Here is a 56,273-nt window from a genome sequence, read left to right on the forward strand (position 1 = left end):
TTCAGTTTTCAAAGAACTTCTTTGCCGCTCATTTGCGACTTCCTTATGTTAACATCTTCATTTTTCGATGTCAACTAAGTTTTTCATTTTCTTTTTTGTCGTTTTCTGCGTTTCTGCATCAGCGACGTTTATTAATTTATCATATACCTACTCTTAACGTCAACACTTTTTAATAAAAAATTCTTTTTCTTACATAACGAATACATTCTTCCCTATTAGCAACTCTCCGAAATAAACAAAAAATGATTTTATACCTTTCTTCCATCGCTTTTTTTACAACGCTATGTATACGCTCATCTGCAAAATCAAATAAAAGTTCCTCTAACTCTCTCTTCAGTATGTATTCCATTTCTTTTCTCTCTTCCTTCGTCAACATAATCCCAAGCAAATTATCACCCCAATAATTCCTTACATGTACCGATAAACGCCCCACTCATTTTTAATTACCAATACTGTATCATCAAAAAACAAAATTCTATCACTCATTATATCCACCACTTACGATATTAATCCCTTGTTCTCTTTTTTAAATTTAAAGCATATATGTAACTGAAAAGGATTGGACAAAGGGGCGTAATATTATGTTTTTCTTTTTTATTACGAGTAAAAGAACATTTAAACACATTAGCTTAATAGTCGTACTTTCCTTATTTACAGCATGGCTACTCTTTTTAAAAACATATTCACATGAATCTGCTTTTTCAACTGCTACTGGCCCTAAAGTGATTTACAAAGGGGACACTGCAAAAAAACAAGTTGCATTCACTTTTGACATTAGTTGGGGAGACAAAAAAGCTATTCCAATCCTTAATACACTCAAAGAAAGAGAAATTAAGAATGCAACTTTCTTCCTCTCTGCTGCATGGGCTGAAAGACACCCTGATATTGTCGAACGCATCATGAAAGATGGACATGAGATTGGTAGTATGGGCTATAATTACACATCCTACACTTCACTAGAAGCAAATGAAATACGAAGAGATCTTTTGCGGGCACAAGATGTTTTTACAAAACTTGGCGTAAAACAAGTCAAGCTATTACGTCCACCTAGTGGCGATTTTAACAAAACAACTCTTAAAATAGCGGAATCACTCGGATACACCATCGTTCATTGGAGTAACAATTCAAATGACTGGAAAAATCCCGGCGTAAATAAAATTGTTTCCACAGTCTCTAGCAATTTAAAGGGGGGAGATATTGTCTTATTACATGCTTCTGATTCTGCCCTTCAAACAAATAAGGCTTTACCATTACTCTTACAAAAATTAAAGAGCGACGGATATGAACAAACATCTGTATCACAACTCATTTCCAACACAAGTACAAAAAGTGAAGATATTAAGTAGTTCCTTTCCACACGGTTCTTCACACATAAAAAGCTCTGCTATCTTTCGTTAAGATAGCAGAGCTTTTTTCATTCTAGTATTTACAGACGATAGAAATCTGGACAATTAAAAATCCACTCTCTCCTCATTAAGCTGACTTACTCTTTTGTCCAATTAAACGATGCAATACAAGTAACTGATATGCATTACATAATAGAAGTGGTATCACCATTAAATATAACCAATCTGTATCATTAATCCGGAGCGCTGGTACCCATTCAAGAATTGTTACAACAACCATAAAGAACAGAGCAGGCACAAATGCTTTTTTATTCGTTTCTTTACTCTTTATGTAAGCGACAATTGCCCCAAACACAAATAACATCCCGGCAACAAGTATGTTATCCCCTAATGAAACTTCCCCATTCGCAATAAGTACTGACCTTAAATAAACGAAATCAAACAATACGAACGCAATAAAGAACAGTTGCACTGCATTCCATAAAGAAGATGACCGAAACATCCCTAATCCAAAACGATGAATCGTTAAATATGCAAAGAACCCCATTTGACTTATAACACTAAAAATAAATCCTACGCCCATCAACCAGAAAGAAACTGCTAGAATCTCCTTTCCGTCGAAATTTTGAAAAAATTTAGCGTACTTGTCCCACTCTAAAACAAAACCAATAAAGACTGTGCTAATCCCACCAAGAAACAACGTCGTAAAAAATAGTCGTACCCACTTGCGGCTATTCACAACACATCCCCCATTATTCTTATATTTCTAATTAAATTGTATCAATGACAATTTCAAAAAGCTAGCCATGTTCATGTATAAATTCCTTAAAGAGATTTATATTAAAAAAAGAGAACTGTGCTGAAAGGAGCTCCAACTTATGAAACGGATGCTGCTCGTTTTGATTTCTTCTTTTCTATTTATGGCACTAGTGGCATGTGCACAAGGAAAAGAGACGAAATCTGAACTTGATTATGATCAAACAAAAAAAATGATTGTTGATATTTTAAAAACCGACCAAGGAAAAAAGGCGATCCAAGATGTATTAACTGATGAAAAAATGAAACAAGCACTCATACTAGATGAAACAGTAGTAAAGAAAACGATTGAAGATGCGATGGTATCTGAAAAAGGGCAACAATTCTGGGAAAAGCTCTTTAAAGACCCTGAGTTCTCATCGAAATTTGCTAAAAGTATGGGCAAAGAACAAACAAACTTAATGAAAACTTTACTAAAAGATCCTGAATACCAATCAGGTGTTATAGAGATTATGAAAAATCCTGAAGTAGAGAAAATTATGTTACAAACAATGAAGAGCAAAGAATATCGTCAATATTTACAGCAAGTACTAACCGAAACTGCCGAAAGTCCACTCTTCCAAGCTAAGATGATTGACATTATTAGTAAAGGTGTACAAAAAGCCGAAAAAGGTGGGTCTGATAAGAAAGGCGCAGGCAGTGAAGGTGGTTCTCAAGATGGGAACAAAGAACAACAATAAAAATTATAGTAATGAGTGGACAATGTATATTGTCCACTCATTACTACTTTATTTTTGTGTAACGGCTGTTTTATCAATAACTGTCTCAGCTATCGTACGATAAATGAGACCCGTTGTATGTGTATCTTCATATACTGACGGCGCAAAGTCTTCTTTATTCCAATCAGGTTGCTGAAGTGGAATTCGGCCCAGTACATCCGTTTGGAGTTCCGTAGCTAGTTTGTCTCCTCCACCTCTTCCAAACACATACTCTTTCTCACCAGTTGCTTTACTTTCAAAGTATGCCATATTTTCAACGACACCAAGAATGCTATGTTCTGTACGTAAAGCCATCGCTCCAGCGCGCGCTGCTACAAATGCTGCTGTTGGATGCGGCGTTGTTACAATAATCTCTTTACAAGACGGCAACATCGAATGCACATCTAACGCAACATCACCTGTACCTGGTGGTAAATCTAATACTAGGTAATCTAAATCACCCCATTCTACTTCTGTGAAAAAGTGATTTAACATTTTCCCAAGCATAGGACCTCTCCAAATAACAGGTGCATTATCTTCTACAAAGAATCCCATTGAGATTACTTTCACACCTAGACGCTCCACTGGAATGATCTTATCACCTCTTACGATTGGACGTTTTTCTATCCCCATCATATCCGGTACACTAAAACCGTAAATATCTGCATCAATGATACCAACTTTTTTCCCTAAACGCGCTAAAGCAACCGCAAGATTAACGGAAACAGTCGATTTCCCCACTCCACCTTTTCCACTTGCCACTGCTAAAAATGTTGTATTTGAGTTCGGTGATAATAAGGATTCACTTTTTTCTTCCTCTTGCGGTGGTGCAAACTGAGCTAATTCCTCTTCTGTAAATTCTGCAAAACGAAGTCCAACTGTTGCTGCTCCAAGTTCTTTTACTAACTTTACAATTCCAGACTGCAACTGCATTTGTTCCGCTGTACCTGTCTTTACAATTGCAATTTTAACACTTACATGTTCCTTCTCAGGCTTGACTGTTACCTCTTTAATTGCATTTGTTTCTTTTAACGTTTTATGTAAAAACGGATCTACAATCCCTTCCAACGCTTCCACTACTTGCTCTTTTGTTACCATAATTAGCCCAGCCCCCTGTATGAAAAATAACGTAATGTTAATTAAATTTATCTCTCTTTATTTTTGAAATAAATGCGTTTACATTTCCAGTATAACATATTTTCGGAAAACTTCGTTAACGAGAGAAACTCGAAAAATCCTCCTTATTCTGGAGGATTTCCTTTTTCCGTAAAATAACGTAATATACCACGATATATTGCAGCCGCTACTTTTTGCTGGTATTTCTCCGAATTTAACATATATCTTTCATTCACATTCGATAAAAAGCCAGCCTCAATTAAAGCACCTGGTGTTTTAGCATACTTCAATAAATACACGTGAGGAATTGTTTTAGCAGAACGATTCGTATTTTCTAAGCTTGTTCTCAATTCAGCTTGTATAAATTTCGCAGCCCGCTCATTTTCAATCGACGAACGGTAGTAGAACGTTTGTGCGCCCTTAGATCCACTACTAGTCAGGGCATTTAAATGAATACTCGCAAAAAAGTCTACATCAGGCTTATTAATGATCTCAACACGCCTTTTTAAATCCTCTGCTTTACGTCTACTATATGACTTTGTATCCTTATTAGCTAAATCATAATCTCCTTCACGCGTTAAAATAACTAAAGCACCTTGTTCTTGTAAATAATCTTGTACCTTTTTTGTAATCTCAATCGTAATATCTTTTTCTACAATATCCTTTCCACCAACAGCCCCTCCGTCTGGTCCACCATGCCCAGCATCCAATACAATTACTTTCCCTGATAAGGGTAAATTCCAAGCTCGCCACGATTTTGTAATTTGAAATTCTTGTTTAACTAAAAAAAACAAAACAACCGCAGCGAGCGCAAAAGAGATAATTCGAATTCTCTTCATACCTTTCCTCCTCCAGCTAGTCCCTCTAATTACTTATATGGGACAAGAGGAAAGTTTATGCTTGTCTTAGTGTAGCTTTAATCGATATCTTCTTTCGCCTTTTTCATACCCTTCCTGCCACCACAAGCCGATAAACTGCTGGCAAGATTCAAAAAGTAATTCCTCGTCTTGCAATTTAATTTCACGTATAGTCATACTCGTTAAAAATTGAAATAACGTTTCAGTTAATTGTTGCTCTTCTTCTAAAGCCCTATATTTCACATCAAAGAATGATTCACCATGATAACCAAACTTACTGTATCTCGCTCCTAATAAATAAGATTCTATCCCTAGTTCAATACAATAATCTTCATACTGACGATGAAGTTCTTGCATCTGAAAGGCATCACGAATATTTGAACGCAATGTTTTTAATGATAATTCTCGCAGCATCTTCCGTTCGTATTTTAACTGCTTTTCTTTTTGTTTTTCTTGTAAGCTGACAATGACATTCATAGTACTTATAAACCTCCCTAATACGTATTAGTCTAAGCTTCTAAAGAAGAAGCATACGCGAGACGGTAGCACTAAAATATTCCAAGCTACAAAAATTATAAAAGAGGAATTAAACATAAAAAAACCCCAACCAAAATGGTTGGGGTTTGAAGTTCGCAAAAATTAACGTTTTGAGAACTGAGGTGCACGACGTGCGCCTTTAAGACCGTATTTTTTACGCTCTTTCATACGTGCGTCACGAGTTAATAGACCTGCACGTTTTAGTGTTAGACGGTATTCTGGATCAGCTTTTAATAAAGCGCGAGAAATACCGTGACGAATAGCACCAGCTTGACCAGTGTATCCACCACCATTTACGTTTACAAGTACATCGTAGTTACCTAAAGTTTCTGTTGCAACTAGAGGTTGTTTCACTACTTCACGTAATGCAGCAAATGGGATATAGTTTTCAAAATCACGACCGTTAATGATAACGCGTCCTTCGCCTGGAACTAGGCGTACGCGCGCTACTGAACTCTTACGACGTCCAGTGCCATAGTATTGAACCTGTGCCAAAGTAAGCCCTCCTTTAATTAATTATCCGCGAAGTTCGTAAACTTCTGGTTTTTGTGCTTGGTGTGGATGCTCTGCTCCAGCATACACGTTTAGTTTCTTAGAAACTTGACGGCCTAAGCGTCCTTTTGGAAGCATGCCTTTAATTGCAAGCTCTAACATTTGTACAGGGTAGTTTGTACGCATTTCTAGAGCTGTTCTTTGTTTAAGTCCACCTGGGTGGTTAGTGTGACGGTAGTAAATTTTATCGTTTAATTTATTACCTGTTAAATGAATTTTCTCAGCGTTAATAATAATTACATGATCACCCGTGTCAACGTGTGGTGTAAATGTAGGTTTGTTTTTACCGCGTAAAATAGATGCTACTTCCGTAGATAGGCGACCTAAAGTTTGACCTTCAGCATCAACCACATACCATTTACGCTCAACTTCGTTAGCTTTTGCCATAAAAGTCGTACGCATGTGTTTCCCTCCTCGTTATCTTTTCCATAGAAAAAATCTATTGTTTATCTTAAACACGATTTCCTTCCGGGGCTAATCGTGGTTTTAGAAACAATACCATATGTTATGATATACTTTTGAGTTTCTAATGTCAAGCAAATGTTACACCAGGATTAGTTGTTATAGTTTACCTGCCATAAGTAAAGTCCATGACCTGGAGCCATCTTTCCAGCACACTGGCGATTTTGTTTCGCCAAAATCTCTGGAATGCTATCAGGATCAAGCTTTCCTTGCCCTATGCTAAGTAACGTACCAACAATAATTCTGACCATATTATATAAAAATCCATTACCTACAAAACGAAAAATTAATTCATCGTCTTGCTCAATTAATTCGATTTCATAAATTGTTCGTACTTTATCTTTTTTGTCAGTTTTTGCCGAACAAAAAGAAGTAAAGTCATGCGTCCCAATAAAATAAGGAATCGCTTTTCTTATAGAATCTATTTCGAGCGGATATGGATATTGATATACGTAATTTCTACGGAATACATCCGCAGTCTTTGATAATAATACACGATAGCGATATTCTTTTTTCTCAACACCGTAACGTGCATGAAATTCTTCTGTTTTCTTCTCTACCTGCCTGATAACAATATCATCCGGCAACATTGTATTTAAAGCATTACTCCATTGCCACTCTTCAAGAGACAAAGGTGTATCAAAGTGTATCACTTGTCCTTTGGCGTGAACGGTAGAATCCGTTCTGCCTGATGCCTGCACACGAATAAGTTCTCCTTTATGCAACTTCTGCAATGCTTTCTCTATTTCTTGTTGAACAGTACGATGCTGTGGTTGAATTTGGTAACCACAAAAATGAATGCCATCATATGCAACTGTACATTTTATTCTTTCCATTTCTCTATTCTCCATTACGATCGCACCCATGCCAAAATACAAGCTAAACAAAGTAAGCTTACAATTGTTACTGTATCACTTATTTTCCAGCGCAGTTGCCTAAATTTAGTACGTCCTTCGCCACTTTGGTATCCACGAGCTTCCATCGCAATCGCTAAGTCCTCTGCACGCTTAAAAGCACTGATAAATAGTGGAACGAGTAGTGAGATAATAGCTTTCATCCTATCTTTTATCGGTCCCCCAGCAAAATCAATACCACGTGACGCCTGCGCTTTCATAATTTTACTCGTTTCATCCATTAATGTGGGGATAAATCGAAGAGAAATTGACATCATTAATGCGATTTCATGAACAGGAACTTTCATACGCTTCAACGGCTTTAATAACGTCTCTAAACCATCTGTAATCTCAATTGGTGTCGTTGTTAACGTTAATAATGTCGTCATTAAAATAATAACGAAAAATCGTATAGAAATGTAGATCCCTTGCTCTAATCCTTTTTCATGTATCGAAAACCAACCAAGCTGGAATAGTACTTCCCCTTCTTTATTTGTAAAAATATGCAGGAAAAATGTAAAAAGAAAAATCCATAAAATTGGTTTTAAGCCCGAAAGTACATAACGAATCGGCACTTTTGCAAAAAATAAAGCAATGAGTGCATATAAAAATAAAAATCCATATGAAATCGCATTATTTGCCAAGAAAACAACAAATACATATAAAAAGACAATCAGCAGCTTCGTACGTGGATCAAGTTGATGAATAAGAGAATTCCCTGGAATATACCTTCCAATAATCAACTGCTGCATGATTCATGACCACCTTTTCGTAACACCTGTACAACTTCATGAGTAAGATCCTCTAAAGATAAGGTAGCCTTCGAAATTGAAATACCAAACTTCTCTTCAATTGCACGTTTATACTTTAAAGACATTGGAAGATCCACACCGATTTGTTCTAATTCATCAGCATGTGAAAATACTTCCTCTGCTCTTCCTTGCAAAAAGACCGTTCCTTTATGCATGACCACTATTTGATCTGCATACTTAGCGGCATCCTCCATATTATGAGTAACAAGAATGACTGTAAGCCCCTGTTCCTTATGCAAATTGTAAAACATCTCCATGAGCTCGTGCTGTCCTTTCGGATCCAGCCCTGCTGTAGGTTCATCTAATACAAGCACTTCGGGTTCCATCGCAAGTACGCCTGCTATTGCAACACGTCTCATTTGTCCACCGCTTAATTCAAATGGAGAACGCGTTAATAACTCTATGTCCAATCCAACAAGCTGGATTGCATCTTTCGCCTTTTGTTTTGCCTCTTCTTCAGATACACCAAAATTAGTAGGCCCAAAACAAATGTCCTTTTCAACTGTTTCTTCAAATAGTTGATGTTCTGGAAACTGAAAGACAACCCCTACTTTTTTTCGTAGCGGCTTAAGTTTCTTCTCTTTTTTTCCTGCTGAAATTAAATGTTCACCAATTTGAACCGTACCTTTTGTCGGCTGCAATAAACCATTTAAATGTTGAATCATCGTCGACTTACCTGAACCAGTATGACCGATAATGGCATAATAGCCCCCACTTGGAAACGACACGTCTACATCATAAAGTGCGCGTCTTTCAAATGGAGTTTTATATTGATAACGATGTTCTACTTTTTGGAATGTAATCTCCAAAGTTCGTTCACCAAGCTTTCCATTGTAAGATGCGTATTTTGCAAGTGAATTTCATTTCTTTTTAATAATTCTGCTATTTTTACCGAAAAAGGTACATCTAATCCAATCTCTTGGAGCATATGAGAGGATTTGAAAATTTGCTCTGGAGTACCTTCCTCTAATATTTCTCCCTTGTTTAAAATAATAATACGGTCTGACTGTGCCGCTTCTTCTAAATCGTGCGTAATCGATAACACCGTAATACCCTTTTGATTAACAAGTTGTCTGACCGTTTCTACTACTTCACGTCTCCCCTGAGGGTCTAACATTGAAGTTGCTTCATCTAGTATTAAAATAGATGGCTGAAGTGCTAAAACACCTGCTATTGCGACTCGCTGCTTTTGTCCACCAGATAACGAATGGGGTTCTTCATTTAAAAAATCTTCCATACGGACAAGTTGCAGTGCTTGTTCTAGTCTTTCTATCATCTGCTCCCTTGGCATTCCGATGTTCTCTAGGCCGAATACAACGTCATCTTGTACTGTCGTTCCAACAAATTGATTATCTGGATTTTGAAATACCATCCCAATTTGCTTTCGAACATCCCATACTGTTTCCTCTGATAAAATCATTGTATCATTTACAGTAATTGTCCCTGATTCCGGTAAAAATAAGCCATTCAATAATTTTGCAAGTGTAGACTTCCCTGAACCATTTTGTCCAATAACAGATACCCATTCTCCTTCATATAAGGAAAACGAAACATCTTTTAATGCATAAGAGGCTGCCCCAGGATATTGAAATGATATATTTTCTGTCCGAAGTTTCTCTTTTTTCAATACAAGGCACCCTTTCCTTCACCAAGTTAGCATGTTTTTTATACTTAAAAAAAAAGGGCCATGACCAGTTACTTGAAAAGAACTGTCCTGCCCTTTTAATCATCATTATACTAACTCGATAATTACCATTGGTGCTGCGTCTCCGCGACGTGGACCAATTTTTGCAATACGAGTGTATCCGCCTTGGCGCTCAGCATAGCGTGGAGCTACATCAGCGAATAATTTTTGAAGTGCATCTTGACCAGTCTCAGCGTTAGCAACTTCATTACGGATGAAAGCTGCTGCTTGACGGCGAGCATGAAGATCTCCGCGTTTACCTAAAGTGATCATTTTTTCCACTACAGAACGAAGTTCTTTTGCACGAGTTTCTGTCGTTTGGATGCGCTCGTTGATAATTAAATCAGTAGCTAAATCACGTAACATAGCTTTACGTTGCGCACTTGTACGGCCTAATTTTCTGTATGCCATTCGTAGTTCCCTCCTTTGTTGATGGGTTTAAATCCTCAGTCGTCTTTACGTAAACCTAAACCTAATTCCTCAAGTTTATGTTTAACTTCTTCTAAGGATTTACGTCCTAAGTTACGAACTTTCATCATATCTTCTTCTGTTTTGTTCGCAAGCTCTTGTACAGTATTAATTCCTGCACGTTTTAGGCAATTATAAGAACGAACAGAAAGATCCAGTTCTTCAATAGTCATCTCTAGAACTTTTTCTTTTTGATCTTCTTCCTTCTCGACCATAATCTCAGCATTTTGTGCTTCGTCAGTTAAACCAACAAAGATATTTAAATGCTCAGTTAAGATTTTGGCACCTAAAGAGATAGCTTCTTTTGGCCCGATGCTTCCATCCGTCCATACATCAAGCGTAAGCTTATCATAATTAGCCACTTGTCCGACACGTGTCTTTTCCACTTGGTAAGTCACACGTGATACTGGAGTATAAATAGAATCAATAGGAATTACTCCTATTGGTTGATCTTCGCTTTTATTTGCATCAGCTGGCGTATACCCACGGCCACGCTTTGCAGTTAAACGCATGCGGAAATGCGCATTTTTTGCTAACGTCGCAATGTGTAAATCTGGATTTAAGATTTCAACATCACTATCGTGAGTAATATCAGCAGCTGTGACAATACCTTCGCCCTGTACATCGATTTCCAACGTCTTCTCTTCTTCAGAGTAGATTTTAAGAGCTAACTTTTTCAAGTTTAAGATGATCGTCGTAACGTCCTCTACTACGCCCTCAACTGTTGAAAATTCGTGTAAAACGCCATCGATTTGGATAGCAGTTACAGCGGCACCAGGGAGTGAGGATAAAAGAATACGACGTAAGGAGTTACCCAAAGTAGTACCATATCCACGCTCAAGCGGTTCAATCACGAATTTGCCATACTTAGCATCTTCGTTAAGTTCAACCGTTTCGATTTTCGGTTTTTCGATTTCAATCATTAACTAAACCCTCCTTCAAAACGTCGAAACCCCGGTTAAACAAAGGACAAACCTCTGTTTAACCGAAAGTCCCCCTTAGGCAGTTCCCGATTGTGCACAACAAGCGATGTTTCTGTACGAAATTTCTCGATAATGCATCATATCCATTATAGACAAAAGGGAAAATTCTATACAGAAAAATTACACACGACGACGTTTTGGTGGACGACATCCATTATGAGGAACTGGAGTAACATCTCTAATTGCTGTTACTTCTAGGCCTGCAGCTTGAAGAGCACGAATTGCAGCTTCACGACCAGCACCAGGACCTTTAACAGTAACCTCTAAAGTTTTTAAACCGTGCTCCATTGCAACTTTAGAAGCAGCTTCTGCAGCCATTTGCGCAGCGAATGGAGTAGATTTACGAGATCCACGGAAACCAAGTGCACCAGCACTAGACCAAGAAAGTGCGTTACCGTGAGTATCTGTAAGAGTTACGATTGTGTTGTTGAAAGTAGAACGAATATGAGCTATACCAGCTTCAATATTCTTTTTCACACGTTTTTTACGAGTGTTTGTTTTACGTGCCATTGTTAGTTCAACCTCCTTTACTTATTATTTCTTTTTATTTGCTACTGTACGACGTGGACCTTTACGTGTACGAGCATTGTTTTTAGAGTTTTGACCACGAACTGGTAAACCACGACGGTGACGAAGACCACGGTAAGAACCGATCTCCATTAGACGTTTAATGTTAAGAGATACTTCACGACGAAGGTCTCCCTCAACTTTAATACGATCGATGATATCACGGATACGTCCTAATTCATCTTCTGTTAAATCACGAACTCGTGTTTCCGAAGAAATACCAGCCTCTGTAAGAATTTTTTCAGCAGTTGTGCGACCAATGCCGAATACGTAAGTTAAAGAAATAACAACGCGCTTGTCACGAGGAATATCTACACCTGCGATACGTGCCATTCTGAATGCACCTCCTTCTGATTAACCTTGTTTTTGTTTATGTTTAGGGTTTTCACAAATAACCATTACTTTTCCACGTCTACGAATAACTTTACATTTTTCGCAGATTGGTTTAACTGACGGTCTTACTTTCATGTCTCGAACCTCCTTAAAGATTACGGAGTGCTATATTATTTAAAACGGTACGTAATACGACCACGATTTAAATCGTACGGAGATAATTCTACCGTAACTTTGTCTCCTGGTAAAATACGAATGAAGTTCATACGGATTTTACCAGAAACGTGAGCCAATACGACATGCCCATTCTCTAATTCTACTTTGAACATAGCATTTGGCAACGTTTCAAGAACGGTACCTTCGACTTCAATTACATCATCTTTAGCCATTCAATAGTTCTCCCTTCTTCAAATCAGTAACATTTTACACTGCTCTGAAATCCCGGAGAGCCAGCTACTTATAAAGTGGTAAGGATTTCGTATCCTGCTTCTGTAAGAGCAATCGTGTGCTCAAAGTGTGCACACCATTTACCATCTACCGTTACCACTGTCCAGTCATCAGATAGTGTTTTTACATATCGTCTTCCTTGATTCACCATCGGCTCAACACAGATGACCATTCCCGGCTTTAATCTAGGGCCTCTATTTGGTGGACCATAGTGCGGGATTTGAGGGTCCTCATGTAAGTCTTGCCCGATTCCGTGACCAACATACTCCCTAACGATCGAGAATCCATTCTCTTCAGCATGGGTTTGAACCGCATGTGAGATATTTGATAATCTTTCGCCTGGTTTTACTTGTTCTAGACCAAGATACAACGATTTTTCTGTGACATCAAGTAGCTTTTGAACAGATTCAGAAATGTTTCCAATTGGATACGTCCATGCAGAATCTCCATGGTACCCATTGTATTTTGCACCAATATCGATACTGATGATATCGCCCTCTTCGAGCTTACGCTTCCCTGGAATCCCGTGTACAAGCTCTTCATTTACAGAAGCACATATGCTCCCCGGAAATCCGTTGTATCCTTTAAAAGATGGCGTAGCACCATATTTTCGAATCGTCTTTTCCGCTATTTGATCGAGCTCTTTCGTTGTAATTCCTGGAGTAATATGTTGTTTCAACTCTTGATGAGTTAAAGCAACGATCCTGCCAGCTTCTCGCATGATTTCTATCTCGCGAGGAGTTTTGCAGATGATCATTACGCTAAGCCCCCGATGAGAACATCGATATCAGCAAATACTTTATTGATATCTTGCTCACCATTAATGCTTTGTAAGTAACTAAGCTCCTCGTAGAAATCAAGCAAAGGTTTTGTTTGCTTAATATTTACATCTAAACGATTTGCTACAGTTTCTTCATTGTCATCAGAGCGTTGATATAATTCGCCACCACATTTATCGCACACATCAGCTTTTGCTGGTGGATTGAATTCTAAGTGGTAAGTCGCACCGCACTCTTTACAAATACGACGGCCTGTAAGGCGTGTTAATAACAACCCTGAATCCACATTAATGTTTAAAACATAGTCGATTTTTTTGCCAAGATCTTTCATAATCTCTTCAAGAGCTGATGCTTGTGCAACAGTTCGTGGGAAACCATCTAATAAGAAGCCTTTAATACAGTCTTCTTGACTTAAACGTTCACGAACAATTCCGATTGTAACTTCATCTGGAACAAGCGCGCCTTTATCAATAAAAGATTTTGCTTGTAAACCAAGTTCAGTTTCAGCCTTCATAGCTGCACGGAACATATCTCCTGTTGAGATGTGAGGGATGTTATACTTGGCAACAATCTGTTCGGCTTGTGTACCTTTACCAGCACCAGGAAGCCCCATTAAGATTAAGTTCATCCTTGTTCCCCCTCAGTACATGAGCATGTAGGGAAGACAATTCTTCCCACTTACTCACTGCTTGATAAACCCTTTGTAATGGCGTTTTACCAATTGGCTTTCTAGCTGCTTCATTGTTTCTAAAGCAACGCCGACAACGATTAACATACTCGTTCCACCAATCTGTGCAGATGGAGGAAGATTTCCCAATTTCGTAAAGATAACTGGTAAGATTGCAATCGCTGCTAGGAAAATTGATCCTACAAAGGTCAAACGATACAAGATTTTTGTTAGATATTGTTCTGTATTCTTACCCGGACGAATACCTGGAACATATCCACCTTGCTTGTTTAGATTCTCTGACATTTGCTCTGGATTAACCTGAACAAATGCATAGAAATATGTGAAGGCTACAATGAGCGCAACATATATAATCATTCCCACTGGGTGAGAATAGTTAAAGTTTGCAATAATCCACTGCGACACATCATGGTTCGGGAAGAACTGTGCAATAGTTGGTGGCGTAATTAAGAATGAAACAGCAAAAATGACTGGAATAACACCCGCACTATTTACCTTAAGTGGTAAATGAGTGTTTTGTGCTCCAGCATGATTCCCATTCCCTCCTGTTACACGCTTCGCATATTGAATTGGGATCTTTCTAACAGCCTGTTGAATGAAAATAACACCAACAATAACTGCTAGCACAGCTAGTAAAATCAATGCAACTTTAACGATACTCATGAACAATTGATCTCCGATATTTTGAAACTGTTGTTGATACACTTGAGATATAACACTTGGGATCGCTGCGGCAATACCACCAAAGATGAGGATGGAAATACCATTACCTACACCTTTAGATGTAATCTGTTCACCTAACCACATTAAAAATGCAGTACCAGCAGTCAGTACCGTAGCAATGTATAAATAAGTGCTCCAACCAGGATTCAAAATTAATTGCCCACCTACCATACCGTTAAAACCGATCGACATACCAAACCCCTGAATAAACGCAAGAACAATTGTAAAGTAACGCGTGAATTGCGTTAGTTTACGACGGCCCATTTCGCCTTGCTTCGACCATTCCGAAAATTTAGGAACAACATCCATCTGCAATAATTGCACGATGATGGATGCTGTAATATACGGCATGATTCCCATCGCGAAGATGGAGAAGTTTTTCAAGGCGCCACCGCCAAATGTATTTAGTATACCTAAGGCATTTAATTGATCTTGTGCTTTCAGTACGTCTCCATTTGTAAATGGCACTGGGATAAACGTGCCAATCCTGAATACGATTAACATCGCTAAAGTGAATAATATTTTACGTCTTATCTCAGCAACGCGCATAAAGTTGGAGATTGTACGAAACATTAGATCACCTCAACTGATCCGCCAGCTGCTTCAATTGCTTCTTTAGCACTTGAAGAGAACTTGTGCGCTTTAACAGTTAATTTTTTCTCTACTGCTCCGCTTGCAAGAATTTTAACACCGTCGTTTAACTTGCTGATAACGCCAGTTTCCAGCAATAATTCAGGTGTTACTTCTGTACCATCTTCAAAACGATTTAACGTTGATAAGTTTACAATTGTAAACTCTTTACGGTTAATGTTTGTGAAGCCGCGTTTTGGTAAACGACGGAATAGTGGAGTTTGACCACCTTCGAAGCCAAGACGAACACCGCCGCCAGAACGTGCGTTTTGTCCTTTATGACCTCTACCAGCAGTTTTACCGTTACCAGAACCGATACCACGACCGACACGGTTACGTACTTTACGAGAACCTTCTGCAGGTTTTAATTCATGAAGTTTCATTCCCAGGCACCTCCTTATATTAATGAGTTATCCTTAAGCTTCTTTTACAGTTATAAGGTGAGAAACTTTGTTGATCATACCAAGAATAGCAGGAGTTTCTTCCTTAACTACAGTTGAATTCAACTTTTTAAGACCTAAAGCTTCTACCGTCGCACGTTGATCTTGTGGACGACCAATTACACTACGAGTGAGGGTAATTTCTAACTTTTTCGCCATTTGTTTTCCCTCCTTAACCTAGTAGCTCTTCTACAGATTTACCGCGTAATTTTGCAACATCTTCAGCGCGCTTAAGTTCGCTTAATCCGTTCACAGTAGCGCGAATCATGTTGATTGGTGTGTTAGAACCAAGAGATTTCGAAAGAATATCTTGTACACCAGCTAATTCTAGTACCGCACGAACAGGTCCACCAGCAATAACACCAGTACCCTCAGCAGCAGGTTTTAAGAATACTTCACCAGCTCCAAAATGACCGTTGATTGTGTGTGGAATTGTTGTACCAACTAATGGTACTGCGATTAGGTTTTTCTTAGCGTCTTCGATAGCTTTACGAATTGCGTCTGGTACCTCTTGTGCTTTACCAGTACCGAATCCAACATGACCGTTTTTATCGCCAACTACAACTAGTGCAGCAAAGCGGAAACGACGACCACCCTTAACAACTTTCGCGACACGATTTATCGTAACTACACGTTCTTCAAGTTCTAATTTACTTGGGTCAATGCGTTGCATCAATTTTCCCTCCTTTGACCATTAAAATTGTAATCCAGCCTCACGAGCAGCTTCAGCTAGAGCTTTAACACGGCCATGGTATAAGTAACCACCGCGATCAAATACTACTTCTTTAACGCCTTTCTCTACAGCACGCTTAGCAACTGATTCTCCAACTTTCGTAGCAGCTTCAGTATTGCTAGTACCGTTAAGAGCAAGGTCTTTATCAAGAGTAGATGCACTTACTAATGTTACACCATTTACATCATCAATAACTTGAGCGTAAATATGTTGGTTAGAACGGTACACGTTTAAACGTGGACGTTCTGCAGTACCAGTAAGTTTAGCACGTACACGTGCATGTCTTTTCTTACGAGTCGCATTTTTAGCAGCTTTAGTGATCATTCTTGTCACTCCTTTCTCTCACCTAACGGGTTTACTTAGCAGTTTTACCTTCTTTACGACGAACAACTTCGCCTTCGTAACGAATACCTTTACCTTTATATGGTTCAGGAGCACGTACAGCACGGATGTTAGCAGCAAATTCGCCAACACGTTGCTTGTCGATACCTTTAATTACGATTTTAGTTGGTGCAGGTACTTCAACTTCAAGACCTGCTTCCGGAGTCATTTCTACTGGATGAGAATAACCTACGCTTAAAACAAGTTTATCTCCTTGTTTTTGAGCACGGTAACCAACACCGACTAATTCAAGTCCGCGTGCGAAACCTGCAGTTACACCTTCAACCATGTTTCCGATTAAAGCACGAGTTGTACCGTGTAATGCACGGTGTTCCTTCTGTTCAGATGGACGCTCAACTGTTAGTGTATTTTCTTCAATTTTGATAGACATATCAGCATTGAATGTACGAGTTAATTCACCTTTAGGGCCTTTTACTGTTACAGTATTGTCTTCTGCAATTGTAATAGTAACACCTGCAGGGATTTCAAGAATCTTTTTACCAATACGAGACATGTGGTCACACCTCCGTTCGTTTTAAATATATATTACCAAACGTATGCTACTACTTCTCCACCAGTTTGTAATTGACGAGCGTCTTTGTCTGTCATTACTCCCTTAGATGTAGAAACAAGAGCGATACCTAATCCGTTAAGTACACGTGGTACTTCATCAGCTTTAGCGTAAACGCGTAAGCCAGGTTTACTGATACGTTTTAATCCAGTGATTACACGTTCATTGTTTGCACCATATTTCAGGAAAATACGAAGGATACCTTGTTTGTTATCCTCGATGTATTCTACATCACGAATGAAACCTTCACGTTTTAAAAGTTCAGCGATCTCTTTTTTGATTTTAGAAGCAGGAACTTCTAACTTCTCATGACGTACCATGTTCGCATTACGGATGCGAGTAAGCATGTCTGCAATTGGATCTGTCATCACCATGTGTTTTACCTCCTTCCCATTTGTGGGTTTTACCAACTAGCTTTTTTAACACCAGGAATTTGACCTTTATATGCAAGTTCACGGAAACAAATACGGCAAAGCTTAAATTTGCGGTATACAGAATGCGGACGACCGCAGCGTTCGCAACGTGTATACTCTTGTACTTTAAACTTAGGAGTACGCTTTTGTTTCGCGATCATAGATTTTTTAGCCACGTTTTCGCCTCCTCTACTTAGCGTTGGCTTCCATTATTTTTGGAATGGCATACCGAATTGTGTTAAAAGTTCACGAGCTTCTTCATCAGTTTTCGCTGTAGTAACGATTACGATGTCCATACCGCGGACTTTACTTACTTTATCATAATCAATCTCAGGGAAAATTAGTTGCTCTTTAACACCTAATGTGTAGTTCCCACGACCATCGAATGATTTCTTAGAAACACCACGGAAATCACGTACACGTGGTAAAGAAACTGATACTAATTTGTCGAAGAACTCATACATTTGTTGTCCGCGTAAAGTTACTTTAGCACCGATTGGCATACCTTCACGAAGACGGAAACCAGCGATTGATTTTTTAGCGCGAGTTACAACAGGTTTTTGACCTGCGATTTGAGTTAATTCTTCTACTGCATTGTCTAAAGCTTTTGAGTTAGATACCGCGTCACCAACACCAGTGTTGATTACGATCTTTTCGATTTTCGGTACTTCCATCACAGATTTATAGTTAAACTTGCTCATTAGAGCAGGAGTAATTTCCTTTTGGAACTTCTCTTTAAGGCGATTCAATGAAGTGACCTCCTTTCTTAAGAAAATTATTTATCTAATAATTCACCAGATTTTTTTGCAATACGAACTTTTTTACCATCTTCTACTTTGAAGCCTACGCGAGTAGGTTCGCCTGTTTTCGGATCTAATACCATAACATTAGAAACGTGAATAGGTGCTTCTTTCGTAATAATTCCACCTTGTGGATTTAATTGAGATGGCTTAGAGTGTTTTTTAACGATGTTAACACCCTCAACGATAACACGGTTTTGCTTTGGGAAAGCCACAAGGATAACGCCTTGTTTTCCTTTGTCTTTACCAGTGATTACCTGAACTTTATCACCTTTTTTTACATGCATCTTAATTCTGCACCTCCTTAGCAAGGCAATACCTTAAATTATAGAACTTCTGGAGCTAAAGAAACGATCTTCATGAAGTTGCTATCACGTAATTCACGAGCTACTGGTCCGAAGATACGAGTACCACGTGGGCTCTTATCGTCTTTGATGATAACCGCTGCGTTTTCATCAAATTTAATGTAAGAACCGTCCGGACGACGAGCTCCGCTCTTCGTACGTACCACTACTGCCTTAACAACGTCACCTTTTTTAACAACGCCACCTGGTGTTGCTTGTTTTACCGTAGCAACGATAATGTCACCAATGTTAGCATATTTACGACCAGAGCCGCCTAATACTTTAATTGTTAAAAGTTCACGTGCACCAGAGTTGTCAGCAACTTTCAAACGAGATTCTTGTTGGATCATGTTATGAAACCTCCCTTCGGACTAAAAATTCCGATTCGTCTATTTAGATAATAACCGCTTCTTCAACGATTTCAACTAAACGGAAACGCTTAGTAGCAGAAAGCGGGCGAGTTTCCATGATTTTAACGATATCGCCAAGTTTCGCTTGGTTTTGCTCATCATGGGCTTTGTACTTTTTAGAATACTTAACACGTTTTCCGTACAAGGAATGAGTTTTGTAAGTTTCAACTAAAACTGTAATCGTTTTGTCCATTTTATCAGACACAACACGACCAGTATAAACTTTGCGTTGGTTACGTTCGCTCACTATGCAAACCTCCCCTCAATTTATCGATTAATTCCGATCTCTCTTTCACGAACTACAGTTTTCATACGAGCAATCGCTTTACGCACTTCACGGATGCGAGTTGGATTCTCTAATTGTCCTGTAGCAAGTTGGAAGCGAAGATTGAATAATTCTTCCTTTAAAGCTTTAACTTTTGTTTCGATTTCGGCAGTGGTTAGTTCACGAATATCATTAGTTTTCATTAGATTCACCACCATTTTCTTCACGTTTTACGAATTTACATTTCACAGGTAACTTGTGAGCTGCAAGACGTAATGCTTCGCGTGCTACCTCTTCAGATACACCCGCGATTTCAAACATAATTTTCCCAGGTTTTACTACTGCTACCCAGCCTTCTGGTGCCCCTTTACCGGAACCCATACGTACTTCTAGAGGTTTTGCAGTGTAAGGTTTAGAAGGGAAAATTTTAATCCATACTTTACCGCCACGTTTCATGTAACGAGTCATTGCACGACGAGCAGCTTCGATTTGACGGTTTGTAATCCATGAAGCAGCTTGTGCTTGTAAACCGAATTCACCGAAAGCAATTTCAGTTCCACCTTTTGCACGACCACGCATTTTACCACGATGCTCTCTACGATATTTTACGCGTTTTGGCATTAACATATTATTTTCCTCCTTCCTCAGAAGCTTTCTTTTTTGTAGGAAGGACTTCTCCACGGTAGATCCATACTTTTACGCCTAATTTACCGTATGTTGTATCAGCTTCAACTGCTGCATAGTCAATATCAGCGCGAAGTGTATGAAGTGGAACAGTTCCTTCACTGTAAGATTCTGCACGAGCGATATCAGCTCCGCCAAGACGACCAGAAACCTGTGTTTTAATACCTTTTGCTCCTGCACGCATAGCACGTTGAATAACTTGCTTTTGTGCACGACGGAATGATACACGGTTTTCTAATTGACGAGCGATGTTTTCGCCTACTAATTTAGCGTTAAGATCAGCTCTCTTAACTTCTAAAATGTTAATGTGTACACGCTTGCCTGTTAATTGGTTAAGTGCTTTACGAAGTGCTTCAACTTCAGTACCACCTTTACCAATTACCATACCAGGTTTTGCAGTGTGAATTGTAACATTTACACGATTTGCTGCACGTTCGATTTCTACTTTAGCAACAGCAGAATCTTTTAAGCGTACAGTAATGTACTCACGGATTTTGATGTCTTCATGTAATAATGTAGCGTAATCTTTCTCAGCGAACCAACGAGATTCCCAGTCACGGATAACACCGACACGAAGACCAATTGGATTAACCTTCTGACCCATCGATTATCCCTCCTTCTTTTCTGATACCACAACTGTGATGTGGCTTGTGCGTTTGTTAATTTGGCTTGCACGACCCATTGCACGTGGACGGAAACGTTTCAACGTTGGACCTTCGTCAACGAAGACTTTTTCAACAACTAGGTTGTTAATATCCATCTCATAATTGTGCTCTGCATTTGCGATTGCAGATTTTAAAACTTTTTCTACAACTGGAGAAGCAGTTTTTGGTGTGTGGTTAAGGATAGCAATCGCTTCACCCACTTGCTTACCTCGGATTAAGTCTACTACTAAACGAACTTTACGAGGAGCAATACGAACTGTTCTCGCTACTGCTTTAGCTTGCATTGAAGTGCCTCCTCTCATTATCTTCTAGTTTTCTTATCGTCAGCAAGGTGACCTTTATACGTACGAGTTGGTGCGAATTCACCTAACTTATGGCCAACCATATCCTCAGTGATGTACACAGGTACGTGTTTACGACCATCATATACAGCGATTGTGTGTCCGATGAACTGAGGGAAGATAGTTGAACGGCGAGACCAAGTTTTAACAACTTGTTTTTGCTCAGATGCAACTAATTTTTCCATTTTGCTCATTAAGTGATCATCGACAAATGGTCCTTTTTTTAAGCTACGAGCCATTTTGGTGCCTCCCTTCGTGATTGGCGTACGGTTCTTGAAATGAACCGTACTACAATCCCATTATTTTTTACGACGACGAACGATAAATTTATCAGACGCTTTGTTTTTCTTACGAGTCTTGAATCCAAGAGTTGGTTTACCCCATGGAGACATTGGAGACTTACGTCCGATTGGAGAGCGTCCTTCACCACCACCGTGTGGGTGATCAACCGGGTTCATTACAGAACCACGAACTGTTGGGCGCTTACCTAACCAGCGAGAGCGACCTGCTTTACCGATTTTGATAAGTTCGTGTTGTTCGTTACCAACTTGACCGATTGAAGCGCGACAAGCAGATAATACAAGACGTACTTCACCAGAAGTTAAACGTACAAGTACGTATTTACCTTCTTTACCAAGTACTTGAGCAGATGTACCAGCAGAACGAACTAATTGTCCGCCACGACCAGGCTTAAGCTCGATGTTATGAACAACAGTACCTACTGGAATGTTGATTAATGGTAATGCGTTACCGATTTTGATGTCAGCTTCTGGGCCAGACATAACTTCCATACCTACTTCTAAAGTTTTAGGAGCAAGAATGTAACGTTTTTCACCGTCAACGTAGTTAATTAATGCGATATTCGCAGAGCGGTTTGGATCGTATTCGATCGTAGCAACGCGTCCTGGAATTCCATCTTTGTTACGCTTAAAGTCGATGATACGGTATTGACGCTTATGTCCGCCACCTTGATGACGTACAGTAATTTTACCTTGGTTATTACGACCAGCCTTTTTGCTTAAAGGAGCAAGTAAAGACTTTTCTGGTCTGTCAGTCGTGATTTCAGCGAAATCATTCGTAGTCATGTTACGACGACCGTTAGTAGTTGGATTATACTTTTTAATTCCCATCTCAATTTCCCTCCTTCTTTAGTAAGAATTAAACGCCTTGGAAGATTTCGATTTCTTTGCTGTCAGCAGTTAGCTTAACGATTGCTTTACGACGACGGCTAGTAAAACCAGCGTGACGACCAACACGTTTTGCTTTCGGCTTGTAGTTCATGATGTTTACTTTGTCTACATTAACACCAAAGATCGCTTCGATAGCGTCTTTAACTTCTGTTTTATTAGATTTAACGTCCACGTCGAACGTATATTTTTTTTCAGCCATCATTTCCATAGAACGTTCAGTGATAACTGGGCGCTTAATGATATCACGAGGATCTCTCATTATGCAAGCACCTCCTCTACTTTTGCCACTGCCGCTTTTGTCATGATTAACTTATCATGATGAAGCACATCTAGCACGTTTACGCCATCAGCAGTGATTACTGTTACTCCAGGGATATTGCGAGCAGATAACTCTACAGATTCGTTTGCATCAGCAGTTACGATAAGAGCTTTCTTCTCAACAGTTAATCCTTTAAGTACTGTTACCATGTCTTTTGTTTTTGGTGCATTTAACACTAGGTCTTCAAGAACTACAATGTTGTTCTCAACTACTTTAGTAGCTAATGCAGATTTGATTGCTAAACGACGAACTTTCTTAGGAAGTTTGTACGCATAGCTTCTTGGTGTAGGTCCGAATACCGTACCACCACCACGCCATTGAGGAGAGCGGATAGACCCTTGACGAGCACGTCCAGTTCCTTTTTGACGCCATGGTTTACGACCACCACCACGAACTTCAGAACGAGTTTTTACTTTGTGTGTACCTTGACGTAAAGATGCACGTTGCATCATTACAGCTTCGAAAAGTACAGCTTCATTTGGTTCGATACCGAAAATAGCTTCAGCTAATTCGATTTCACCAACCTGTGAACCAGTTTGGTTATATACAGTAACTTTTGGCATTGGAATTCCTCCTTCCTATTGTGAATTATTTGCTAACCTTCACAGCGCCTTGAACAACTACAAGAGATTTCTTAGCACCTGGAACGTTACCTTTTACTAGTAATAAGTTGCGCTCAGTGTCAACTTGAACGATTTCTAAGTTTTGGATAGTAACTTGGTCTCCACCCATACGTCCAGCAAGTTTTTTGCCTTTGAATACACGGTTCGGAGCAACTGGCCCCATTGAACCTGGACGACGGTGATAGCGAGAACCATGAGACATAGGTCCGCGAGATTGTCCGTGGCGTTTAATAACACCTTGGAAACCTTTACCTTTAGAAATTCCTGTTACGTCAACGATTTCACCTGCAGCGAAAACTTCAACTTTTACCTCTTGACCAACCTCTAATCCGTCCACGTCTGCATCGCGGATTTCGCGAATGAAGCGCTTAGGAGTTGTAGATGCTTTAGCAGTGTGGCCTTGTTCAGGTTTGTTAGTTAACTTTTCACGTTTATCTTCAAATCCTAACTGAATTGCGTTGTAGCCATCAGTTTCAGTTGTTTTCTTTTGAAGAACAACGTTTGGATTAGCAGCGATTACCGTTACTGGGATTAACTCACCGTTCTCAGCAAATACTTGAGTCATACCGATCTTTCTTCCTAAGATTCCTTTGGTCATGAGTTACACCTCCTACATTTTTAAGTTATATGAATTATAGTTTGATTTCGATATCTACACCAGATGGTAAGTCTAAACGCATTAATGAATCTACTGTTTGCGGAGTAGGACTCACGATGTCGATTAGACGTTTGTGTGTGCGCATTTCGAATTGTTCACGAGAATCTTTGTACTTATGAACAGCACGAAGAATTGTGTAAATAGTCTTCTCAGTTGGTAATGGGATCGGACCAGAAACTGTTGCCCCAGAACGCTTAGCTGTTTCTACAATTTTCTCAGCTGATTGATCAAGAATACGGTGATCATAAGCTTTTAAACGGATACGAATTTTTTCTTTTGCCATTATTTTCCCTCCTTCGTTCGCCTATTTCTAAAATAGACCTTCTCCATGGAAATTTCCCCACACCATGCCATGGCAAAGCGGCCGGGTGTGTCAGCAACCTTCCACTTCATCGCAGTCAAAGACCAACATTGTCTATTATACAATGTTATTCGTCTAGATGCAAGCATCTTTTTGTTTGCATCTGCTTTTCTCTACTTTTGCTATTATACATGGCACTTTAAAGAATATCAAGTTTTCATCTACTCTTATTCAACTTACAGTTTTTGGGTGTTACTTTCGTTTTATATACTATAGAAGAAACTCATTCAAAAATAGAAAATACATCTCTTTCTTCTATATAAATAAGCAATAAAAAAACTCAAGGGAGAATCCCTTGAGTTTTTAATAATCTAATTAAAGACTACTCAGCAACGATTGTAGCAACTACACCGTAACCTACTGTACGTCCACCTTCACGAATAGAGAATTTAGTTCCCTCTTCGATAGCGATTGGAGCGATAAGTTCGATAGTCATTTCGATGTTGTCACCAGGCATTACCATTTCAGTACCTTCTGGTAATTGGATGATACCAGTTACGTCAGTTGTACGGAAGTAGAACTGAGGACGGTAGTTAGCGAAGAATGGAGTGTGACGTCCACCTTCTTCTTTAGATAATACGAAAACTTCAGCTTTGAATTTAGCGTGTGCTTTTACAGAGCCAGTTTTAGCAAGAACTTGTCCACGTTGGATGTCTTCACGAGCAACCCCACGAAGTAGAGCACCGATGTTGTCTCCAGCTTGTGCTTGGTCAAGAAGCTTACGGAACATTTCTACACCAGTTACAGTTGTAGAAGCATTCTCTTCAGCAAGACCGATGATTTCTACTACGTCACCAACTTTAACGATACCGCGCTCAACACGACCAGTTGCAACTGTACCACGACCTGTGATAGAGAATACATCCTCGATAGGCATTAAGAATGGTTTGTCAGTTTCACGTTCTGGAGTTGGGATGTAAGCATCAACTTCAGCCATTAATTCCATGATTTTTTCTTCCCACTCAGCTTCTCCTTGAAGAGCTTTAAGAGCAGAACCTTTAATTACAGGAATATCGTCGCCTGGGAATCCGTATTCAGATAATAGGTCGCGAACTTCCATTTCTACTAATTCTAATAATTCTTCGTCATCTACCATGTCGCATTTGTTTAAGAATACAACGATGTAAGGAACACCTACTTGACGAGAAAGAAGGATGTGCTCACGTGTTTGAGGCATTGGGCCATCAGCAGCAGATACTACTAAGATACCGCCGTCCATTTGAGCAGCACCAGTGATCATGTTTTTAACATAGTCAGCGTGACCTGGGCAGTCAACGTGTGCATAGTGACGAGTTTCAGTTTCGTACTCAACGTGTGCAGTTGAGATTGTGATTCCGCGCTCTCTTTCTTCTGGAGCAGCGTCGATTTGATCGTATCCGCGTGCTTCAGCACCACCAGCTTTTGCAAGAACTGTAGTGATCGCAGCAGTTAATGTAGTTTTACCATGGTCAACGTGGCCGATTGTACCGATGTTAACATGGGGTTTAGAACGTTCGAATTTAGCCTTAGCCATTCTAAATTCCTCCTTAGTTTATATAGGTTATTTTATATTTAGACTAGAAAGTGAAACTCAAGTCTCACTTTCTAAGCTTACATAAGTAGTTATACTTGAACAATCGATAAAAATCAATTATTCACCTTTATTTTTTTTAATAATTTCTTCAGAAACAGACTTCGGTACTTCTTCATAATGATCAAATGTCATTGAGAATGTTCCGCGTCCTTGAGTGTTAGAACGTAATGCCGTTGCATAACCGAACATTTCAGAAAGTGGAACCATAGCGCGAACAACTTGAGCGTTACCGCGAGCTTCCATACCTTCTACACGTCCACGACGAGATGTTACGTCGCCCATAATGTCACCCATGTACTCTTCAGGAATTACAACTTCAACTTTCATCATTGGCTCAAGAATTACTGGGCTACATTTAGAAACCGCAGCTTTAAGCGCCATAGATGCAGCGATTTTGAACGCCATCTCAGATGAATCGACATCATGGTAAGATCCGTCAACTAACGCAGCTTTGATGTCAACTAGTGGATAACCAGCTAGTACACCATTTTTAAGTGAGTCTTCAAGACCCGCTCCAACAGCTGGGATGTATTCACGTGGAACTACACCGCCGACGATTTTGTTTTGGAATTCAAAACCTTTACCTTCTTCATTAGGTTCAAACTCAATCCAAACGTGACCGAATTGTCCACGACCACCAGATTGACGAGCGAACTTACCTTCAACTTTCGCAGCAGCGCGGAAAGTCTCACGGTATGCTACCTGAGGAGCACCAACGTTTGCTTCCACTTTGAATTCACGGCGCATACGGTCAACGATGATATCAAGGTGAAGTTCACCCATACCAGCGATGATTGTTTGGCCAGTTTCTTGGTCAGTGTGAGCACGGAATGTTGGATCTTCTTCAGAAAGCTTAGATAATGCTGTACCCATTTTATCTTGGTCAGCTTTAGATTTTGGTTCGATAGCTACAGAGATAACTGGTTCTGGGAATTCCATAGACTCAAGGATAACAAGACTCTTCTCATCACAAAGAGTATCACCAGTAGTAGTATCTTTTAAACCTACAGCAGCAGCGATATCACCAGCGTAAACTGTTGAAATCTCTTCACGGCTGTTAGCGTGCATTTGTAGGATACGTCCTACACGCTCACGCTTACCTTTAGTTGAGTTTTTCACGTATGATCCAGAGTTTAACACACCAGAGTACACACGGAAGAACGTTAACTTACCAACATAAGGATCAGTCATGATTTTGAATGCTAAAGCTGCGAATGGTTCTTCATCGCTAGACTTACGTTCGATAGCTTCATCTGTATCCGGTAGAGTACCTTTAATAGCAGGTACATCTAATGGAGATGGTAGGTAGTCGATAACTGCGTCTAACAGAATTTGAACACCTTTATTTTTGAATGCAGAACCACAGATTACTGGGAAGAATTCTACAGAAGTCGTAGCCTTACGGATACCAGCTTTAAGCTCTTCTACAGTGATTTCTTCACCTTCTAGGTACTTCATCATCATTTCTTCATCAAGCTCAGCTACCGCTTCAATAAGTTTTCCACGGTATTCTTCAGCTAATTCTTTGTGCTCTTCAGGAATTTCGACACGCTCGATGTCTGTTCCTAAATCGTTAGCGTACATGTAAGCACACTCTTCAACAAGGTCAATGATACCATTGAACTCATCTTCAGCACCGATTGGTAACTGAATTGGATGTGCGTTTGCTTGTAAACGATCGTGGATTGTTCCTACAGAGTATAAGAAATCTGCACCAATCTTATCCATTTTGTTAACGAATACGATACGAGGTACACCATAAGTAGTAGCCTGACGCCAAACAGTTTCTGTTTGTGGTTCTACACCAGATTGTGCATCAAGTACTGCTACTGCGCCATCAAGTACGCGTAAAGAACGTTCTACTTCTACTGTGAAATCTACGTGTCCTGGAGTATCAATGATATTTACACGGTGACCTTTCCATTGTGCTGTAGTTGCAGCAGAAGTAATTGTGATACCACGTTCTTGCTCTTGCTCCATCCAGTCCATCTGAGATGCACCTTCATGAGTTTCACCGATTTTATGAATACGTCCTGTGTAATACAGAATACGCTCAGTTGCTGTTGTTTTACCAGCATCGATGTGAGCCATGATACCAATATTACGAGTGTTTTCTAAAGAGAACTCTCTAGTCATTTGGTGTCTTGCTCCTTCCATATATGGATTGGATTATTTTATTTTAAGTAGCAAAAAAGCCACTTTATATTGTTACATATGCCAGTGTCCAGTACCCTCATTATGTAAAACGAGCGCCCAACGAAAGGGAGAGGCATTCTCCCTCTCCACACTTCCATAAGCGACAAATAAAGCGGTTTATGCTTACATTTATTTTACGTTGAATCCTACCAACGGTAATGAGCAAATGCTTTGTTAGCTTCTGCCATTTTATGAGTGTCTTCACGTTTCTTAACAGATGCACCAGCGTTGTTAGCTGCATCTAAGATTTCGTAAGCTAGACGCTCTTCCATAGTTTTTTCACCACGAAGACGAGCATAGTTTACTAACCAGCGAAGACCTAAAGTTGTACGGCGTTCTGGACGAACCTCAACTGGAACTTGGTAGTTAGCACCACCAACACGACGAGCGCGTACTTCAAGAACAGGCATGATGTTCTTAAGAGCTTGCTCGAATACTTCCATTGGTTCTTTATCTGAACGTTCACGAACGATATCGAAAGCGTTATAAAGAATTGTTTGAGATTTACCTTTTTTACCGTCAACCATCATTTTGTTGATTAGGCGTGTTACAAGTTTAGAATTGTACATTGGATCTGGTAACACGTCACGTTTCGCAACAGGTCCTTTACGAGGCATATTGAGTTCCTCCTTTCATTATAAGTTTATTATTTTTTAGCAGGTTTTGGTCGCTTAGTACCATATTTAGAACGTCCTTGCATACGTTTGTCAACACCAGCTGTATCAAGCGCACCACGAACGATGTGGTAACGTACCCCTGGTAAATCCTTTACTCGACCACCGCGAATTAATACTACGCTATGCTCTTGTAGGTTATGACCGATACCTGGGATGTAAGCTGTAACTTCAATACCATTTGTTAAACGTACACGAGCGTATTTACGTAACGCTGAGTTCGGTTTCTTCGGAGTCATTGTACCAACACGAGTACATACACCACGTTTTTGAGGTGCAGAGATATCAGTTGATTTTTTCTTTAAAGAGTTAAAACCTTTGTTTAACGCAGGTGATTTAGACTTCCATACTTTATCAGTACGACCATTTCTCACTAATTGGTTAATAGTAGGCATTTGATTATCCTCCCTTCGCATGTTTGTATGACCACATATCCAGGTGGTTCATTATTAGTTGAAAACAAAGTTTTTGCAAGGAAGAGCAAATGCTCTCTCCTCACAAAAACAGTTTTAACTTATTATTCCTATTGCTGAAGCTCCCACTTGAATCCCCGAAGCTTTTCCAAGCTTACGAACTGATTCAACTTTGGTTATGGGTATGTTATGTTGCAATGCAGTACGAATGATAACGTGAGTTAATCTCACATCAGCATCTTCTGCAATGACAACTTCTTTAACTATACCAGCTTTGATTGCTTCCAATGTTCGTTTATGACCAACGACTACATTTTCAGCATTTGACACTTTTTGATAAGACATATAAATATCCTCCAAAGCATCATTCAGGAGCAACCTTGATTATAGTAACATTTTGACTCATACAATGTCAACTAGGATTAGCTGTTTTTATACAAAATTTACGACGGAAAATTTTACTGTTCCACATAAACTTCATCGTTTTCTACATTCATGTTATCTTGTGTTGTTTTTACAAGATCCACTTTGCGATAACGATTCATACCCGTTCCAGCAGGAACAAGCTTACCGATAATAACATTTTCTTTCAATCCTAGAAGCTCATCGCGTTTACCCTTAATTGCTGCATCTGTTAGAACACGAGTTGTTTCCTGGAACGATGCTGCAGATAAGAACGAATCTGTCTCAAGTGAAGCTTTTGTAATACCAAGTAGAACCGGTCTAGCCGTTGCTGGTTGTTTACCTTTCAGTAACACCTTCGCATTCGCATCAGTAAACTGATGGATATCTAGTAATGTTCCTGGTAATACATCTGTTTCACCCGCATCACTTACACGAACTTTACGTAGCATTTGACGTACCATTACTTCTACGTGTTTGTCACCAATTTCTACCCCTTGCATACGGTATACTTTTTGAACTTCACGTAATAAGTATTCTTGAACGGCTGTAATGTCCGTTACTTTTAGTAATTCTTTCGGATCAATAGAACCTTCTGTTAACTCTTTACCGTGACTGATTGGCTGTCCTAGAATTACTTTCAGACGAGCACCGTAAGGAATAGCATACGTACGAGCTTCAACTTCACCCTGTACAACTACTTCTTGGCGATCTTTAACATCGTTGATCGCTGCGATAACACCGTCGATTTCACTGATAACTGCCTGACCTTTCGGATTACGAGCTTCGAAGATCTCTTGGATACGAGGTAAACCTTGTGTGATATCATCTCCGGCAACCCCGCCCGTATGGAACGTACGCATCGTTAACTGTGTACCTGGCTCACCGATAGATTGAGCTGCGATAATACCTACCGCCTCTCCTACTTCTACGTCTGTACCAGTTGCTAAGTTACGACCGTAACACTTCTTACATACACCGTGGCGAGTATTACACGTAAACGCTGAACGGATATTTACAGTTTCAACACCCGAATTTTCAACGATATGAGCGATATCTTCAGTAATTAATTGGTTTTCACTAACTAATACTTCACCTGTTTCAGGATGTTTTACAGTTTTTCTCGCAAAACGTCCAACAAGACGATCATATAGTGACTCAATAACTTCATTACCCTCTTTAATCGCACCAATTAATAAACCACGATCTGTTCCACAATCATCTTCACGAACGATTACATCTTGTGCAACGTCTACAAGACGACGTGTTAAGTAACCAGAATCGGCAGTTTTAAGTGCTGTATCGGCAAGACCTTTACGCGCACCATGCGTAGAGATGAAGTACTCAAGTACTGTTAAACCTTCACGGAAACTTGATTTGATCGGAAGCTCAATGATACGACCAGATGGATTGGCCATCAGACCACGCATACCAGCAAGCTGAGTAAAGTTCGATGCGTTACCACGGGCACCGGAATCACTCATCATGAAGATTGGATTGCGCTTATTCAAGGATTTCATCAGCTTTCCTTGGATAACATCTTTTGCATTACTCCAAATAGAGATAACGCGATCGTAACGTTCTTCTTCCGTGATTAAACCGCGACGGAATTGTTTAATTACATTATCTACTTTTGCTTGTGCTTCATGGAGAATTTCATCTTTTTCACCTAATACAAGAATGTCTGATACCCCAACTGTAATACCAGCTTTTGTAGAGTATTTAAATCCTAAGTTTTTCATACGGTCAAGCATGCGAGATGTTTCTGTAATTTGGAAACGTTTGAATACTTCCGCAATAATATTACCAAGGATTTTCTTGCTAAATGGTGCCACTTCTTCGCGACTAGCAATAATTTCTTTAATGTTCGCACCTTTTTCAACGAAATATTCCGCTGGTGTTTCTTTTTCAAGGTTTGAGTTTGTTGGTTCATTAATATAAGGGAACGACTCTGGTAAGATTTCGTTAAATATTAATTTACCAACTGTTGTTAATAGAAGCTTACTCTTTTGCTCTTCAGTAAACGTTACATTATTTACTGAACTAGCAGCAACTGCAACACGTGTGTGCAGATGTACATATCCATTTTGGTATGCAAGTATTGCTTCGTTTGCATCTTTGAAGACCATACCTTCACCGATTGCACCCTCACGCTCAAGTGTTAAGTAATAGTTACCTAATACCATATCCTGAGATGGAGTAACAACTGGTTTTCCGTCTTTTGGATTCAAGATGTTTTGTGCCGCTAACATAAGAATACGAGCTTCTGCTTGTGCCTCTGATGATAACGGAACGTGAACCGCCATTTGGTCACCGTCAAAGTCCGCGTTGTATGCAGTACATACAAGTGGGTGAAGACGGATTGCACGACCTTCTACTAATGTAGGTTCAAACGCCTGGATACCAAGACGGTGAAGTGTTGGTGCGCGGTTTAGAAGTACTGGATGCTCTTTGATCACAGATTCTAAAACGTCCCAAACTTCAGGGTGTACACGCTCGATTTTACGTTTAGCACTCTTAATGTTGTGTGCTAATCCTTTTCCAACTAACTCTTTCATAACGAAAGGTTTAAACAGTTCAAGCGCCATTTCTTTCGGTAATCCACATTGGTACATCTTTAAGTTCGGTCCTACAACGATTACAGAACGGCCAGAGTAGTCAACACGTTTACCTAATAAGTTTTGACGGAAACGTCCTTGTTTACCTTTAAGCATGTGAGATAGTGATTTTAATGGACGGTTACCTGGTCCAGTAACTGGACGGCCACGGCGACCATTATCGATTAATGCGTCTACAGCTTCTTGTAACATACGTTTTTCGTTTTGAACGATGATGCTTGGTGCACCTAAGTCCAATAGACGTTTTAAACGATTGTTACGGTTAATTACACGACGATATAAGTCATTTAAGTCAGAAGTAGCAAAACGTCCACCATCTAACTGTACCATCGGGCGTAGTTCTGGTGGGATAACTGGAAGAACATCTAGGATCATCCAAGATGGGTGATTTCCAGAGTTACGGAATGCTTCTAATACTTCTAGACGTTTAATAGCACGAGTACGGCGTTGTCCTTGTGCTGTTTTTAATTCTTCTTTTAAGAAGTCTACTTCTTTATCTAAATCGATGTCTTGCAGTAGCTTTTTAATAGCTTCTGCACCCATAGCAGCTTGGAATGTGCTGCCATATCGATCACGATATGCACGGTATTCTTTTTCAGAAAGTAATTGCTTCTTATCAAGTGGTGTATCTCCACTTTCTGTTACAACATAAGAAGCGAAATAAATTACTTCTTCAAGCGCGCGAGGGGACATGTCTAAGACAAGTCCCATGCGGCTCGGGATACCTTTGAAATACCAAATATGAGATACAGGAGCAGCTAATTCGATATGACCCATACGTTCACGACGTACTTTTGCACGCGTTACTTCAACGCCACATCGGTCACAAACTACACCTTTATAACGTACACGTTTATATTTTCCGCAATGACATTCCCAGTCCTTTTGTGGTCCGAAAATACGCTCACAGAACAAGCCATCTTTTTCAGGCTTTAACGTACGATAGTTAATTGTTTCTGGTTTCTTAACTTCACCGTATGACCAAGAACGAATCTTGTCAGGTGAAGCAAGTCCAATCTTCATATATTCAAAGTTATTTACATCTATCAAGGGGCCTACCTCCCTTTTAGTCTACAGGTTATCCCAATTATTCCTTAGTTGTCTCAACTTCAACATTCAATTTATCTGCTGATTGATGATCATCGTCATCTTCCGTATCACGCATTTCAATTTCTGTATCGTTGATAGACATCATTTTAACGTCCATACCTAAACTTTGCAGTTCTTTAATCAATACTTTGAATGATTCAGGAACGCCTGGTTCTGGAACATTTTCACCTTTAACAATGGCTTCATACGTCTTAACACGTCCAATAACATCATCAGACTTCACTGTTAAGATTTCTTGAAGAGTATAAGCAGCACCATAAGCTTCAAGTGCCCAAACCTCCATCTCACCGAAACGCTGTCCACCGAACTGAGCTTTACCTCCAAGAGGTTGCTGCGTTACAAGTGAGTATGGTCCAGTAGAACGAGCATGAAGTTTATCGTCAACCATGTGCGCAAGTTTGATCATATACATGACACCAACAGATACGCGGTTATCGAATGGCTCACCAGTACGTCCGTCATACAGGACTGTTTTCGCGTCATTTGCCATACCAGCTTCTTCAATTGTGCCCCATACATCTTCCTCACGAGCACCATCGAATACCGGTGTTGCAATGTGAATACCAAGGTATCTTGCTGCCATACCAAGATGAAGCTCTAATACCTGACCGATATTCATACGAGACGGTACCCCTAATGGGTTTAACATGATATCGATTGGCGTACCATCTGGTAAGTAAGGCATATCTTCTTCCGGTAAAATACGGGAAATAACACCTTTGTTACCATGACGACCGGCCATCTTATCACCTTCAGAAATTTTACGTTTTTGAACGATATATGCACGTACAAGTTGATTCACGCCTGGTGGCAATTCATCGCCATCTTCACGGTTGAATACTTTTACGTCTAAGATAATACCGCCACCACCGTGTGGTACACGTAGTGATGTATCACGTACTTCACGTGCTTTCTCTCCAAAGATAGCGTGTAATAGACGTTCTTCAGCTGTTAATTCTGTTACACCTTTAGGTGTTACTTTACCAACAAGTAAATCTCCATCTTTTACTTCCGCACCAACGCGAATGATACCGCGCTCGTCAAGGTTGCGTAATGCATCTTCCCCAACGTTTGGAATGTCACGTGTAATTTCTTCTGGTCCAAGCTTCGTATCACGAGCTTCTGATTCATATTCTTCAATATGAATAGAAGTGTACACATCATCTTTTACAAGGCGCTCACTCATAATGATCGCATCCTCGTAGTTATAACCGTCCCATGTCATGAAGCCAACAAGCACGTTACGTCCAAGTGCTAGTTCACCTAATTCCATAGAAGGACCATCCGCAAGGATTTCACCTTTTACAACTTCATTTCCAACACTTACGATTGGACGCTGGTTGTAACAAGTTCCTTGGTTAGAACGAATGAATTTTTGCATTTTGTAGCGATCTAAGTCGCCTTTTACTGTTTGACCGTCAACGTCTACATAGCGACGTACCCAAACTTCACGTGCTTCTACGCGTTCAACAACACCAGGGTGTTTACAGATTACTGCAGCACCTGAGTCTTTTGCTGATACGTACTCCATACCTGTACCTACAATCGGAGATTCCGGATTCATTAACGGAACCGCCTGACGTTGCATGTTCGCTCCCATAAGTGCGCGGTTAGAGTCATCGTTTTCTAAGAACGGAATACAAGCTGTCGCTGCCGACACTACTTGTTTTGGAGATACATCCATGTAGTCGATGCGTTCTTTATTTGTGACAATGTTTTCACCACGGAAACGAGCTACGATATCTTCATCAAGGAATTCCCCTACTTCAGATAATTTCATATTCGCTTGGGCTACAACATAGTTATCTTCTTCATCTGCTGTTAAATAATCAACCTGCCCTGTTACAAGACCAGTTTCTGGGTCAACACGACGGTATGGCGTTTCAATGAAACCAAACTCATTTACTTTCGCAAACGAAGATAATGAGTTGATCAAACCGATGTTTGGTCCCTCTGGTGTTTCAATTGGACACATACGACCATAGTGAGAGTAGTGAACGTCACGTACTTCAAAGCCTGCGCGCTCACGCGTTAAACCACCGGGTCCTAATGCAGATAGTCTTCGTTTGTGAGTTAACTCTGCTAATGGGTTTGTTTGATCCATGAACTGAGATAACTGAGAACTTCCGAAGAACTCTTTAATAGATGCAATAACCGGGCGAATGTTAATTAACGCTTGTGGTGTAATTGCATTTGTATCTTGAATCGACATTCTCTCACGAACAACACGTTCCATACGAGAAAGACCGATACGGAATTGGTTTTGTAGTAACTCTCCTACAGAGCGCAGACGACGATTTCCTAAGTGGTCAATATCATCTGTATCCCCTACTTTATATAGCAAGTTAAAGAAGTAGCTAATAGAAGCAAGAATATCACCTGGTGTGATGTGTTTTATATCACGAGTAATATTTGCATTCCCAATTACGTTTATAGATCGTTCGCCTTCTGATTCTGGAGCATAAATCTTAATAGATTGCAGCTCAACATCGCCTGCTACCACTCCACCCATTGGTTTCGCTGTTTTGAATCCAATGTTTTTCTCTAAGTAAGGTAGAATGCGATCCAGTGTACGACGATCTAAGACTGTTCCTTCTGCCGCTAAGATTTCACCAGTTTCTGGATCCACCAATGTTTCAGCTAAACGTTGGTTAAACAATCTGTTTTTAATGTGTAGCTTTTTGTTGATCTTATAGCGACCTACATTTGCTAAATCGTAGCGCTTCGGATCAAAGAAACGAGACACAAGTAAGCTCTTTGCATTTTCTACTGTTGGTGGTTCACCAGGACGTAGACGCTCATAAATTTCAAGCAATGCTTTCTCTGTGCTATCTGTGTTGTCTTTTTCTAACGTATTGCTTAAGTATTCGTTATCACCTAAAAGCTCGGTGATTTCTTGATCAGAGCCAAACCCTAATGCGCGTAACAAAACAGTTACAGGAAGTTTACGCGTACGGTCAATACGCACATATACAACATCCTTAGCATCTGTTTCATACTCTAACCAAGCTCCGCGGTTTGGAATTACAGTAGCAGTAAAACCACGTTTTCCGTTTTTATCCACTTTGCCACTATAGTATACGCTTGGAGAGCGAACTAACTGGGAAACGATAACACGTTCTGCACCGTTAATTACGAATGTTCCAGTCTCTGTCATGAGTGGGAAATCTCCCATGAACACATCTTGTTCTTTTACTTCACCAGTTTCCTTGTTGATTAGACGCACTTTTACACGAAGTGGTGCTGCATACGTCACATCACGCTCTTTGCATTCTTCTACAGAGTATTTAGGTTCACCTAAGCTGTAGTCGATAAATTCAAGCGATAGATTTCCCGTAAAGTCTTCGATCGGAGAAATGTCTTGGAACATTTCTCGCAAACCCTCATCAAGAAACCACTGATAAGAAGAGGTTTGAATTTCGATAAGATTTGGTAACTCTAATACTTCACTAATACGGGCATAACTTCTTCGTTGGCGGTGGCGTCCGTATTGAACTAGTTGACCTGTCAACTGCTTCACCCCTCAAATCATGAGTATTATAAACACACAAAAAAATTTGTGCAAAATCACAAATAAATACAACTACTGCTATTAGCGTAGTTCTTTTCTCTTAAAGATAGATACGTTGAGTCTTTCTACCTGCTCAAAAAAGAAAAATGGCTTCTATAAGAAAACCATCATTCTGTTTCATAATCTGCTGATTTTACTATCTTTTCCAAGAGAAACAAAAATATACATCTTTCTCAACGCAGAAAATCATATATTGGCATTGTATAATGTTAACATAGCCAAAAATAACCGTCAACGCTTTTTTGATTTTATGATATAATATCCTTTTTTCTTTTCTACAACTTCAACTTCAGAAAATACTTCTTCTAGTTTTTTCAGCGCAGATGGTGCACCTTGTTTCTTTTGAATAACAATCCACAATTCCCCACCTGAAACTAAATACTCCACAGCCTTTTCTAAAATCTCATGCACGATATCTTTACCAGCACGAATTGGAGGATTAGATAGAATAGCAGCATACTTGCCATCTACATTTTCATAGACACTACTTTGCAAAATACGTATATTTTCAATTCTGTTATTAGCGGCATTTTCTTTTGCAAGTCCCAAGGCCCTTTCATTCACATCCACCATGTGAATTTCACGATCTTGAAACTCTTTCGCTAACGACAAACCGATTGGACCGTACCCACATCCTACGTCTAACACATTACCTTTAACATCTGGCATTTGAAACGCTTCAATTAAAAGACGAGAACCAAAGTCCACTTCGTTTTTCGAGAACACCCCATGGTCAGATAAAAAAGTAAATCGAGATTCACGAAGTGTAAATTCCCATCGTTTACGATCACTTTTACTAGAAGGGTCGTTAGAAAAATAATGGTCTGCCATATGGCCACCTCTTTTCTTTACAGTTAAAAAAAAAGCTCGCATGAGAGCGAGCTTTTTTTAAAGCACCAAAAGTTAATTACTTAACTTCTACAACAGCGCCAACTTCTTCAAGTTTAGCTTTCATTTCTTCAGCTTCCTCTTTAGCAACGCCTTCTTTGATTGCTTTTGGAGTGTTGTCAACTAATTCTTTAGCTTCTTTTAAGCCAAGACCAGTGATTTCACGTACAGCTTTGATAACTTTGATTTTTTGAGCGCCAGCACTTGCAAGTACTACGTCAAATTCAGTTTGCTCAGCAGCAGCTTCACCAGCGCCACCAGCTACAGCTACAGGAGCAGCAGCAGTTACGCCGAATTCTTCCTCGATAGCTTTTACTAAGTCGTTAAGTTCTAATACAGTCATAGATTTAACTGCTTCAATGATTTGTTCTTTAGTCATTGTAAATATCCTCCCTTAAATAGGTTTGTATTGTTTTATAGATAACAAGTAATTATCTTTTAAAAAATTAAGCGCCTTGCTCTTCCTTTTGATCTGCAACTGCTTTAGTAGCAAGTGCAAGGTTACGGATTGGAGCTTGAAGAACGCTAAGAAGCATAGAAAGTAAGCCTTCACGTGATGGAAGAGTAGCGATAGCTTTAACCTCATCAAGTGTTACAAGTTTACCTTCGATTACGCCCGCTTTAATTTCTAAAGCTTCATGATTTTTAGCGAAGTCGTTTAATACTTTCGCAGGAGCAACTACATCCTCGTTACTGAACGCGATTGCGTTTGGTCCTGTTAAGAATTCGTTTAACTCAGCCATTTCAGCAGACTCTGCAGCACGACGAGTTAAAGAGTTTTTGTAAACTTTGAACTCAACGCCAGCTTCACGTAAGTTTTTACGTAATTCTGTTGCTTCAGAAACTGTTAAACCACGGTAGTCAACAACGATTGTAGATTTACTCGCACGAAGTTTGTCCGCGATTTCAGTTACAACTTGTTGTTTAGTTTCGATTACTTTGCTCATGTTATTACACCTCCTGTAGATTATATAGAAGATGTACCGAAAGTGCACTAAAAACCTCCATGCCCAACTTGTAGACATGGAGGCATATAGTCACAGAAAAAATATTCCGCTTCGTATATTAACACCTAGGTAGGAAATTAAGTCGAATCGACACCTACTGTCTACGGTACACTATTAAAATTCACAACATAAATGATTATATTAAAACTTCTTTATGAAGTCAACTTCCAATTTTTACGCAAGTGTAGAAACATCTACGCGTACGCCAGGTCCCATTGTAGAAGCAACAGTTGCGTTCTTCATGTAAGTACCTTTTGCAGCAGCTGGCTTAGCTTTTTGTAGCGTGTCAGCAATTGTTTTGAAGTTTTCTACTAATTTAGCATCTTCGAAAGATACTTTACCGATTGGAACGTGGATGTTACCAGCTTTATCAACGCGGTATTCAACTTTACCAGCTTTGATTTCGTTAACAGCTTTAGTTACATCGAAAGTAACTGTTCCAGTTTTAGGGTTTGGCATTAAACCTTTAGGTCCTAATACACGACCAAGTTTACCAACTTCACCCATCATATCAGGAGTTGCTACTACTACATCGAAATCGAACCAACCTTGTTGGATTTTACCGATGTAATCAGCATCGCCTACGAATTCAGCGCCAGCAGCTTCAGCTTCTTTTGCTTTTTCGCCTTTAGCGAATACTAATACACGTTGTACTTTACCAGTACCGTGTGGAAGAACAACTGCACCACGAATTTGTTGGTCAGCTTTCTTAGGATCAACACCTAAACGGAATGCAGCTTCTACAGTTGCATCAAATTTAGCTGTGTTTGTTTTCTTTACTAATTCTACTGCTTCTGTTGCAGAGTAAGCAGCCGCACGATCAACAAGCTTCGCAGCTTCTACGTACTTTTTACCTCTTTTAGCCATGTTTGTTTCCTCCTTGAATGTGGTTTTAGCGGAATAACCTCCCACGTTTACGCCTTCATTCCGGGAACCCCCGAGGATGTGCGCCCATCCATTTATTTAAAAACAATAATCATTTACGATAATAAAGGTTGCGAATTGGAATTCCAGACCCGCAACCTTTTTTACAAAAAACAAATCGAATTAGTCTTCGATAACGATGCCCATACTGCGTGCAGTACCTTCAACCATACGCATTGCAGCTTCTACGCTAGCAGCGTTTAGGTCAGGCATTTTAGTTTCAGCGATTTCGCGTACTTTATCACGCTTAACAGTTGCCACTTTATTACGGTTTGGTTCACCAGAACCAGACTCAATACCAGCTACTTTCTTAAGAAGAACAGCAGCAGGAGGAGTTTTAGTAATGAAAGTGAATGAACGGTCCTCAAATACCGTAATTTCAACAGGGATGATAAGACCAGCTTGATCAGCTGTACGAGCGTTAAACTCTTTACAGAAGCCCATGATGTTAACACCTGCTTGTCCTAATGCTGGACCAACCGGTGGAGCTGGATTAGCTTTACCTGCAGGAATCTGAAGTTTTACCATTTTAATTACCTTTTTAGCCACGAGACACACCTCCTTAAGTCCGTGATGTGGTCAATTGGGCAGTGATTTGCCCTCCCACTTCATATTTTATCATAATGATAAAATCTTTTTCAAAAAACGTCTCCGTTACCGAAGACGTACTGACTTAAAAGATATTATCACTTTTTACAATTCATTTCAAGTTTCATTTTATAATTTTTCAATTTGATGGAAATCAAGTTCAACCGGAGTCTCGCGACCAAACATGTCTACAAGCACGCTAACTTTTTTCTTTTCCACATCAATTTCTTCAATTGCACCTGTATAATCCGCGAATGGCCCCTCATTTACACGCACTGTTTCATGAAGTTCAAAGTCGAAATCAACCACTTCATTGTCCATTCCCATATGCTTCATGATGGTAACAACTTCCTCTTCTAACAGAGGTGAAGGTTTAGACCCAGAACCAGAAGAACCGACAAAACCAGTTACACCCGGTGTATTACGAACAACATACCAAGAATCATCAGTCATGATTAATTCTACTAATACGTAACCTGGGAACACTTTTCTTTTCATTAATTTTTCTTTACCATTTTTCATTTCTACTTCTACTTCTTCCGGGACAACAACACGGAAAATTTTATCTTGCATACCCATTGATTCTACACGTTTCTCTAGGTTTGCTTTTACTTTATTTTCATATCCAGAATAAGTATGGACAACATACCAACTTTTTTCCATTCATTTAGGACGAGCGTCCTTCCCTCCCTGACGTACATTTTTTTGCGCAAATGAAAAAACCCGTTCACCGGGCTTTTACACAGTTCTTATAAATAACATTATATCATGGATAAGTGCTTCTTATTCAAGAATTAACCAAGAATTAACCGAATTAAAGAAGAAATGCCCATATCAACTACTGCGAAGAAAATCGCAAAGAAGACAACTGTAGCGATAACAGTCGCTGTTGAGCGGAGTAATTCATCTTTTTTAGGCCAACTTACTTTTTTCATTTCGCGACCTACATCGCCGAAAAAGTTCGTTAAACGCATCTACGGGACCTCCAGTGTATTATTTATTTTGTTTCCTTATGAACTGTATGCTTATTGCATGTTTTACAAAACTTCTTTATCTCAAGTCGCTCTACTGAGCTCGTATCTTTCATCGTAGAGTAGTTTCGATTTTTACACTCTTCACATGAGAGTACAACTTTTTTCCTCATTAGTTACACCAACCTTGTAACATTATGTCCCTAAAAATGTATCATACAACAAAAGACAATGTCAATGTCATGACTTTCACTCTCTTCGCAAAAAGAAAACAGGTGAATTATTTTACACCTGCGGTATTTCCTATGAATTTAAAGTTGTACTCTCTCTCATCTCCATATATCTTTCTAATTTCCTTTTTACACGCTGTAATGCGTTATCAATAGATTTCACATGCCTGTTTAACTGTTCTGAAATTTCTTGATAGGAACGACCATCCAAGTATAAAGAGAGCACCTTTCTTTCTAAATCGCTTAATAATTCAGATATTTTTGATTCTATGTCTGTATATTCTTCCTGACTTATAATCATCTCTTCTGGATCAGTTACTTTCGATTCCGAAATAACATCTAATAGTGTTCGATCAGATTCCTCATCGTAAATTGGCTTATCTAAAGACACATACGAATTTAACGGAATATGCTTTTGCCTTGTTGCTGTTTTAATAGCGGTAATAATTTGTCGAGTGATACACAGTTCAGCAAATGCTTTGAACGAAGACAGCTTGTCCCCTTTATAATCACGAATGGCTTTAAACAATCCAATCATGCCTTCTTGAACAATATCTTCTCGATCGGCACCCACTAAGAAATAAGATCTTGATTTCGCACGAACAAAGTTCTTATATTTGTGAATTAAATATTCTAGAGCGTCAGTATTACCTTTTCGAACTAACTCAACGATTGCCTCATCCTCTAAATCACGAAATGTAACGTCGCCTACACTTACGAAGCCTGCTTCCACCTTGATCCCTCCGACCGCTATATATTTAGCAATATTATACAGTAAAAAGATAAAGAGCGTCAATGCTTCAACGCTCTCCTCGTCTTAATTTTTCTAACTTTTCTGTAATATCTTCACTAAATATCTTTCTCATGGCGGGTTGCTTGTCTTTCGTATCTTTTGTACGCCTTCTTACTTGTTGCTCCATCGCTTGCACTTCTAACTCTAATTCACGTGCAGATTTTCGAAGTGCGCCTTGCGCAAAAATAACCCATTGCTCCGTATAGTCAGAAGTCGCAACATACACTTGTGTATTTATATTTCTAAGCTCAATTGCAAGTTGTTCTATCTTTTCATCTGCAGTTTGATTCTTTCTCGTGAATATTACTTCCACCCGTGATTGTTTCATCTTTTTTTCAATACCATAGACTGTATAGGCATCAAAGACAATCATTACCCTTGTACCTGTATAGCCTTGATAATCCGCCATCTTATCAATAAGTGCATCTCTTGATGATTGTAAATCTACATCCCGCAGTTTCTTCAAGTTTCCCCAAGCCCCTATAATGTTGTAACCGTCAACGATTAAAATATCGTTCATTTTTTATTTACCAATTTCGTGACGTTTACGATATACCTCATACATTAACAAACTTGCGGCTACTGAAGCATTTAAGGATGTAACTTTACCAACCATCGGTAAAGTTATTAGGAAATCACACTTTTCACCAATAATACGACTCATACCTTTTCCTTCGCTACCAATTACTAATCCGATTGGCATATTACCATCTAAATTACGGTAATCCGTTTTCCCTTTGGCATCTGTACCAGCAATCCAAAGTCCACGTTCTTTTAATTCATCAATTGTACGCGATAAATTTGTTACACGTGCAACAGGAATATATTCAATTGCCCCAGTCGACGCTTTCGCAACTGACGCTGTAAGTCCCACTGCTCTTCTTTTTGGAATAATAATCCCATGAGCCCCTGTTGCATCTGCAGTACGCATAATAGAACCTAAGTTATGTGGATCTTCAATTTCATCTAAAATTAAGAAGAACGGATCTTCATTACGTTTTTCTGCTACTTTAAATAAATCTTCTAGCTCAGCATATTGATATGCAGCTACTTGAGCAATTACACCTTGATGATTTCCCTCAACTAATTGATCTAATTTCTTCTTCGGTGCATGTTGCAAAATAACCTTATTTTCTTTCGCTAATGCCAGTACAATCTGTACTTGCCCTTTGGCAGCACCTTCTGCGATCCAAATTTTATTAATATCTCTCCCTGATCGTAACGCTTCAATTACAGGGTTACGTCCGATAATATATTCACTACTCATGATGATGTGCTCCCTTCCTTTTCTTCTAAAACAGCAATTGCCTTATATACAATTTCGTCTAATCTTTCACGATTATTTAATAAGTGATGATAACCGATTAGAGCTTCCAACGCTGTACTATATCGGTATGTTTGTACATCCGTATTCTTCGGAACAGTACCCGAATTCGCATTGCGCCCTCTTCTTAGTACTGCCTCTTCTTCCTCTGTCAAAAATGCCGTCTCTAATAAATGATAAACAACTTTCGCCTGTGCTTTTGCCGAAACAAAGCTCGTCCCTAAGCGATGTAATTGATTAGGGCGAACTGTTCCTTTTTGAAGAAGGTGATAGCGGATATATTGTTCATATACCGCATCACCCATATATGCTAACGCTAAGCTGTTCAATTGCTTTGCATCAATCATTTTTATCCTCTTTTCCATCTTGTACCTTGAGCGGTATCTTCTAAAATAATATTACGTTCTTTTAAATCATCGCGAATTTGATCAGATAATGCGAAATCACGATTTTTACGAGCTTCAATACGCTTTTGGATAAGTGCCTCAATTTCTTCATCAAGCAATTCTTCTTGTGCTAATTCTAATCCTAAAATATCAAATAATGTTTCAAGTTGTTTCACGTATGCTCCAATTACAACTTTAGAAGTATGTTCTTCTAATAAATATTGATTTGCATGATTTGCTACGTTATATAATTCAGTAATTGCATTAGCAGTATTGAAATCATCATCCATTGCTTCTTCAAATGCAGCCTGGAATTTTTCCATTTCAGCCAACCATTTCTCATTATGATCTGTTAAATTTGCGCTACTTTCCATACGGTGCTTTAAGTTACCGTAAGCTGTTTTAATTCTTTCTAGCCCGTTATTCGTACTTTGTAATAACTCTTCACTAAAGTTAATCGGATGACGGTAATGTACTGATAACATAAAGAATCTAATTAACTGTGGATCATATTGCTTAATGATATCGTGAACTAAAATGAAGTTTCCAAGTGACTTAGACATCTTCTCATTATCAATATTAATATATCCATTATGCATCCAGTAACGTGCAAATGTTTTTCCTGTCAACGCCTCGGACTGTGCAATTTCATTCTCATGATGAGGAAATGCCAAATCTTGACCGCCAGCATGAATATCAATTGTATCCCCTAGGTACTTACGTGCCATCGCTGAGCATTCAATATGCCACCCTGGACGTCCTTTCCCCCAAGGGCTTTCCCAGAAGATCTCCCCTTCTTTCGCAGCTTTCCACAAAGCAAAATCAAGAGGATCTTGTTTCTTTTCTCCTACTTCAATACGTGCACCGTGACGTAAATCAGCGATTGGCTGATGCGATAATTTACCGTAACCTTCGAATTCTTTCGTTCTAAAGTATACATCACCTTCTGATTCATATGCATACCCTTTATTCACAAGTTCTTGAATAAATTCAATAATGATATCCATATTCTCTGTCACACGCGGATGAACCGTTGCATGTTTGCAACCTAGTGCTGTTACATCTTCAAAGTAAGCTTCAACAAAACGATCTGCAATTGTTGGCACATCTTCACCTAATTCATTTGCCGCCTTAATTAATTTATCATCCACGTCGGTGAAGTTAGATACATACTGCACATCATATCCTTTATATTCTAAGTAACGGCGTACTGTATCAAATACCATAGGTGGTCTCGCATTCCCAATGTGAATGTAGTTATATACTGTAGGTCCGCACACATACATCTTTACCTTATTTTCTTCTAATGGCATAAACTCTTCTTTTTGACGCGTTAACGTATTATAAATGTGAATAGTCATTTTTATCCTTCCTTTCTACTTTTACTTCGAGTTGCTTTCTCAATTTATCAAGTTCTACTTCCATAACCTTTAATTTATCAAAAATCGGATCCGGAAGATCAGAATGATTTAATTCTTGGCCAATCTTTACTCCATTTTGAATAACGACTCGGCCAGGTATACCTACAACTGTAGAATGCGCAGGAACTTCCTTTAACACGACAGATCCTGCTCCAATTTTAGAATTCTCTCCAACAGTAATAGAACCTAGTACTTTAGCACCTGTTGCAATTAATACATTATCCTGAATTGTAGGATGCCTTTTTCCTTTTTCTTTACCTGTACCACCTAATGTGACACCTTGATAAATTGTTACGTTTTCGCCAATTTCACACGTTTCGCCAATTACAACCCCCATTCCATGATCAATGAAAAAACGACGACCAATAGTTGCTCCTGGGTGAATCTCAATGCCAGTAAAAAAACGACTAACCTGCGAAATCCAACGTGCCACAAAGAAAAAGTTCCTTTTATAAAAAGCATGTGCAATTCGATGGGCCCAAACTGCATGTAATCCAGAGTAAGTTAAAATGACTTCGAAATAACTTCGTGCCGCTGGATCCTGTTCAAAAACGACTTCAATATCTTCCCGAAGCCTCTTAAACATCGATGTTCCCTCCCCTTTATGGGCTGCTTTTTTCGAGTGAACTAACTCCCCTAACTCTCCACTTACCCCTAAATCTTTATACAAGGGGATAAAACTTATACTCACACCCATTTACATGGTATAAAAAAAAGACGCCTCTGTCATATAGACAGAGACGCCTTATAAGCGCGGTTCCACTCTGTTTAGGCTAAAGAAGCCTCAAACTCATCCATGATAACGGTTTACACCGCTTCTGTTTACTTTGCGCCCTAAGGCGTCCCGCGAAATACTTCGCTGTTCAACAGAAGACTCGAAGGGGCATTTCAAAAATCCGCTTATAAACCACTCCCAGCCTAAAGGTGGTTCTCTCTGTAAAAAGCCTGATTTTCTACTTCTCCTTCTCGTCGCTTTTTCTTATTAGATTTTAGGTATACTTATTATATTTCTAAACCTAGAAAATGTTAACCAATTACTTTTTGAATACGATTTAAAACTTTTTCTTTTCCAAGAAGTGCAATGGCGTTAGGAAGCTCTGGACCGTGTGTTTGTCCAGTAGTTGCAACACGGATTGGCATAAATAAATTTTTACCTTTATGTCCTGTTTCCTTTTGAACTGCTTTAATAGCCGCCTTAACTGCTGCTGGCTCCATTTCTTCTAGAGCTTCTAATTGATTGGCAAATGTACGAAGCACTTCAGGTACTTGTTCACCTTTCAATACTTCTTGTCCCTCTTCTTCATGATCGACATGATCTTTAAAGAACATTTCAGAAAGCTCTACAATTTCAGCTCCAAAGCTCATTTGGTCATGATATAAAGCAATTACATCACGAACCCAAGCTTGTTCTTGTTCGCTTAAGTTTTCACCTACGCGGCCCGCTTTAACTAAATGCGGTAAGCTTAATGTAACAACAGCATCTAAATCTTGTTTTTTCATATATTGGTTGTTCATCCATTTTAGTTTTTGAGAATCGAATAATGCAGGTGATTTCGATAAACGGGCTGCATCAAACATTTTGATAAACTCATCTTTAGAGAAAATTTCTTCCTCTCCCACTGGTGACCAACCTAGTAATGCGATAAAGTTAAAGATTGCTTCTGGAAGATATCCAAGCTCTTTATATTGTTCAATAAATTGAATAATAGACTCATCACGCTTACTTAGCTTTTTACGGCTTTCATTTACAATTAAAGTCATATGACCGAATTGCGGGATATCCCATCCGAAAGCTTCATAAATCATCATTTGTTTTGGTGTATTAGAAATATGATCATCACCACGAAGTACGTGTGTAATCTCCATTAAGTGATCATCTACTGCTACCGCAAAGTTATAAGTTGGAATTCCATCTTTTTTCACGATAACGAAATCGCCAAAATCATTTGAATGGAATGCAACTTCATCTTTTACGATATCTTTAAACGTGTAGTCGCTATCAGCTGGTACACGGAAGCGAATACTTGGAATACGGCCTTCAGCCTCAAATCCTTTAGTTTGCTCCTCAGTTAAATCACGGTGGTTTCCTGCATAACGTGGTGTTTCACCACGAGCAATTTGCCCTTCACGTTCTGCTTCTAGCTCTTCTTCTGTCATATAACATTTGTAAGCTAAACCACGCTCTAATAAATCTAGATATAATTTTTTATAAATATCTAAACGCTCTGTTTGACGATATGGTCCAAATTCACCACCAACATCAACACCTTCATCCCAGTCCATACCGAGCCATTTCAAGTATTTTAATTGGCTTTCTTCTCCACCAGCAACATTACGTTTCACATCAGTATCTTCAATACGAATAATAAACTTGCCATCTTGATGACGAGCAAATAAATAATTAAATAATGCCGTACGCGCATTTCCGATATGTAAGTGTCCTGTTGGACTTGGCGCATAGCGCACTCTCACTTGCTTTTCCATAATTGGTACACCTTCCATTCTTAATGTCTACACATTCTATAATTGTACAACAAAAAAATGTGATTATCCATCTTACGAATTAAAAACCATTATTTTTTCTGTAATAATACCACTGCTTGAGATGCAATTCCTTCTTCTCTTCCTGTAAAGCCTAATTTTTCTGTCGTTGTTGCCTTTACATTAACGTTGTCGACAGAAGTTTCTAGCAGCTCACTAATACGTTTACGCATACTTTCAATATGAGGTGCCATCTTTGGCTTCTGAGCAATAATTGTACAATCTAGGTTCCCTAGCTCGTAACCTTGTTCACGCACAAATTCCCAAACCTTTTGTAATAATAAAGCTGAATCTGCATCTTTAAAAGCAGGATCTGTATCAGGAAAATGCTTTCCAATATCCCCTGCTGCAATTGCCCCTAAACATGCATCAGCAATCGTATGTAACAATACGTCCGCATCCGAGTGACCGATTAGTCCTTTCTCATGAGGAATTGTAATTCCACCAATAATTAACGGTCTACCTTCCGCAAATTCATGTACATCAAAACCTTGTCCAATTCGAAACATTCTTTACATCCTCCTCAAGCTAAACTACTGAGCTTTATGACTCTATATTATATCGCTATCCCTATAAAGAAAAGCCCGGCCGTTGCCGAGCTTTTCTTTACTATAATGCCATCACTTCTATTTCTTCTGAACATGAAGGAAACTTTCAGCAATTAATAAATCCTCTGGGGTCGTCACTTTAATATTATAGTAACTCCCATCTACTACACCTACTTGCTTTCCGATACGTTCTACGAGGCTTGCATCATCTGTACCAAGAAAACAGCTCTGTTTTGCACTTCTATGAGCTTCTAACAAAAGAGAAACAGAGAACCCCTGCGGTGTTTGTACAGCCTTAAGCTGAGATCGTTCTACCGTTTCGACAACAACACCCTGCTCTACTTTCTTAACCGTATCCTTTACTGGCACTGCACAAATGGAGGCTCCATATTTTTCTGCTGCAGTTAATACATCTTGAATCACTTTAGTCGTTACAAATGGGCGTGCCCCATCATGCACAAGAACATATTCAACATTACTCGCATGCTGAATCGCGTTATATACGCTATCTTGTCTTTCAGCTCCGCCTTGAATAAAGTGTAATGGCTTTTCAATCGGATACTTCTGTAGTAATTCCTCAAAATACGGGCGTTCTTCTTCGTTAATTGCCATAATAATACTTTTGCATGCTCTATCTTTTTCAAAAGCACGTAATGTATGCACAATAATCGGTACTTCATTTATAAGTAAGAATAACTTATTTTTGTCAGCACCCATCCGTTTTCCTTGTCCCGCTGCTGGAATAATTAATGTATACATATTAATAATCCTCTACTTATAATGCTTTTTCTAATAATTTACGTTTTGCGAAAATCATACGACCAGCCGATGTTTGCAACACACTTGTAACAAGTACATTTAGTTGCGAACCAACATATTCTCTACCATCTTCTACTACAATCATCGTGCCATCATCTAAGTATGCAACACCTTGATTTTGCTCTTTACCATCTTTTACAACATAAACACTTAGTTCTTCGCCAGGGAGTACCACTGGTTTAATTGCATTTGCTAAATCATTAATATTTAACACTGTTACTCCTTGTAATTCAGAAACTTTGTTTAAGTTGAAATCATTTGTTACAACAGTTCCACCAGTGACTTTCGCTAACTTTACAAGCTTGCTATCCACTTCTTGGATATCCTCAAAATCGCCTTCATAAATTTCTACCGGAATTGGCATCTCTTTTTGAATACGATTCAAAATGTCTAATCCTCTGCGACCACGATTACGCTTTAACGCATCAGAAGAATCGGCAATATGCTGAAGCTCTTCTAATACGAATTGTGGAATCACAATTGTTCCTTCTAAAAACTTCGTTTGGCAAATATCTGCAATACGTCCATCAATAATTACACTCGTATCGAGAATTTTCCAATGAGCTGTAGATTTTTCCACCTCTAACTCTTCGTTCTCACTATTGCTTTTCTTCTTACCTCCGCGCTGGGGTAATGTAAATAATCCTAACAATTCATTTCTCTTTTTAAACCCTACTTGGAATCCTAAATAACCAAGTAAAAGTGTAAAGAACACTTGTAATACTGTACTAATGACTGGAATCGTGAATTCACGAATTGGTATCAAAATTAAATATGCAACAATAAGACCAGAGATCAACCCTAATGTACCAAATAAAACATCTGCTACAGGTGCCTTTACAAGGGCTTCTTCGATATGCTTAATAAGTTGGACAATATAATCTACAAGCCAAAATGTTGTTAAAAATAAAATAATTGCACCAATAATTGCACGAACATAAGACCCTTCCAACCAAGGAACAGCGCCGATGTCCATTACATTAATAACTTTTGGAATTAAGAAAATCCCTAATGCTCCCCCGATCACTAAAAAGAAGAGCTGTACGATCCGTTTTAACATCCAACCACCTCCTACTCATTATTAACCATTGTTTCACTAATCAAAACGCCGAATGCAAAAGCGGATGTGTTTTTTTGTAAATAGTTTTATTTACCAATATACCATATCATATAACAAAAATGTTCTAGTGTCGTTATATTATGGAATCAATGTAATATTCTTAATTGTGTCTACTCATATAGAGATGCTCTTGAATTCTTTTTAAACCTTCTCGTATTTTCTTCGCCCTGACTTCCCCAATTCCTTCCACATCGTCCAATTCATTAATAGTTGCACGACAAACACCTTGTAACGTTTTAAATCGATTAATTAAATTTTCAATGATAAGTGGTGGAACACGAGAAATTTTGCTTGTGATTCGATATCCTCTCGGCGTCACACTTTCTTCTAAGCTCATTTGTCCTGGATAGCCCAGCAGTTTAACTAAATCACTATCCTCTAGAAGTTGTGTATTTGCAAGATCTTGTAACTTTTTCAAAATTTGATGGTGATCTTGCGTTTTTTCTTGATAATAATCTTTAATTAATAGCGCTGCCTCTGCTTCTAAGTCAGCTAGTAATTCTGTAAGTTGTAAACGAATTAATCTTCCTTCTGTTCCTAACTCATGAATATAGCTCAATATTTCATTTTTTATACGCAGTACCATTTCAACACTATGTAAAACGTGAACTACCTCGGACATTGTAACAACCTCTTCAAATTCTAGAATGCCCAAATTCGTAATACCATCATTCCATACGGCCTTATATTTTTCCAACGTTTGAATAGCTTGGTTTGCCTTCGTTAAAATAACCCCTATATCCTTTAGTGTATAACGTAAGCTCCCTTGATATAGTGTAATTACGTTACGTCTTTGTGAAATGGCAACAACAAGGCTACCCGTCTGCTTCGCTACACGCTCCGCCGTTCGGTGACGCATACCTGTTTCAATAGAATCAATAGATGCCTCTGGAACTAATTGTGCGTTCGCAATCAAAATTTTGCTCCCTGTTTCATTTAAAATAAGCGCCCCATCCATTTTTGCTAATTCATATAAACTAGCAGGTGAGAATGCGCAATTAATGTGAAATCCTCCATCAACAATACTTTTAATCTGCTCATTATATCCAAGAACAATTAATCCTCCTGTTTGCGCACGAAGTACGTTATCTATCCCTTCGCGCAGTGGCGTTCCTGGAGCAACGAGCTGTAAAATATTAATCATACTTTTGACACGTTGCTTGTTTTCTTCCATAGCCTAGCCTCCTAATGTCAAACGAAGCGCTTCTCCTAGATTAGAAACACCTACTACCTCAATCCCATCCGGAATTGTCCAACCCCCTAAATTTTTTCTAGGGATAATAGCACGTTGAAATCCTAACTTAGCTGCTTCTTGTACACGTTGTTCGATTCTTGATACTCTTCTTATTTCTCCAGTTAGTCCTACTTCTCCTATCACCGCATCGGTTGGTGCAGTAGCTTTATCTCTGAAACTTGAAGCAATACTTAAGGCGACAGCTAAATCGATTGCTGGTTCATCTAATTTCAAACCACCCGCGACTTTTAAATATGCGTCTTGATTTTGCAACAATAAACCTGTTCTTTTTTCTAGCACTGCCATAATAAGTGAAACGCGGTTATGATCAATTCCAGTCGCCATTCTTCGAGGATTTCCAAAACTAGTAGGGGAGATTAATGCTTGGATTTCTACTAGAACCGGTCTTGTTCCTTCCATTGAAGCAACCACTGTGGACCCTGCAACTCCAACTGGCCTTTCCTCAAGGAAAATTTCAGAAGGGTTTAGTACTTCTGCAAGACCTAGTTCCTTCATTTCAAAGATACCCATTTCATTTGTGGAACCAAAACGGTTCTTCACAGCTCGCAAAATACGATATGTATGGTGACGATCTCCTTCAAAGTAAAGAACTGCATCGACCATATGTTCCAGCATGCGTGGTCCTGCAATTGCTCCTTCTTTTGTCACATGTCCAACGATAAAAATAGGAATCCCTTTCGTCTTTGCAAGTTTCATTAATTCCGCTGTACATTCACGTACTTGCGCCACACTTCCAGGTGCTGACGTCACTTCAGGTAAATGTATCGTTTGAATGGAGTCAATAACAACAAAAGCTGGGTTCATCTCTTCAATGTGCGCTGCAATTCGCTGTAAATCAGTCTCTGCTACAACAAATAGATTACTACCCTTTACATGCAAACGATCTGCACGAAGTTTAATCTGCTTTGCTGACTCCTCACCTGATATGTATAGTACATCATATGAAGAATCTGCTAATTGCGATGAAATTTGTAATAACAATGTTGATTTCCCAATCCCAGGGTCTCCACCAATAAGTACTAAAGATCCATCTACAATCCCGCCACCAAGTACACGGTTAAACTCTTGAAATTTCGTTTCAATACGCGCCTCAGACTTTGTTTCTACCTCCGTTAAGCGTCTTGGTTTTGTTACTTCTGATTGAATTGCATTGGCATAATTAAGGCGTCTTGATGATACAACTGGTTCCATCTCTTCAACAAGCGTATTCCATTGACCACATCCAGGACATTTCCCCATATATTTTGGCGATTGATAACCACATTCTTGACATGTAAATTTTGTTTTCTTTTTAGCCATATCTTTTATAGTTCACTTCACTTTCATCTACAAACGTTTATCCTTCTCGTACAAGAAAGAGGGCTATCGCGTAGCCCTCTTTGTTTGTCTATACTTATTTTACCTTTTCCGCACTATGAATGACAAATGATTCTCCTTCTACATCAAAGATAACTTTTTGTCCTTTCTCAATAGCACCTTTTAACAGTTCTTCTGATAGTCTATCTTCTACATGTTTCTGAATTGCCCTACGAAGCGGACGAGCACCGTACTCACGATCAAATCCTTTATCAGCAATAGCTGAAATTGCCCCTTCTGTTAAGTGCAATTCAATTTCTTGTTCTTTTAAGCGATTCACTAACTGATTCACCATAAGTGTTACAATCTCTTGAATATGTTTTTTCTCAAGCATATGGAACACGATAATTTCATCAATACGGTTTAAGAATTCTGGACGAAATGCTTTTTTCAATTCATCCATTACTTTACCTTTCATATCTGAATAATCGCGGCTCTCATCTTGTACGTTAAATCCAAGATGTTTATTACGTTTTAATGCGTCTGCACCAACATTAGACGTCATAATAACAATTGTATTACGGAAATCAACTGTACGTCCTTTAGAATCTGTTAAACGACCATCTTCTAATACTTGTAGTAAAATATTAAACACATCAGGATGAGCTTTCTCTACTTCATCTAATAAGACAACTGAATATGGCTTACGACGAACTTTCTCTGTTAATTGTCCACCTTCTTCATATCCAACATATCCTGGGGGAGATCCAACTAAACGAGAAGTAGAATGCTTTTCCATGTACTCAGACATATCAATGCGGATCATTGCATCTTCATCACCGAACATAGATTCTGCTAATGCCCTCGCTAGTTCTGTTTTACCTACACCAGTCGGTCCTAGGAAAATAAATGAACCAATTGGACGTTTCGGGTCTTTTAATCCCGCTCTCGCACGACGAACAGCTTTTGCCACAGCTACAACTGCTTCATCCTGCCCAATCAAACGATCATGTAAAATTGATTCCAAGTTTAATAATTTATCTGTCTCTGTTTGTGCAAGTTTAGAAACCGGAATACGTGTCCATGTAGAAACGACATTTGCAATATCTTCTACTGTTACTTCCGAGTTTTCTTGTCCTTGTTTCTCTTTCCACTGACGCTTCGTATCTTCTAACTTTTCACGTAAACGTTGTTCCATATCACGTAAGGAAGCAGCTTTTTCAAATTCTTGGCTTTGTACAGCTGCATCTTTTTCTTTTCTAATTTCCTCAAGCTTCACTTCAAGCTCTTTTAAGTTTGGCGGTGTTGTATAAGAACGTAAGCGCACTTTTGATGCAGCCTCATCAATTAAATCGATTGCTTTATCAGGTAAAAAACGGTCTGTAATGTAACGATCTGAAAGTTTTACAGCCGCATCGATTGCATCATCTGTAATAGATACGCGGTGATGCGCCTCGTAACGGTCACGTAAACCTTTTAAAATTTGAACTGATTCTTCTAAGTTTGGTTCATCAACATGAATTGGTTGGAAACGTCTTTCTAATGCCGCATCCTTTTCAATATATTTACGATATTCGTCTAAAGTTGTTGCACCAATACATTGTAATTCACCACGTGCTAAAGATGGTTTTAAAATATTCGATGCATCAATTGCACCTTCCGCCCCACCTGCACCAATTAACGTATGAAGCTCATCAATAAATAGAATGATGTTACCAGCTTGGCGAATCTCATCCATCACTTTCTTTAAACGATCCTCAAATTCACCACGATATTTTGTTCCAGCAACAACTGTACCCATATCTAATGTCATAACACGCTTATCTCTTAAAGTTTCAGGAACTTCATTATTTACAATTTGCTGTGCTAATCCTTCCGCAATTGCTGTCTTACCTACACCAGGTTCTCCAATTAATACTGGATTGTTTTTTGTTCTACGGCTTAACACTTCAATTACACGTTGAATTTCTTTACTACGTCCAATAACAGGATCTAAACGATTTTCACGTGCAACAACTGTTAAATCACGTGCTAGACTGTCAAGTGTAGGTGTATTCGCATTTGTCGATGAACCACCTTGGTGACCTGAACTAGCTTCATTACTTCCAAGGAGTTGTAACACTTGTTGTCTTGCTTTATTTAGGCTTACACCTAAATTATTTAAAACGCGTGCTGCTACACCTTCACCTTCACGGATTAAACCAAGTAAAATATGTTCTGTTCCAACGTAGGAATGACCTAATTTACGAGCTTCGTCCATAGACAACTCAATAACTTTTTTAGCACGAGGTGTGTAATGTACTGTTTGAGAAGCTTCCGTTCCCCGTCCAATTAATGCTTCTACCTCTTTTTGAACTTTCTCTGGACTTAATCCAAGAGCAATTAACGCTTTTGCTGCAATTCCTTCACCTTCGCGTACAAGCCCAAGTAAAATATGTTCTGTTCCAATATTATTATGCCCAATGCGAATTGCTTCCTCTTGAGATAAAGCTAATACTTTCTGTGCTCGTTCTGTAAATCTTCCAAACATCATAGAAATCGCCTCCTACTTGCGCTTAATTTTGTTCAATTCGTAATCGCTCACGGATTAAAGTTGCTCTTCGATAATCTCTTTCTTCTGGTCCTAGAGGTCCTCCTGCATATTGTTGCAAAATGCCCGGCTGAGTAAGAACCATTAACTCAGTTAAAATATTTCTCGATATACCTTGTATATATCCTAAGTCAATACCAAGTCGTACATCTGATAAGCAAGTGGCTGCTTCTGCAGATTGAATTAAACGACTGTTAGCTAGTATTCCGTAAGAACGATATACTTTATCTTCAAGCTCAATACTTGAATTTTGTACAATTAATTCTCTAGCCATTTTTTCTTGATGAATGATCTGTTGAATGACACTCTTTAAATCTGCAATAATATCTTCTTCTGATTTCCCTAGTGTCATTTGATTTGACACTTGAAATATATTACCTAACGCTTCGCTACCTTCACCGTATATTCCTCTTACTACTAACCCTA

At 39.1% G+C, this 56,273-nt stretch carries 72 protein-coding genes and 2 other annotated features (1 of these 74 running past the window's edge); of the genes, 2 read left to right on the plus strand and 70 right to left on the minus strand.

Annotation, left to right across the window (positions count from 1 at the left end; translation table 11 throughout):
- Positions 1-169: 169 nt before the first annotated feature.
- Complete coding sequence (locus tag KI356_RS06955; RefSeq protein WP_128283415.1) at positions 170-388, minus strand: hypothetical protein; 219 nt, start codon at positions 386-388, stop codon at positions 170-172.
- 193 nt (positions 389-581) lie between these two features.
- Here KI356_RS06955 and pdaB point away from each other — a divergent pair, with 193 nt between their 5' ends.
- On the plus strand, positions 582-1,346 hold the full coding sequence (gene pdaB, locus KI356_RS06960) for a polysaccharide deacetylase family sporulation protein PdaB (RefSeq protein ID WP_002115344.1): 765 nt from the start codon (positions 582-584) through the stop codon (positions 1,344-1,346).
- A gap of 127 nt (positions 1,347-1,473) precedes the next feature.
- Here pdaB and kbaA read toward each other — a convergent pair whose 3' ends face one another.
- Complete coding sequence (gene kbaA / locus KI356_RS06965; RefSeq protein ID WP_212935123.1) at positions 1,474-2,085, minus strand: KinB signaling pathway activation protein KbaA; 612 nt, start codon at positions 2,083-2,085, stop codon at positions 1,474-1,476.
- Between the two features lie 139 nt (positions 2,086-2,224).
- On the opposite strand from kbaA, the gene gerD reads away from it, so the two are divergent.
- Positions 2,225-2,842 carry a spore germination lipoprotein GerD gene (gene gerD / locus KI356_RS06970; protein WP_128283413.1) on the plus strand — a complete coding sequence of 206 codons (618 nt, stop codon included), beginning with the start codon at positions 2,225-2,227 and terminating at the stop codon, positions 2,840-2,842.
- 48 nt (positions 2,843-2,890) lie between these two features.
- Here the strand turns inward: gerD and salA are convergent, their stop codons facing one another.
- The 68 genes from salA to mcsB all read right to left on the minus strand — a co-directional run.
- On the minus strand, positions 2,891-3,958 hold the full coding sequence (gene salA / locus KI356_RS06975; RefSeq protein ID WP_128283412.1) for an iron-sulfur carrier protein/transcriptional regulator SalA: 1,068 nt from the start codon (positions 3,956-3,958) through the stop codon (positions 2,891-2,893).
- 143 nt (positions 3,959-4,101) lie between these two features.
- Positions 4,102-4,815: an N-acetylmuramoyl-L-alanine amidase CwlD gene (gene cwlD, locus KI356_RS06980; RefSeq protein ID WP_128283411.1), complete on the minus strand. Its 714-nt coding sequence runs from the start codon at positions 4,813-4,815 to the stop codon at positions 4,102-4,104.
- A gap of 66 nt (positions 4,816-4,881) precedes the next feature.
- Complete coding sequence (locus tag KI356_RS06985) at positions 4,882-5,310, minus strand: DUF2521 family protein (protein WP_002113330.1); 429 nt, start codon at positions 5,308-5,310, stop codon at positions 4,882-4,884.
- 162 nt (positions 5,311-5,472) lie between these two features.
- On the minus strand, positions 5,473-5,865 hold the full coding sequence (rpsI, locus tag KI356_RS06990) for a 30S ribosomal protein S9 (RefSeq protein ID WP_000079986.1): 393 nt from the start codon (positions 5,863-5,865) through the stop codon (positions 5,473-5,475).
- A gap of 21 nt (positions 5,866-5,886) precedes the next feature.
- Complete coding sequence (gene rplM, locus KI356_RS06995; protein WP_001260795.1) at positions 5,887-6,324, minus strand: 50S ribosomal protein L13; 438 nt, start codon at positions 6,322-6,324, stop codon at positions 5,887-5,889.
- Between the two features lie 152 nt (positions 6,325-6,476).
- Positions 6,477-7,220 (minus strand): tRNA pseudouridine(38-40) synthase TruA, encoded by a 744-nt coding sequence (truA, locus tag KI356_RS07000; RefSeq protein WP_307856568.1) that lies wholly within the window; start codon positions 7,218-7,220, stop codon positions 6,477-6,479.
- A gap of 14 nt (positions 7,221-7,234) precedes the next feature.
- Positions 7,235-8,029, minus strand: coding sequence for an energy-coupling factor transporter transmembrane component T family protein (locus KI356_RS07005; protein ID WP_128283409.1), 795 nt, complete (start codon positions 8,027-8,029; stop codon positions 7,235-7,237).
- A complete protein-coding gene (locus KI356_RS07010; RefSeq protein ID WP_128283408.1) occupies positions 8,017-8,898 on the minus strand; it encodes an energy-coupling factor ABC transporter ATP-binding protein in 882 nt (293 codons plus the stop codon). The genes KI356_RS07005 and KI356_RS07010 overlap by 13 nt, the downstream gene beginning before the upstream one ends.
- A complete protein-coding gene (locus KI356_RS07015) occupies positions 8,874-9,716 on the minus strand; it encodes an energy-coupling factor ABC transporter ATP-binding protein (RefSeq protein WP_002115334.1) in 843 nt (280 codons plus the stop codon). Before KI356_RS07015 ends, KI356_RS07010 begins: the two co-directional genes overlap by 25 nt.
- Positions 9,717-9,821: 105 nt before the next feature.
- Positions 9,822-10,184 carry a 50S ribosomal protein L17 gene (rplQ, locus tag KI356_RS07020; protein WP_000331490.1) on the minus strand — a complete coding sequence of 121 codons (363 nt, stop codon included), beginning with the start codon at positions 10,182-10,184 and terminating at the stop codon, positions 9,822-9,824.
- Between the two features lie 35 nt (positions 10,185-10,219).
- Positions 10,220-11,164, minus strand: a complete 945-nt coding sequence (locus tag KI356_RS07025) for a DNA-directed RNA polymerase subunit alpha (protein ID WP_000569644.1) — start codon at positions 11,162-11,164, stop codon at positions 10,220-10,222.
- A 180-nt stretch (positions 11,165-11,344) separates the two neighbouring features.
- Entirely contained in the window at positions 11,345-11,734 is a 390-nt protein-coding gene (rpsK, locus tag KI356_RS07030; protein WP_002009745.1) for a 30S ribosomal protein S11, read from the minus strand.
- 24 nt (positions 11,735-11,758) lie between these two features.
- Positions 11,759-12,124, minus strand: a complete 366-nt coding sequence (gene rpsM / locus KI356_RS07035; protein ID WP_000090790.1) for a 30S ribosomal protein S13 — start codon at positions 12,122-12,124, stop codon at positions 11,759-11,761.
- Positions 12,125-12,145: 21 nt separating this feature from the next.
- The gene (gene rpmJ, locus KI356_RS07040; RefSeq protein WP_000868344.1) at positions 12,146-12,259 is read right to left on the minus strand and encodes a 50S ribosomal protein L36; all 114 of its coding nucleotides are present in this window, start codon (positions 12,257-12,259) and stop codon (positions 12,146-12,148) included.
- A gap of 35 nt (positions 12,260-12,294) precedes the next feature.
- Positions 12,295-12,513: a translation initiation factor IF-1 gene (infA, locus tag KI356_RS07045; RefSeq protein WP_001029884.1), complete on the minus strand. Its 219-nt coding sequence runs from the start codon at positions 12,511-12,513 to the stop codon at positions 12,295-12,297.
- Between the two features lie 68 nt (positions 12,514-12,581).
- Positions 12,582-13,328: a type I methionyl aminopeptidase gene (map, locus tag KI356_RS07050; protein ID WP_002115331.1), complete on the minus strand. Its 747-nt coding sequence runs from the start codon at positions 13,326-13,328 to the stop codon at positions 12,582-12,584.
- On the minus strand, positions 13,328-13,978 hold the full coding sequence (locus KI356_RS07055; protein ID WP_128283407.1) for an adenylate kinase: 651 nt from the start codon (positions 13,976-13,978) through the stop codon (positions 13,328-13,330). The genes map and KI356_RS07055 overlap by 1 nt, the downstream gene beginning before the upstream one ends.
- Before the next feature lie 54 nt (positions 13,979-14,032).
- Positions 14,033-15,334 carry a preprotein translocase subunit SecY gene (secY, locus tag KI356_RS07060; protein WP_000490122.1) on the minus strand — a complete coding sequence of 434 codons (1,302 nt, stop codon included), beginning with the start codon at positions 15,332-15,334 and terminating at the stop codon, positions 14,033-14,035.
- Positions 15,334-15,774 carry a 50S ribosomal protein L15 gene (gene rplO / locus KI356_RS07065; RefSeq protein WP_002009754.1) on the minus strand — a complete coding sequence of 147 codons (441 nt, stop codon included), beginning with the start codon at positions 15,772-15,774 and terminating at the stop codon, positions 15,334-15,336. Before rplO ends, secY begins: the two co-directional genes overlap by 1 nt.
- A gap of 33 nt (positions 15,775-15,807) precedes the next feature.
- Complete coding sequence (gene rpmD, locus KI356_RS07070) at positions 15,808-15,990, minus strand: 50S ribosomal protein L30 (protein ID WP_001085231.1); 183 nt, start codon at positions 15,988-15,990, stop codon at positions 15,808-15,810.
- A gap of 13 nt (positions 15,991-16,003) precedes the next feature.
- A complete protein-coding gene (gene rpsE, locus KI356_RS07075; protein WP_002009759.1) occupies positions 16,004-16,504 on the minus strand; it encodes a 30S ribosomal protein S5 in 501 nt (166 codons plus the stop codon).
- Between the two features lie 21 nt (positions 16,505-16,525).
- Positions 16,526-16,888 carry a 50S ribosomal protein L18 gene (gene rplR / locus KI356_RS07080; protein WP_002009761.1) on the minus strand — a complete coding sequence of 121 codons (363 nt, stop codon included), beginning with the start codon at positions 16,886-16,888 and terminating at the stop codon, positions 16,526-16,528.
- A 31-nt stretch (positions 16,889-16,919) separates the two neighbouring features.
- On the minus strand, positions 16,920-17,459 hold the full coding sequence (gene rplF / locus KI356_RS07085; protein WP_002115328.1) for a 50S ribosomal protein L6: 540 nt from the start codon (positions 17,457-17,459) through the stop codon (positions 16,920-16,922).
- A 32-nt stretch (positions 17,460-17,491) separates the two neighbouring features.
- A complete protein-coding gene (gene rpsH, locus KI356_RS07090; RefSeq protein WP_000245511.1) occupies positions 17,492-17,890 on the minus strand; it encodes a 30S ribosomal protein S8 in 399 nt (132 codons plus the stop codon).
- A 29-nt stretch (positions 17,891-17,919) separates the two neighbouring features.
- Positions 17,920-18,105, minus strand: a complete 186-nt coding sequence (gene rpsN, locus KI356_RS07095) for a 30S ribosomal protein S14 (protein WP_001085700.1) — start codon at positions 18,103-18,105, stop codon at positions 17,920-17,922.
- A gap of 33 nt (positions 18,106-18,138) precedes the next feature.
- Complete coding sequence (gene rplE / locus KI356_RS07100; protein WP_002091528.1) at positions 18,139-18,678, minus strand: 50S ribosomal protein L5; 540 nt, start codon at positions 18,676-18,678, stop codon at positions 18,139-18,141.
- A gap of 26 nt (positions 18,679-18,704) precedes the next feature.
- Positions 18,705-19,016 (minus strand): 50S ribosomal protein L24, encoded by a 312-nt coding sequence (rplX, locus tag KI356_RS07105; protein ID WP_000558201.1) that lies wholly within the window; start codon positions 19,014-19,016, stop codon positions 18,705-18,707.
- A 38-nt stretch (positions 19,017-19,054) separates the two neighbouring features.
- The gene (gene rplN, locus KI356_RS07110; protein WP_000615912.1) at positions 19,055-19,423 is read right to left on the minus strand and encodes a 50S ribosomal protein L14; all 369 of its coding nucleotides are present in this window, start codon (positions 19,421-19,423) and stop codon (positions 19,055-19,057) included.
- 43 nt (positions 19,424-19,466) lie between these two features.
- Positions 19,467-19,730, minus strand: a complete 264-nt coding sequence (rpsQ, locus tag KI356_RS07115) for a 30S ribosomal protein S17 (protein WP_000004106.1) — start codon at positions 19,728-19,730, stop codon at positions 19,467-19,469.
- Positions 19,731-19,750: 20 nt separating this feature from the next.
- The gene (gene rpmC, locus KI356_RS07120; RefSeq protein WP_000855718.1) at positions 19,751-19,951 is read right to left on the minus strand and encodes a 50S ribosomal protein L29; all 201 of its coding nucleotides are present in this window, start codon (positions 19,949-19,951) and stop codon (positions 19,751-19,753) included.
- The gene (gene rplP, locus KI356_RS07125; protein WP_000928969.1) at positions 19,941-20,375 is read right to left on the minus strand and encodes a 50S ribosomal protein L16; all 435 of its coding nucleotides are present in this window, start codon (positions 20,373-20,375) and stop codon (positions 19,941-19,943) included. Before rplP ends, rpmC begins: the two co-directional genes overlap by 11 nt.
- A 1-nt stretch (position 20,376) precedes the next feature.
- Positions 20,377-21,036, minus strand: coding sequence for a 30S ribosomal protein S3 (gene rpsC, locus KI356_RS07130; protein ID WP_000529958.1), 660 nt, complete (start codon positions 21,034-21,036; stop codon positions 20,377-20,379).
- A gap of 3 nt (positions 21,037-21,039) precedes the next feature.
- Positions 21,040-21,381 (minus strand): 50S ribosomal protein L22, encoded by a 342-nt coding sequence (gene rplV / locus KI356_RS07135; RefSeq protein ID WP_001148024.1) that lies wholly within the window; start codon positions 21,379-21,381, stop codon positions 21,040-21,042.
- Between the two features lie 17 nt (positions 21,382-21,398).
- Entirely contained in the window at positions 21,399-21,677 is a 279-nt protein-coding gene (gene rpsS, locus KI356_RS07140; RefSeq protein WP_000124454.1) for a 30S ribosomal protein S19, read from the minus strand.
- A gap of 60 nt (positions 21,678-21,737) precedes the next feature.
- Positions 21,738-22,568 carry a 50S ribosomal protein L2 gene (gene rplB, locus KI356_RS07145; protein ID WP_000511584.1) on the minus strand — a complete coding sequence of 277 codons (831 nt, stop codon included), beginning with the start codon at positions 22,566-22,568 and terminating at the stop codon, positions 21,738-21,740.
- A gap of 28 nt (positions 22,569-22,596) precedes the next feature.
- On the minus strand, positions 22,597-22,887 hold the full coding sequence (gene rplW / locus KI356_RS07150) for a 50S ribosomal protein L23 (RefSeq protein ID WP_001205557.1): 291 nt from the start codon (positions 22,885-22,887) through the stop codon (positions 22,597-22,599).
- Complete coding sequence (gene rplD / locus KI356_RS07155; RefSeq protein ID WP_002115319.1) at positions 22,887-23,510, minus strand: 50S ribosomal protein L4; 624 nt, start codon at positions 23,508-23,510, stop codon at positions 22,887-22,889. The genes rplW and rplD overlap by 1 nt, the downstream gene beginning before the upstream one ends.
- Positions 23,511-23,535: 25 nt before the next feature.
- Positions 23,536-24,168, minus strand: a complete 633-nt coding sequence (gene rplC / locus KI356_RS07160) for a 50S ribosomal protein L3 (protein ID WP_000160209.1) — start codon at positions 24,166-24,168, stop codon at positions 23,536-23,538.
- Between the two features lie 34 nt (positions 24,169-24,202).
- Entirely contained in the window at positions 24,203-24,511 is a 309-nt protein-coding gene (gene rpsJ, locus KI356_RS07165) for a 30S ribosomal protein S10 (protein WP_001040595.1), read from the minus strand.
- Between the two features lie 400 nt (positions 24,512-24,911).
- Positions 24,912-26,102 (minus strand): elongation factor Tu, encoded by a 1,191-nt coding sequence (gene tuf, locus KI356_RS07170; RefSeq protein ID WP_128283406.1) that lies wholly within the window; start codon positions 26,100-26,102, stop codon positions 24,912-24,914.
- A gap of 117 nt (positions 26,103-26,219) precedes the next feature.
- On the minus strand, positions 26,220-28,298 hold the full coding sequence (gene fusA / locus KI356_RS07175; protein WP_002113318.1) for an elongation factor G: 2,079 nt from the start codon (positions 28,296-28,298) through the stop codon (positions 26,220-26,222).
- 206 nt (positions 28,299-28,504) lie between these two features.
- Positions 28,505-28,975, minus strand: a complete 471-nt coding sequence (gene rpsG / locus KI356_RS07180) for a 30S ribosomal protein S7 (RefSeq protein ID WP_001137492.1) — start codon at positions 28,973-28,975, stop codon at positions 28,505-28,507.
- Between the two features lie 29 nt (positions 28,976-29,004).
- Complete coding sequence (rpsL, locus tag KI356_RS07185) at positions 29,005-29,427, minus strand: 30S ribosomal protein S12 (RefSeq protein WP_001142341.1); 423 nt, start codon at positions 29,425-29,427, stop codon at positions 29,005-29,007.
- A gap of 114 nt (positions 29,428-29,541) precedes the next feature.
- On the minus strand, positions 29,542-29,790 hold the full coding sequence (locus tag KI356_RS07190; protein WP_212935125.1) for a ribosomal L7Ae/L30e/S12e/Gadd45 family protein: 249 nt from the start codon (positions 29,788-29,790) through the stop codon (positions 29,542-29,544).
- 113 nt (positions 29,791-29,903) lie between these two features.
- Positions 29,904-33,515: a DNA-directed RNA polymerase subunit beta' gene (gene rpoC, locus KI356_RS07195; RefSeq protein WP_128283404.1), complete on the minus strand. Its 3,612-nt coding sequence runs from the start codon at positions 33,513-33,515 to the stop codon at positions 29,904-29,906.
- Between the two features lie 37 nt (positions 33,516-33,552).
- A complete protein-coding gene (rpoB, locus tag KI356_RS07200) occupies positions 33,553-37,086 on the minus strand; it encodes a DNA-directed RNA polymerase subunit beta (protein WP_002115309.1) in 3,534 nt (1,177 codons plus the stop codon).
- Positions 37,087-37,377: 291 nt separating this feature from the next.
- Positions 37,378-37,977: a class I SAM-dependent methyltransferase gene (locus KI356_RS07205; protein ID WP_002204576.1), complete on the minus strand. Its 600-nt coding sequence runs from the start codon at positions 37,975-37,977 to the stop codon at positions 37,378-37,380.
- A 76-nt stretch (positions 37,978-38,053) separates the two neighbouring features.
- Entirely contained in the window at positions 38,054-38,413 is a 360-nt protein-coding gene (rplL, locus tag KI356_RS07210; protein WP_128283402.1) for a 50S ribosomal protein L7/L12, read from the minus strand.
- Positions 38,414-38,480: 67 nt separating this feature from the next.
- Positions 38,481-38,981: a 50S ribosomal protein L10 gene (gene rplJ, locus KI356_RS07215; RefSeq protein WP_002115299.1), complete on the minus strand. Its 501-nt coding sequence runs from the start codon at positions 38,979-38,981 to the stop codon at positions 38,481-38,483.
- A 39-nt stretch (positions 38,982-39,020) separates the two neighbouring features.
- Positions 39,021-39,166, minus strand: a sequence feature (ribosomal protein L10 leader region).
- Positions 39,167-39,215: 49 nt separating this feature from the next.
- Positions 39,216-39,908: a 50S ribosomal protein L1 gene (rplA, locus tag KI356_RS07220; protein ID WP_002074134.1), complete on the minus strand. Its 693-nt coding sequence runs from the start codon at positions 39,906-39,908 to the stop codon at positions 39,216-39,218.
- 180 nt (positions 39,909-40,088) lie between these two features.
- Positions 40,089-40,514, minus strand: coding sequence for a 50S ribosomal protein L11 (gene rplK / locus KI356_RS07225; RefSeq protein WP_001085872.1), 426 nt, complete (start codon positions 40,512-40,514; stop codon positions 40,089-40,091).
- 168 nt (positions 40,515-40,682) lie between these two features.
- A complete protein-coding gene (nusG, locus tag KI356_RS07230; protein WP_000415794.1) occupies positions 40,683-41,216 on the minus strand; it encodes a transcription termination/antitermination protein NusG in 534 nt (177 codons plus the stop codon).
- 131 nt (positions 41,217-41,347) lie between these two features.
- Entirely contained in the window at positions 41,348-41,527 is a 180-nt protein-coding gene (secE, locus tag KI356_RS07235) for a preprotein translocase subunit SecE (protein WP_001241321.1), read from the minus strand.
- A gap of 23 nt (positions 41,528-41,550) precedes the next feature.
- On the minus strand, positions 41,551-41,697 hold the full coding sequence (gene rpmG, locus KI356_RS07240) for a 50S ribosomal protein L33 (RefSeq protein ID WP_012260172.1): 147 nt from the start codon (positions 41,695-41,697) through the stop codon (positions 41,551-41,553).
- Between the two features lie 130 nt (positions 41,698-41,827).
- Positions 41,828-42,487, minus strand: a complete 660-nt coding sequence (locus tag KI356_RS07245; protein WP_002009799.1) for an RNA polymerase factor sigma-70 — start codon at positions 42,485-42,487, stop codon at positions 41,828-41,830.
- Positions 42,488-42,554: 67 nt separating this feature from the next.
- Positions 42,555-43,067, minus strand: a complete 513-nt coding sequence (locus KI356_RS07250; protein ID WP_128283401.1) for an NYN domain-containing protein — start codon at positions 43,065-43,067, stop codon at positions 42,555-42,557.
- Positions 43,068-43,070: 3 nt separating this feature from the next.
- A complete protein-coding gene (gene rlmB, locus KI356_RS07255) occupies positions 43,071-43,814 on the minus strand; it encodes a 23S rRNA (guanosine(2251)-2'-O)-methyltransferase RlmB (RefSeq protein ID WP_212935126.1) in 744 nt (247 codons plus the stop codon).
- A complete protein-coding gene (locus KI356_RS07260) occupies positions 43,811-44,218 on the minus strand; it encodes a Mini-ribonuclease 3 (protein WP_000564269.1) in 408 nt (135 codons plus the stop codon). The genes rlmB and KI356_RS07260 overlap by 4 nt, the downstream gene beginning before the upstream one ends.
- 2 nt (positions 44,219-44,220) lie before the next feature.
- Positions 44,221-45,618, minus strand: a complete 1,398-nt coding sequence (gene cysS, locus KI356_RS07265; protein WP_212935127.1) for a cysteine--tRNA ligase — start codon at positions 45,616-45,618, stop codon at positions 44,221-44,223.
- Positions 45,599-46,264, minus strand: a complete 666-nt coding sequence (gene cysE / locus KI356_RS07270; protein WP_212935128.1) for a serine O-acetyltransferase — start codon at positions 46,262-46,264, stop codon at positions 45,599-45,601. The genes cysS and cysE overlap by 20 nt, the downstream gene beginning before the upstream one ends.
- Positions 46,265-46,411: 147 nt before the next feature.
- Positions 46,412-46,657, minus strand: a binding site (T-box leader).
- 47 nt (positions 46,658-46,704) lie between these two features.
- A complete protein-coding gene (gene gltX, locus KI356_RS07275; protein ID WP_002115288.1) occupies positions 46,705-48,162 on the minus strand; it encodes a glutamate--tRNA ligase in 1,458 nt (485 codons plus the stop codon).
- An 89-nt stretch (positions 48,163-48,251) separates the two neighbouring features.
- Complete coding sequence (gene ispF / locus KI356_RS07280) at positions 48,252-48,728, minus strand: 2-C-methyl-D-erythritol 2,4-cyclodiphosphate synthase (RefSeq protein WP_002115287.1); 477 nt, start codon at positions 48,726-48,728, stop codon at positions 48,252-48,254.
- A 117-nt stretch (positions 48,729-48,845) separates the two neighbouring features.
- A complete protein-coding gene (ispD, locus tag KI356_RS07285; protein ID WP_128283398.1) occupies positions 48,846-49,526 on the minus strand; it encodes a 2-C-methyl-D-erythritol 4-phosphate cytidylyltransferase in 681 nt (226 codons plus the stop codon).
- Between the two features lie 16 nt (positions 49,527-49,542).
- Positions 49,543-50,646: a PIN/TRAM domain-containing protein gene (locus tag KI356_RS07290; protein ID WP_128283397.1), complete on the minus strand. Its 1,104-nt coding sequence runs from the start codon at positions 50,644-50,646 to the stop codon at positions 49,543-49,545.
- Positions 50,647-50,806: 160 nt separating this feature from the next.
- A complete protein-coding gene (disA, locus tag KI356_RS07295; RefSeq protein WP_212935129.1) occupies positions 50,807-51,880 on the minus strand; it encodes a DNA integrity scanning diadenylate cyclase DisA in 1,074 nt (357 codons plus the stop codon).
- A 3-nt stretch (positions 51,881-51,883) separates the two neighbouring features.
- Positions 51,884-53,260 carry a DNA repair protein RadA gene (gene radA, locus KI356_RS07300; RefSeq protein WP_002115283.1) on the minus strand — a complete coding sequence of 459 codons (1,377 nt, stop codon included), beginning with the start codon at positions 53,258-53,260 and terminating at the stop codon, positions 51,884-51,886.
- 94 nt (positions 53,261-53,354) lie between these two features.
- Entirely contained in the window at positions 53,355-55,790 is a 2,436-nt protein-coding gene (clpC, locus tag KI356_RS07305) for an ATP-dependent protease ATP-binding subunit ClpC (protein ID WP_002115282.1), read from the minus strand.
- A gap of 22 nt (positions 55,791-55,812) precedes the next feature.
- On the minus strand, positions 55,813-56,273 hold the end of the coding sequence (mcsB, locus tag KI356_RS07310) for a protein-arginine kinase McsB (protein WP_212935130.1). Its footprint extends 604 nt past the window's final position; the window shows 461 of its 1,065 coding nt (coding positions 605-1,065); its start codon lies beyond the right edge, outside the window — the gene reads right to left on this strand; the stop codon is at positions 55,813-55,815.

The organism is Bacillus hominis, assembly GCF_018332515.1.
Taxonomy (GTDB): Bacteria; Bacillota; Bacilli; order Bacillales; family Bacillaceae_G; genus Bacillus_A; species Bacillus_A hominis.

Excerpts from the sequence above, each read along its gene's own strand:
- rplJ (WP_002115299.1), bottom strand. The coding sequence starts at position 38,981 with ATGAGCAAAGTAATCGAAACTAAACAACAAGTTGTAACTGAAATCGCG.
- rplM (WP_001260795.1), bottom strand. The coding sequence starts at position 6,324 with ATGCGTACGACTTTTATGGCAAAAGCTAACGAAGTTGAGCGTAAATGG.
- rpsL (WP_001142341.1), bottom strand. The coding sequence starts at position 29,427 with ATGCCTACTATTAACCAATTAGTGAGAAATGGTCGTACTGATAAAGTA.
- pdaB (WP_002115344.1), top strand. The coding sequence starts at position 582 with ATGTTTTTCTTTTTTATTACGAGTAAAAGAACATTTAAACACATTAGC.
- disA (WP_212935129.1), bottom strand. The coding sequence starts at position 51,880 with ATGGAAGAAAACAAGCAACGTGTCAAAAGTATGATTAATATTTTACAG.
- rpmD (WP_001085231.1), bottom strand. The coding sequence starts at position 15,990 with ATGGCGAAAAAGTTAGAAATTACCCTCACTCGTAGTGTAATTGGTCGT.
- rplQ (WP_000331490.1), bottom strand. The coding sequence starts at position 10,184 with ATGGCATACAGAAAATTAGGCCGTACAAGTGCGCAACGTAAAGCTATG.
- gltX (WP_002115288.1), bottom strand. The coding sequence starts at position 48,162 with ATGGAAAAGCAAGTGAGAGTGCGCTATGCGCCAAGTCCAACAGGACAC.
- rpsS (WP_000124454.1), bottom strand. The coding sequence starts at position 21,677 with ATGGCTCGTAGCTTAAAAAAAGGACCATTTGTCGATGATCACTTAATG.
- tuf (WP_128283406.1), bottom strand. The coding sequence starts at position 26,102 with ATGGCTAAGGCTAAATTCGAACGTTCTAAACCCCATGTTAACATCGGT.
- nusG (WP_000415794.1), bottom strand. The coding sequence starts at position 41,216 with ATGGAAAAAAGTTGGTATGTTGTCCATACTTATTCTGGATATGAAAAT.
- rplW (WP_001205557.1), bottom strand. The coding sequence starts at position 22,887 with ATGAGAGATCCTCGTGATATCATTAAGCGCCCAGTTATCACTGAACGT.
- rplO (WP_002009754.1), bottom strand. The coding sequence starts at position 15,774 with ATGAAACTTCATGAATTAAAACCTGCAGAAGGTTCTCGTAAAGTACGT.
- truA (WP_307856568.1), bottom strand. The coding sequence starts at position 7,220 with ATGGAAAGAATAAAATGTACAGTTGCATATGATGGCATTCATTTTTGT.
- KI356_RS07190 (WP_212935125.1), bottom strand. The coding sequence starts at position 29,790 with ATGTCTTATCAAAAAGTGTCAAATGCTGAAAATGTAGTCGTTGGTCAT.
- KI356_RS07250 (WP_128283401.1), bottom strand. The coding sequence starts at position 43,067 with ATGAACGATATTTTAATCGTTGACGGTTACAACATTATAGGGGCTTGG.
- KI356_RS06985 (WP_002113330.1), bottom strand. The coding sequence starts at position 5,310 with ATGAATGTCATTGTCAGCTTACAAGAAAAACAAAAAGAAAAGCAGTTA.
- secE (WP_001241321.1), bottom strand. The coding sequence starts at position 41,527 with ATGCGTTTAACGAACTTTTTCGGCGATGTAGGTCGCGAAATGAAAAAA.
- rpsG (WP_001137492.1), bottom strand. The coding sequence starts at position 28,975 with ATGCCTCGTAAAGGACCTGTTGCGAAACGTGACGTGTTACCAGATCCA.
- KI356_RS07260 (WP_000564269.1), bottom strand. The coding sequence starts at position 44,218 with ATGATTGATGCAAAGCAATTGAACAGCTTAGCGTTAGCATATATGGGT.
- KI356_RS07005 (WP_128283409.1), bottom strand. The coding sequence starts at position 8,029 with ATGCAGCAGTTGATTATTGGAAGGTATATTCCAGGGAATTCTCTTATT.
- cysS (WP_212935127.1), bottom strand. The coding sequence starts at position 45,618 with ATGACTATTCACATTTATAATACGTTAACGCGTCAAAAAGAAGAGTTT.
- salA (WP_128283412.1), bottom strand. The coding sequence starts at position 3,958 with ATGGTAACAAAAGAGCAAGTAGTGGAAGCGTTGGAAGGGATTGTAGAT.
- rpsC (WP_000529958.1), bottom strand. The coding sequence starts at position 21,036 with ATGGGTCAGAAGGTTAATCCAATTGGTCTTCGTGTCGGTGTTATCCGT.
- rplC (WP_000160209.1), bottom strand. The coding sequence starts at position 24,168 with ATGACCAAAGGAATCTTAGGAAGAAAGATCGGTATGACTCAAGTATTT.
- secY (WP_000490122.1), bottom strand. The coding sequence starts at position 15,334 with ATGTTTCGTACAATCTCCAACTTTATGCGCGTTGCTGAGATAAGACGT.
- rpsM (WP_000090790.1), bottom strand. The coding sequence starts at position 12,124 with ATGGCACGTATCGCAGGTGTAGATATTCCTCGTGACAAGCGCGTTGTT.
- ispD (WP_128283398.1), bottom strand. The coding sequence starts at position 49,526 with ATGTATACATTAATTATTCCAGCAGCGGGACAAGGAAAACGGATGGGT.
- KI356_RS07055 (WP_128283407.1), bottom strand. The coding sequence starts at position 13,978 with ATGAACTTAATCTTAATGGGGCTTCCTGGTGCTGGTAAAGGTACACAA.
- rplR (WP_002009761.1), bottom strand. The coding sequence starts at position 16,888 with ATGATCACTAAAGCTGCTAAAAATGCGACTCGTAAGAAAAGACATGCA.
- rplA (WP_002074134.1), bottom strand. The coding sequence starts at position 39,908 with ATGGCTAAAAGAGGTAAAAAGTACGTAGAAGCTGCGAAGCTTGTTGAT.
- rplF (WP_002115328.1), bottom strand. The coding sequence starts at position 17,459 with ATGTCTCGTATTGGTAAAAAGATTCTTGAAATCCCTGCAGGTGTTACT.
- clpC (WP_002115282.1), bottom strand. The coding sequence starts at position 55,790 with ATGATGTTTGGAAGATTTACAGAACGAGCACAGAAAGTATTAGCTTTA.
- fusA (WP_002113318.1), bottom strand. The coding sequence starts at position 28,298 with ATGACTAGAGAGTTCTCTTTAGAAAACACTCGTAATATTGGTATCATG.
- rpmC (WP_000855718.1), bottom strand. The coding sequence starts at position 19,951 with ATGAAAACTAATGATATTCGTGAACTAACCACTGCCGAAATCGAAACA.
- KI356_RS07290 (WP_128283397.1), bottom strand. The coding sequence starts at position 50,646 with ATGTTAAAACGGATCGTACAGCTCTTCTTTTTAGTGATCGGGGGAGCA.
- gerD (WP_128283413.1), top strand. The coding sequence starts at position 2,225 with ATGAAACGGATGCTGCTCGTTTTGATTTCTTCTTTTCTATTTATGGCA.
- rpsE (WP_002009759.1), bottom strand. The coding sequence starts at position 16,504 with ATGCAACGCATTGACCCAAGTAAATTAGAACTTGAAGAACGTGTAGTT.
- rpsH (WP_000245511.1), bottom strand. The coding sequence starts at position 17,890 with ATGGTGATGACAGATCCAATTGCAGACATGCTTACTCGCATCCGTAAT.
- rpmG (WP_012260172.1), bottom strand. The coding sequence starts at position 41,697 with ATGAGGAAAAAAGTTGTACTCTCATGTGAAGAGTGTAAAAATCGAAAC.
- infA (WP_001029884.1), bottom strand. The coding sequence starts at position 12,513 with ATGGCTAAAGATGATGTAATTGAAGTCGAAGGTACCGTTCTTGAAACG.
- KI356_RS07205 (WP_002204576.1), bottom strand. The coding sequence starts at position 37,977 with ATGGCAGACCATTATTTTTCTAACGACCCTTCTAGTAAAAGTGATCGT.
- ispF (WP_002115287.1), bottom strand. The coding sequence starts at position 48,728 with ATGTTTCGAATTGGACAAGGTTTTGATGTACATGAATTTGCGGAAGGT.
- rplD (WP_002115319.1), bottom strand. The coding sequence starts at position 23,510 with ATGCCAAAAGTTACTGTATATAACCAAACTGGTTCACAGGTTGGTGAA.
- cwlD (WP_128283411.1), bottom strand. The coding sequence starts at position 4,815 with ATGAAGAGAATTCGAATTATCTCTTTTGCGCTCGCTGCGGTTGTTTTG.
- rplV (WP_001148024.1), bottom strand. The coding sequence starts at position 21,381 with ATGCAAGCTAAAGCAGTAGCGAGAACAGTTCGTATTGCTCCTCGTAAA.
- rplX (WP_000558201.1), bottom strand. The coding sequence starts at position 19,016 with ATGCATGTAAAAAAAGGTGATAAAGTTCAGGTAATCACTGGTAAAGAC.
- rplN (WP_000615912.1), bottom strand. The coding sequence starts at position 19,423 with ATGATCCAACAAGAATCTCGTTTGAAAGTTGCTGACAACTCTGGTGCA.
- radA (WP_002115283.1), bottom strand. The coding sequence starts at position 53,260 with ATGGCTAAAAAGAAAACAAAATTTACATGTCAAGAATGTGGTTATCAA.
- rpsK (WP_002009745.1), bottom strand. The coding sequence starts at position 11,734 with ATGGCACGTAAAACAAACACTCGTAAAAAACGTGTGAAAAAGAATATT.
- rpmJ (WP_000868344.1), bottom strand. The coding sequence starts at position 12,259 with ATGAAAGTAAGACCGTCAGTTAAACCAATCTGCGAAAAATGTAAAGTT.
- rpsJ (WP_001040595.1), bottom strand. The coding sequence starts at position 24,511 with ATGGCAAAAGAAAAAATTCGTATCCGTTTAAAAGCTTATGATCACCGT.
- map (WP_002115331.1), bottom strand. The coding sequence starts at position 13,328 with ATGATCATCTGCAAAACTCCTCGCGAGATAGAAATCATGCGAGAAGCT.
- rplB (WP_000511584.1), bottom strand. The coding sequence starts at position 22,568 with ATGGGAATTAAAAAGTATAATCCAACTACTAACGGTCGTCGTAACATG.
- rplP (WP_000928969.1), bottom strand. The coding sequence starts at position 20,375 with ATGTTAATGCCAAAACGCGTAAAATATCGTAGAGAGCATCGTGGTAAA.
- KI356_RS07025 (WP_000569644.1), bottom strand. The coding sequence starts at position 11,164 with ATGATTGAAATCGAAAAACCGAAAATCGAAACGGTTGAACTTAACGAA.
- rplL (WP_128283402.1), bottom strand. The coding sequence starts at position 38,413 with ATGACTAAAGAACAAATCATTGAAGCAGTTAAATCTATGACTGTATTA.
- rlmB (WP_212935126.1), bottom strand. The coding sequence starts at position 43,814 with ATGAGTAGTGAATATATTATCGGACGTAACCCTGTAATTGAAGCGTTA.
- cysE (WP_212935128.1), bottom strand. The coding sequence starts at position 46,264 with ATGTTTAAGAGGCTTCGGGAAGATATTGAAGTCGTTTTTGAACAGGAT.